Source organism: Polaromonas eurypsychrophila (genome assembly GCF_014641715.1).
GTDB classification, from domain to species: Bacteria; Pseudomonadota; Gammaproteobacteria; order Burkholderiales; family Burkholderiaceae_C; genus Polaromonas; species Polaromonas eurypsychrophila.
In genome coordinates this window covers 57202-114065 of sequence record NZ_BMIG01000011.1, presented here as the reverse complement: position 1 = coordinate 114065, position 56864 = coordinate 57202, and the positions used below count along the sequence as shown (strand labels likewise).

55 protein-coding genes, 1 other RNA gene, 2 pseudogenes and 1 other annotated feature (2 of these 59 only partly in view) are annotated in these 56864 nt (G+C 61.5%); of the genes and pseudogenes, 39 read left to right on the top strand and 19 right to left on the bottom strand.

Going from position 1 to position 56864, the window contains the following annotated elements:
- Positions 1-261 carry the beginning of a transcription termination factor Rho gene (gene rho, locus IEX16_RS14795; protein ID WP_188709245.1) on the bottom strand. 1002 nt of this gene lie to the left of the window's left edge, so 261 of the gene's 1263 nt are visible here — the first part of the coding sequence; it begins with the start codon at positions 259-261; its stop codon lies beyond the left edge, outside the window.
- 242 nt (positions 262-503) lie between these two features.
- Positions 504-836 carry a thioredoxin TrxA gene (gene trxA, locus IEX16_RS14790; protein WP_077594529.1) on the bottom strand — a complete coding sequence of 111 codons (333 nt, stop codon included), beginning with the start codon at positions 834-836 and terminating at the stop codon, positions 504-506.
- 111 nt (positions 837-947) lie between these two features.
- Here trxA and IEX16_RS14785 point away from each other — a divergent pair, with 111 nt between their 5' ends.
- Both IEX16_RS14785 and IEX16_RS14780 read left to right on the top strand, forming a co-directional pair.
- On the top strand, positions 948-3467 hold the full coding sequence (locus tag IEX16_RS14785; protein WP_188709274.1) for a PD-(D/E)XK nuclease family protein: 2520 nt from the start codon (positions 948-950) through the stop codon (positions 3465-3467).
- A 133-nt stretch (positions 3468-3600) separates the two neighbouring features.
- Positions 3601-6843 (top strand): UvrD-helicase domain-containing protein, encoded by a 3243-nt coding sequence (locus tag IEX16_RS14780; protein WP_373288357.1) that lies wholly within the window; start codon positions 3601-3603, stop codon positions 6841-6843.
- Between the two features lie 37 nt (positions 6844-6880).
- Here IEX16_RS14780 and IEX16_RS14775 read toward each other — a convergent pair whose 3' ends face one another.
- The 3 genes from IEX16_RS14775 to IEX16_RS14765 all read right to left on the bottom strand — a co-directional run bounded on the left by IEX16_RS14775 (position 6881) and on the right by IEX16_RS14765 (position 10450).
- Positions 6881-8296, bottom strand: a complete 1416-nt coding sequence (locus IEX16_RS14775) for an MmgE/PrpD family protein (protein ID WP_188709244.1) — start codon at positions 8294-8296, stop codon at positions 6881-6883.
- Positions 8297-8353: 57 nt separating this feature from the next.
- Positions 8354-9337, bottom strand: coding sequence for a Bug family tripartite tricarboxylate transporter substrate binding protein (locus IEX16_RS14770; protein ID WP_188709243.1), 984 nt, complete (start codon positions 9335-9337; stop codon positions 8354-8356).
- Positions 9338-9472: 135 nt separating this feature from the next.
- On the bottom strand, positions 9473-10450 hold the full coding sequence (locus IEX16_RS14765; protein ID WP_188709242.1) for a LysR substrate-binding domain-containing protein: 978 nt from the start codon (positions 10448-10450) through the stop codon (positions 9473-9475).
- 228 nt (positions 10451-10678) lie between these two features.
- Between IEX16_RS14765 and IEX16_RS14760 the strand changes: the two genes are divergently transcribed.
- The 7 genes from IEX16_RS14760 to IEX16_RS14730 all read left to right on the top strand — a co-directional run bounded on the left by IEX16_RS14760 (position 10679) and on the right by IEX16_RS14730 (position 21090).
- Positions 10679-12046, top strand: coding sequence for a TIGR03862 family flavoprotein (locus IEX16_RS14760; protein WP_373288359.1), 1368 nt, complete (start codon positions 10679-10681; stop codon positions 12044-12046).
- A 219-nt stretch (positions 12047-12265) separates the two neighbouring features.
- Complete coding sequence (locus tag IEX16_RS14755) at positions 12266-12736, top strand: response regulator (RefSeq protein ID WP_188709241.1); 471 nt, start codon at positions 12266-12268, stop codon at positions 12734-12736.
- Positions 12726-13892, top strand: coding sequence for a response regulator (locus IEX16_RS14750; RefSeq protein WP_188709240.1), 1167 nt, complete (start codon positions 12726-12728; stop codon positions 13890-13892). The genes IEX16_RS14755 and IEX16_RS14750 overlap by 11 nt, the downstream gene beginning before the upstream one ends.
- Positions 13889-17866 carry a PAS-domain containing protein gene (locus IEX16_RS14745; RefSeq protein WP_188709239.1) on the top strand — a complete coding sequence of 1326 codons (3978 nt, stop codon included), beginning with the start codon at positions 13889-13891 and terminating at the stop codon, positions 17864-17866. Before IEX16_RS14750 ends, IEX16_RS14745 begins: the two co-directional genes overlap by 4 nt.
- A 329-nt stretch (positions 17867-18195) precedes the next feature.
- The gene (locus IEX16_RS14740; protein ID WP_188709238.1) at positions 18196-20346 is read left to right on the top strand and encodes a sensor histidine kinase; all 2151 of its coding nucleotides are present in this window, start codon (positions 18196-18198) and stop codon (positions 20344-20346) included.
- The gene (locus tag IEX16_RS14735) at positions 20336-20812 is read left to right on the top strand and encodes a response regulator (protein WP_188709237.1); all 477 of its coding nucleotides are present in this window, start codon (positions 20336-20338) and stop codon (positions 20810-20812) included. Before IEX16_RS14740 ends, IEX16_RS14735 begins: the two co-directional genes overlap by 11 nt.
- Positions 20809-21090, top strand: a complete 282-nt coding sequence (locus tag IEX16_RS14730) for a hypothetical protein (RefSeq protein ID WP_188709236.1) — start codon at positions 20809-20811, stop codon at positions 21088-21090. Before IEX16_RS14735 ends, IEX16_RS14730 begins: the two co-directional genes overlap by 4 nt.
- 19 nt (positions 21091-21109) lie before the next feature.
- Here IEX16_RS14730 and IEX16_RS14725 read toward each other — a convergent pair whose 3' ends face one another.
- The 4 genes and pseudogenes from IEX16_RS14725 to ffs form a co-directional block, all read right to left on the bottom strand.
- Positions 21110-22261, bottom strand: a complete 1152-nt coding sequence (locus tag IEX16_RS14725; RefSeq protein WP_229676363.1) for a M48 family metallopeptidase — start codon at positions 22259-22261, stop codon at positions 21110-21112.
- A 139-nt stretch (positions 22262-22400) separates the two neighbouring features.
- Positions 22401-23617, bottom strand: a pseudogene (locus IEX16_RS14720) (IS3 family transposase); the annotation flags it as partial.
- Positions 23223-23339: a sequence feature (AL1L pseudoknot), on the bottom strand. It overlaps the preceding pseudogene by 117 nt.
- 29 nt (positions 23618-23646) lie before the next feature.
- Positions 23647-24027 carry a DUF6538 domain-containing protein gene (locus IEX16_RS14715; protein WP_188709234.1) on the bottom strand — a complete coding sequence of 127 codons (381 nt, stop codon included), beginning with the start codon at positions 24025-24027 and terminating at the stop codon, positions 23647-23649.
- A gap of 17 nt (positions 24028-24044) precedes the next feature.
- An RNA gene (ffs, locus tag IEX16_RS14710) (signal recognition particle sRNA small type) lies at positions 24045-24141 on the bottom strand.
- Between the two features lie 100 nt (positions 24142-24241).
- On the opposite strand from ffs, the gene IEX16_RS14705 reads away from it, so the two are divergent.
- The gene (locus tag IEX16_RS14705; RefSeq protein WP_188709233.1) at positions 24242-24577 is read left to right on the top strand and encodes a hypothetical protein; all 336 of its coding nucleotides are present in this window, start codon (positions 24242-24244) and stop codon (positions 24575-24577) included.
- Between the two features lie 47 nt (positions 24578-24624).
- On the opposite strand, the pseudogene IEX16_RS14700 reads toward IEX16_RS14705, so the two are convergent.
- Positions 24625-24750, bottom strand: a pseudogene (locus tag IEX16_RS14700) (IS3 family transposase); the annotation flags it as partial.
- Between the two features lie 7 nt (positions 24751-24757).
- Here IEX16_RS14700 and IEX16_RS14695 point away from each other — a divergent pair.
- From IEX16_RS14695 to IEX16_RS20060, 7 genes are all read left to right on the top strand, one after another.
- Positions 24758-24997 carry a DUF4357 domain-containing protein gene (locus IEX16_RS14695; protein WP_188709232.1) on the top strand — a complete coding sequence of 80 codons (240 nt, stop codon included), beginning with the start codon at positions 24758-24760 and terminating at the stop codon, positions 24995-24997.
- A 230-nt stretch (positions 24998-25227) separates the two neighbouring features.
- Entirely contained in the window at positions 25228-25728 is a 501-nt protein-coding gene (locus IEX16_RS14690; RefSeq protein WP_188709231.1) for a type II toxin-antitoxin system RelE family toxin, read from the top strand.
- 24 nt (positions 25729-25752) lie between these two features.
- On the top strand, positions 25753-26229 hold the full coding sequence (locus IEX16_RS14685) for a helix-turn-helix transcriptional regulator (RefSeq protein WP_188709230.1): 477 nt from the start codon (positions 25753-25755) through the stop codon (positions 26227-26229).
- On the top strand, positions 26219-26758 hold the full coding sequence (locus IEX16_RS14680; protein ID WP_188709229.1) for a hypothetical protein: 540 nt from the start codon (positions 26219-26221) through the stop codon (positions 26756-26758). The genes IEX16_RS14685 and IEX16_RS14680 overlap by 11 nt, the downstream gene beginning before the upstream one ends.
- 1 nt (position 26759) lies before the next feature.
- A complete protein-coding gene (locus IEX16_RS20375) occupies positions 26760-26879 on the top strand; it encodes an ORF6N domain-containing protein (RefSeq protein WP_373288355.1) in 120 nt (39 codons plus the stop codon).
- 68 nt (positions 26880-26947) lie between these two features.
- A complete protein-coding gene (locus IEX16_RS14675; protein ID WP_229676362.1) occupies positions 26948-27346 on the top strand; it encodes a DUF1801 domain-containing protein in 399 nt (132 codons plus the stop codon).
- Between the two features lie 128 nt (positions 27347-27474).
- A complete protein-coding gene (locus IEX16_RS20060) occupies positions 27475-27717 on the top strand; it encodes a winged helix-turn-helix domain-containing protein (protein WP_229676361.1) in 243 nt (80 codons plus the stop codon).
- A 12-nt stretch (positions 27718-27729) separates the two neighbouring features.
- Here the strand turns inward: IEX16_RS20060 and IEX16_RS20055 are convergent, their stop codons facing one another.
- On the bottom strand, positions 27730-28047 hold the full coding sequence (locus IEX16_RS20055; protein WP_229676360.1) for a hypothetical protein: 318 nt from the start codon (positions 28045-28047) through the stop codon (positions 27730-27732).
- 35 nt (positions 28048-28082) lie between these two features.
- On the opposite strand from IEX16_RS20055, the gene IEX16_RS14665 reads away from it, so the two are divergent.
- Positions 28083-28403: a hypothetical protein gene (locus IEX16_RS14665; protein ID WP_229676359.1), complete on the top strand. Its 321-nt coding sequence runs from the start codon at positions 28083-28085 to the stop codon at positions 28401-28403.
- Between the two features lie 137 nt (positions 28404-28540).
- Entirely contained in the window at positions 28541-28975 is a 435-nt protein-coding gene (locus IEX16_RS14660; RefSeq protein WP_188709228.1) for a PPC domain-containing DNA-binding protein, read from the top strand.
- A 131-nt stretch (positions 28976-29106) separates the two neighbouring features.
- Here IEX16_RS14660 and IEX16_RS14655 read toward each other — a convergent pair whose 3' ends face one another.
- Positions 29107-29661 (bottom strand): redoxin domain-containing protein, encoded by a 555-nt coding sequence (locus IEX16_RS14655; protein WP_188709227.1) that lies wholly within the window; start codon positions 29659-29661, stop codon positions 29107-29109.
- A 355-nt stretch (positions 29662-30016) separates the two neighbouring features.
- Between IEX16_RS14655 and IEX16_RS14650 the strand changes: the two genes are divergently transcribed.
- Complete coding sequence (locus IEX16_RS14650) at positions 30017-30571, top strand: hypothetical protein (protein WP_188709226.1); 555 nt, start codon at positions 30017-30019, stop codon at positions 30569-30571.
- A 177-nt stretch (positions 30572-30748) separates the two neighbouring features.
- Positions 30749-31291, top strand: a complete 543-nt coding sequence (locus IEX16_RS14645) for a hypothetical protein (protein ID WP_188709225.1) — start codon at positions 30749-30751, stop codon at positions 31289-31291.
- A 165-nt stretch (positions 31292-31456) separates the two neighbouring features.
- On the opposite strand, the gene IEX16_RS14640 is transcribed toward IEX16_RS14645, so the two are convergent.
- A complete protein-coding gene (locus tag IEX16_RS14640; protein ID WP_188709224.1) occupies positions 31457-32581 on the bottom strand; it encodes a 5-methyltetrahydropteroyltriglutamate--homocysteine S-methyltransferase in 1125 nt (374 codons plus the stop codon).
- A 145-nt stretch (positions 32582-32726) separates the two neighbouring features.
- Between IEX16_RS14640 and IEX16_RS14635 the strand changes: the two genes are divergently transcribed.
- The 12 genes from IEX16_RS14635 (at position 32727) to IEX16_RS14580 (ending at position 44982) form a co-directional block, all read left to right on the top strand.
- Positions 32727-33821 (top strand): aromatic ring-hydroxylating dioxygenase subunit alpha, encoded by a 1095-nt coding sequence (locus IEX16_RS14635; protein ID WP_188709223.1) that lies wholly within the window; start codon positions 32727-32729, stop codon positions 33819-33821.
- 193 nt (positions 33822-34014) lie between these two features.
- Entirely contained in the window at positions 34015-34812 is a 798-nt protein-coding gene (locus IEX16_RS14630) for a GntR family transcriptional regulator (protein ID WP_229676358.1), read from the top strand.
- A 113-nt stretch (positions 34813-34925) separates the two neighbouring features.
- A complete protein-coding gene (locus IEX16_RS14625; RefSeq protein ID WP_188709222.1) occupies positions 34926-35930 on the top strand; it encodes a PDR/VanB family oxidoreductase in 1005 nt (334 codons plus the stop codon).
- 192 nt (positions 35931-36122) lie between these two features.
- A complete protein-coding gene (locus IEX16_RS14620; protein ID WP_188709221.1) occupies positions 36123-37295 on the top strand; it encodes an ABC transporter substrate-binding protein in 1173 nt (390 codons plus the stop codon).
- A gap of 183 nt (positions 37296-37478) precedes the next feature.
- Positions 37479-38354: a branched-chain amino acid ABC transporter permease gene (locus tag IEX16_RS14615; RefSeq protein ID WP_188709220.1), complete on the top strand. Its 876-nt coding sequence runs from the start codon at positions 37479-37481 to the stop codon at positions 38352-38354.
- A complete protein-coding gene (locus IEX16_RS14610) occupies positions 38354-39319 on the top strand; it encodes a branched-chain amino acid ABC transporter permease (RefSeq protein ID WP_188709219.1) in 966 nt (321 codons plus the stop codon). Before IEX16_RS14615 ends, IEX16_RS14610 begins: the two co-directional genes overlap by 1 nt.
- On the top strand, positions 39316-40107 hold the full coding sequence (locus IEX16_RS14605) for an ABC transporter ATP-binding protein (protein ID WP_188709218.1): 792 nt from the start codon (positions 39316-39318) through the stop codon (positions 40105-40107). The genes IEX16_RS14610 and IEX16_RS14605 overlap by 4 nt, the downstream gene beginning before the upstream one ends.
- On the top strand, positions 40104-40808 hold the full coding sequence (locus tag IEX16_RS14600; protein WP_188709217.1) for an ABC transporter ATP-binding protein: 705 nt from the start codon (positions 40104-40106) through the stop codon (positions 40806-40808). Before IEX16_RS14605 ends, IEX16_RS14600 begins: the two co-directional genes overlap by 4 nt.
- Positions 40809-41051: 243 nt before the next feature.
- Positions 41052-41528, top strand: a complete 477-nt coding sequence (locus tag IEX16_RS14595) for a TRAP transporter small permease (protein ID WP_188709216.1) — start codon at positions 41052-41054, stop codon at positions 41526-41528.
- Positions 41525-42844: a TRAP transporter large permease gene (locus IEX16_RS14590; protein WP_188709215.1), complete on the top strand. Its 1320-nt coding sequence runs from the start codon at positions 41525-41527 to the stop codon at positions 42842-42844. Before IEX16_RS14595 ends, IEX16_RS14590 begins: the two co-directional genes overlap by 4 nt.
- Positions 42845-43099: 255 nt before the next feature.
- Complete coding sequence (locus IEX16_RS14585) at positions 43100-44065, top strand: Bug family tripartite tricarboxylate transporter substrate binding protein (RefSeq protein WP_188709214.1); 966 nt, start codon at positions 43100-43102, stop codon at positions 44063-44065.
- A gap of 32 nt (positions 44066-44097) precedes the next feature.
- Positions 44098-44982, top strand: coding sequence for an NAD(P)-dependent oxidoreductase (locus tag IEX16_RS14580; protein ID WP_188709213.1), 885 nt, complete (start codon positions 44098-44100; stop codon positions 44980-44982).
- Between the two features lie 164 nt (positions 44983-45146).
- Here IEX16_RS14580 and IEX16_RS14575 read toward each other — a convergent pair whose 3' ends face one another.
- The 6 genes from IEX16_RS14575 to IEX16_RS14550 form a co-directional block, all read right to left on the bottom strand.
- A complete protein-coding gene (locus IEX16_RS14575; protein WP_229676357.1) occupies positions 45147-46001 on the bottom strand; it encodes an amidohydrolase family protein in 855 nt (284 codons plus the stop codon).
- A gap of 16 nt (positions 46002-46017) precedes the next feature.
- Positions 46018-46857 (bottom strand): shikimate dehydrogenase, encoded by an 840-nt coding sequence (locus tag IEX16_RS14570; RefSeq protein ID WP_188709212.1) that lies wholly within the window; start codon positions 46855-46857, stop codon positions 46018-46020.
- A gap of 14 nt (positions 46858-46871) precedes the next feature.
- The gene (locus IEX16_RS14565; RefSeq protein ID WP_188709211.1) at positions 46872-48020 is read right to left on the bottom strand and encodes an ABC transporter substrate-binding protein; all 1149 of its coding nucleotides are present in this window, start codon (positions 48018-48020) and stop codon (positions 46872-46874) included.
- A gap of 279 nt (positions 48021-48299) precedes the next feature.
- A complete protein-coding gene (locus tag IEX16_RS14560) occupies positions 48300-49292 on the bottom strand; it encodes a Bug family tripartite tricarboxylate transporter substrate binding protein (RefSeq protein ID WP_188709210.1) in 993 nt (330 codons plus the stop codon).
- 108 nt (positions 49293-49400) lie between these two features.
- Positions 49401-50300, bottom strand: coding sequence for a metal-dependent hydrolase (locus IEX16_RS14555; protein WP_188709209.1), 900 nt, complete (start codon positions 50298-50300; stop codon positions 49401-49403).
- 346 nt (positions 50301-50646) lie between these two features.
- Entirely contained in the window at positions 50647-51579 is a 933-nt protein-coding gene (locus tag IEX16_RS14550) for a LysR substrate-binding domain-containing protein (RefSeq protein ID WP_188709208.1), read from the bottom strand.
- Between the two features lie 103 nt (positions 51580-51682).
- On the opposite strand from IEX16_RS14550, the gene IEX16_RS14545 reads away from it, so the two are divergent.
- The 6 genes from IEX16_RS14545 to IEX16_RS14520 all read left to right on the top strand — a co-directional run.
- Positions 51683-52393 (top strand): substrate-binding domain-containing protein, encoded by a 711-nt coding sequence (locus IEX16_RS14545; protein ID WP_373288354.1) that lies wholly within the window; start codon positions 51683-51685, stop codon positions 52391-52393.
- 47 nt (positions 52394-52440) lie between these two features.
- Entirely contained in the window at positions 52441-53475 is a 1035-nt protein-coding gene (locus tag IEX16_RS14540; protein ID WP_188709207.1) for an amidohydrolase family protein, read from the top strand.
- A 2-nt stretch (positions 53476-53477) separates the two neighbouring features.
- The gene (gene ligK / locus IEX16_RS14535; protein ID WP_188709206.1) at positions 53478-54161 is read left to right on the top strand and encodes a 4-carboxy-4-hydroxy-2-oxoadipate aldolase/oxaloacetate decarboxylase; all 684 of its coding nucleotides are present in this window, start codon (positions 53478-53480) and stop codon (positions 54159-54161) included.
- Between the two features lie 105 nt (positions 54162-54266).
- Positions 54267-55076 carry a transporter substrate-binding domain-containing protein gene (locus tag IEX16_RS14530; RefSeq protein WP_188709205.1) on the top strand — a complete coding sequence of 270 codons (810 nt, stop codon included), beginning with the start codon at positions 54267-54269 and terminating at the stop codon, positions 55074-55076.
- A 32-nt stretch (positions 55077-55108) separates the two neighbouring features.
- On the top strand, positions 55109-56098 hold the full coding sequence (locus tag IEX16_RS14525) for a Bug family tripartite tricarboxylate transporter substrate binding protein (protein ID WP_188709204.1): 990 nt from the start codon (positions 55109-55111) through the stop codon (positions 56096-56098).
- A 5-nt stretch (positions 56099-56103) separates the two neighbouring features.
- Positions 56104-56864, top strand: the 5' portion of a protein-coding gene (locus IEX16_RS14520) for an amidohydrolase family protein (RefSeq protein ID WP_188709203.1). It continues 145 nt past the right edge of the window; the window shows 761 of its 906 coding nt (coding positions 1-761); the start codon lies at positions 56104-56106; its stop codon lies beyond the right edge, outside the window.

Here is a 56864-nt window from a genome sequence, read left to right as displayed (position 1 = left end):
GCGAATCTGGCTCGGGCTTATGTAGATGTCATCGGTACTGGCGGTGTAGCTGGAGTCCGGTGCGCGCAGAAAGCCGAAGCCGTCGGGCAGCACTTCCAGCACGCCGTCAGCGACGATGGTTTCACCGGTTTTGGAGCGCTTCTTGATGATGGCGAACATCAGCTCCTGCTTGCGCATGCGGCCGACGTTTTCGATCTCTAGTTCTTCGGCCTGCTTGAGGACTTCAGACACGTGCAGTGCCTTGAGTTCGTTTAAGTGCATGGGAAAACCTTGCGTGAAGTCAACTCCTCGCGGAGTTCATTTTTTAAAACGGGGGAGGTCTGAAAGGAAGCTAGAGGCGCTTCACAAACCGGGAACTCGAACCGACCGGCAGTGGCCAGTCAGCGATCAAAGTCATTATGACAGGAAATTCAGGGGGTTTGTCCGCGCGGCAGGGCGGGGGAGATGCTGCACACGAAGGGCCGACGGCGGAGTCGGACTTCGTGGCGGCAGGTAGGGGCGTGTTATGCCAGTTGCTGGTCGATGAAGGCAGTCAGTTGGGCCTTGCTCATGGCGCCGACCTTGGTGGCGGCGAGCTGGCCGTCCTTGAACAGCATCAAGGTCGGGATGCCGCGAATGCCGAACTTCGCGGGGATGTCGCGGTTCTCATCCACATTCATCTTGGCGATCTGCAGGCGACCGTCGTAACCGGTGGCCACTTCGTCAAGAATTGGGGCAATCATCTTGCAGGGACCGCACCACTCCGCCCAGTAGTCCACCAGCACCGGCTTGGAGGCCTGCAGCACATCGGCTTCGAAGGTGGCATCGGTGGTATGTTTGATCAGTTCGCTGGCCATGGCATGTCCTTTGGGGAGGGTTCAGGAAATTGTGTCAATAGAAGCTAAAGTTGAAGGCATTGTGGCAGAAACCAAGTCCCCCCGTTGCGCACCAAACCTCCTGTTCCGGCTATGGGCGTGATAGGCGAGGGCGTGCCCGCGGCTTACGGCCCCGGCGCTTCCTGCTGGGCGCAGGTCACGGTGCAGTTGTCCGGCCTGCTGCGCGTGCGCGGCGTACATCCCGCGCGCGCGGTGGTGTTGCTGCCCTATGCGCAGCTAATGAACGAGGCCAGGGCCGCTTGGTCAGCGTCAGCGGGCGTAAGCCATTTCCTGCCGCGTTTTGAAACCACCATGAACTGGGCCACCCGCCTGGGCGCCTTGGAACCGGCGCCTGGCGACCTGCGCCAGAACACCGCGCGCGACGTTCTCACGGCAGCCTCGCTGCTGGCGCGCGCCGGGCTGGGCGCGCAGCAGGAGGTGCTGGCCCCTCGGCTGGTCGAGGCGGCATCGTCGCTGGCCCGGCTGGCGGCGGCTGTTGCTCCCGGCCAGCGGCCGGCCTGGGGTGCGCGGCTGGGCGCCTTGCTGGTTGCCGGCCTGGACGCGCCGGTGTTGCAGCTCGAGGCGGCGCTGGGCCAGATTGCACTGGCCTGGGCGGCGACCTCCAGCTATCCGTCGGATGTGTTGTTTTCCCCCCAGGCCACCGAGGCGGTGGACCTGCTGGTGGTGCTGGAGGGTTTCCAGACGGAGCCGGTCACCGGGGCGCTGAAGGTTCACTTCGGTGAGCGGGCGGTCTCGATTTCGCTCGATTTTCCCGCTGAGCCGCATGTGCCTGCACTACATGCGGCGCCCGATTTCGAGGCCGAGGCGCAGCGCGCTGCTGCCTGTGTGTTGGCGCACTTGGCGCAGCGCCGCAGTCCGGTCGCACTGGTGGCGCAGGACCGTGAACTGACGCGTCGGGTGCGCGCCATGCTCGGTGAGGCAGGCATTGCGCTGCGTGACGAAACCGGCTGGAAACTCTCCACCACCCGTGCCGCTGCGACCCTGATGGGCCTGCTGCGCGCCGCGAGCTGGAACACTGGTACCGACGCCGTGCTGGACTGGCTCAAAAATGCACCGGCTTTTGAGGCGACCGAGGTCGCCGCCGCCGAAAAAGAGTTGCGCCGGGGTGGTGTGCGCGAGTGGCGCGCCGTCGGCGCATCCCTGCCTGTCGCCGGCCTGCTGGCGGTCCGGCTGAACCTGCTGCGCGACGGTTTGCAGCGGCCGCGTGCGCTGGCCACCTGGCTGCGCGACTTGCGGGCTGCGCTGCAGGCGGCCGGACAGTGGGATGGCCTGGTGCGCGACGTGGCGGGCCAGGCGGTGCTCGAAGCGCTGCGGCTTGACGAGGGAGCGGAGGCCGAGTTCGCCGACGCGGACGCACGCATTAATCTCGCGGGTTTCACCGTCTGGGTCAATCAGGCGCTGGAGGCGGAAAGTTTCAAGCCCCCGCACCCGGCCCAGGAGCAGGTGGTGATCCTGCCCCTGAGCCAGTTGCTGGGCCGCAACCTGCAGGCGGTGGTGCTGGCCGGTTGTGATGAGCAGCACCTTCCGGTATCGCCGGAGCCGTCGGGCAACTGGACGCCGCCGCAGCGCGAGCTGCTGGGTCTGCCTTCGCGCGAGGCCGATGCCCTGGCGCAACGGGCCGCCTGGCGACACGTGCTGCAGTTTTCGCATCTGGACCTGCTCTGGCGTGAAAGTCACAACGGCGAGCGCCTGATGCCCAGTGGTTTTGTGCAGGAGTTGCAGTTGCAAAACGAGATCGCGATGGCCGCGGACCCACGGGTGTTGCGCCCTTTGCAGTTGCTGCCGACGCCGCATCCGATGCCAAGCGGTGAGGCCCTGCCGGTCAAGCGTCTGTCGGCCAGCGCGTACGAGGACTTGCGGCGCTGCCCCTACCGTTTTTTTGCGCTGCGTCAGCTGCGCCTGCAGGAAGTCGACGAGCTGGACACCGAAATCGGCAAGCGCGACTTCGGCAACTGGCTGCACTCCCTGCTGAAGATCTTTCATGAAACGCTGCAGGCAGCGCCTGCACCCGATCTGCGGGCGCGCGAAATCCTGATCAACCATGCCTCGGATCAGGCAGCGCGTGACATGGGCCTGAGCGAGAGTGAGTTTTTGCCGTTCGCGGCGAGCTGGCCGCGCGTGCGCGAGGGCTACCTGGCCTGGCTGGCGGAACATGAAGCGGCCGGCGCGGTATTCCAGGCTGCCGAGGTTGAACGGCAAACGCCGTTGGGCGAGCTGACCTTGATAGGCACCATAGACCGTATCGACAGGCTTTCGGACGGCAGCGCACTGGTGCTCGACTACAAGACAGAAGCCAGTGGCACCACCCGGGAACGCCTCAAGCAGCCCCAGGAAGACACACAACTGGCGTTCTATGCCGGCCTGGTGGAAGACGACACGCTAGCGGCCGCTTATGTGAACCTGGGCGAGAAGGAAGCCACGCGCACTTACGAACAAGCCGAGATTGTGGCCCTGCGCGATGAGCTGCTCGACAGCATCCTCACCGACATGGCGCGGGTGGCCCGTGGCACGCCGCTGCGGGCGCTGGGTGAGGGCAAGGCCTGCGAGTACTGTTCGGCAAGAGGCTTATGCCGCAAGGATTTTTGGCAATGAACAAAGAACTCACGCTCCCCACTTCGTGTAGCTCTCTGCCCCCCGAGGGGGCCGCTGCGCCTGCGGACTGGCAAAGCCAGATCCGCGGCCCCGACTGGTCTTGGGAGAGCGGCTCTGCTGGATGCTTGGGGCCATGGCGATGACCCCACAAGCCGCGTATGAACACAACGGTCAGCCGGTCTCGGCCGATGCTTTTTATGCGATTGCCTGCGACCCGCGGCGCAGCGTGGCGGTCGAGGCCTGCGCCGGCGCGGGCAAGACCTGGATGCTGGTCTCGCGCATCGTGCGGGCGCTGCTGGACGGCGCGCAGCCGCAGGAGATTCTGGCGATCACCTTCACCAAACGTGCGGCCGGCGAGATGCGCGAGCGCCTGTATGAGTGGCTGGAGCAATTCGCCCAGGCTGACGATGCGACCCTGATGAGGGAACTGGCGATGCGCGGTTTTGCGTATGAAAAAGGACCGCAGCCACCGCCGGACGGGCGTGAGCAGCTATCAAATTTATACCAACGCATTCTGGAGACTGGCCGTGCGGTGCAGATACGCACCTTCCACAGCTGGTTCGCCGCCTTGCTGCGCAGCGCGCCTCTGGCCTTGTTGCAGCAGCAGGGCTTGCCGCTGAACTACGAGTTGCTGGAAGATGACGCGCCAGCCCGAGCCCTGGTCTGGCGGCGTTTTTATGCCGCGCTGGTGGACCAGCCCGAGCTTAGGGCTGACTTCGAGGCCGTGGTGCAAACCTATGGCCGTTTTCAGGCCGACAAGGCTTTGCAGGCAGCACTCGACAAACGCACCGAGTTTGTGCTGGCTGATGCCACCGGTGTGGTCGACAGCTCGGTGCAGCATTTCACCGTGCAGTTCACCGAGTTCGGCGGGCTCGACGATCCGGAGGAGCTGCTGACCAGCAACCGCTTTCACCGCCAGACCCTGCGCGACGCGGCGCTGGCGCTGGCCCGCGCCAGTGCGCCGACGTTTGCGGCCAAGGGTGTGGAGCTGGAGCAGGCGCTGACCGCCGGCGACATGCAAGCTGCGTTTGCAGCGCTATTGACGGAGAAGGGCACAGCGCGCAAGTTCGGCGAAAAAATTGTGGGGATCGAGTTGGTCCGTGTTGCGCAAGAGCTGGTGCTGCGCGTGCTGGCGGCGTGCCAGCAGCACGTTGCCTGGCTTTATCAGCAGCGCATGGCGCGGCTGGCGCGTCTGCTGATCGCGGAGTTCAGCGCGCTCAAGCAGGAGCGCGGCTGGGTCGACATGAACGACATCGAAACGGCGGCGCTGACCTTGCTGGGCGACGAACTGCTGTCGGGCTGGGTGCAGCAGCGGCTGGACGCCCGCATCCGGCACCTGCTGATCGACGAGTTCCAGGACACCAACCCGCTGCAGTGGCAGGCGCTGTGGTCCTGGCTCAGCGCTTACGGCGGAGCGGGCACGGCACCCAGCGTGTTCATCGTCGGCGATCCCAAGCAGAGCATTTACCGCTTCCGGCGCGCCGAGCCGCAGGTGTTCAAGGCGGCACAGCAGTTTGTGCGTCAAGGCCTGGATGGTGAGCTGCTCAGTTGTGACCACACGCGGCGCAATGCGCAGCGCGTGATCAGCACCGTCAACACTGCCATGGGTGCCGCGCGCGACGCCGACGGTTACGACGGTTTTCGCGAACACACCAGCGAATCGCTGGAGGCCGGCGCGGTCGGGCGGCTGCCGGCGATCCCTCGCAGCAAGGAAGACGAAGCCGATTCAGTCGAACTTGGCGGGTGGCGCGACAGCCTGACCACGCCGCGCGAGATTCCCGAGGAAACTCTGCGCACGCTTGAGGCGCGCCAGGCCGCCGCCTGGATATCACAGCAGATCGCTGGCGGTCTTAAGCCGGAAGACGTGATGGTCTTGTCGCGCAAACGCGCCGGCCTGCTGCCCTTGCAGGACGAGCTGCGTGCGCTGCATATCCCGGCGGTGGTCGGCGAGAAGACCGCGCTAATCGATTGCTGCGAGGTGCAGGACATCGTTGCGCTGCTGGACGTGCTGGTCTCTCCGCAGCACGATTTGTCGATGGCGCGCGCGCTGAAGTCGCCGCTGTTCGGCCTGGGCGACGAAACGCTGGTGCAGATCGCGTTACAGCGCGCCGACACGGGCCGGTCCTGGTTCGAGGTGCTACAAAAATCAGAGCAGTTAGTACCCGACACAAAAGGGCTGAGGCCAGTTTTGATGCTCTACAAAGGCTGGCTGGATGCCCTGCCACCGCACGACGCGCTGCAGGCGATCTACCACCACGGCGATGTGCTGGCCAAATTTGCAGCCGCCGCGCCGGATGCGCAGCGCGCCAGTGTGCTGGCCAACTTGCGAGCCTTGCTGGCGGTGGCGCTGCAGCTCGACGGTGGGCGTTACGCCACGCCTTATGCCTTTGTACGCGCGCTCAAGGCCGGCGGCCAATTGGCGCCGGCCACTGTCAGCGACGAGGCGGTGCGCCTGCTGACCATCCACGGTGCCAAGGGCCTGGAGGCCGAAGCCGTGCTGCTGCTGGACACCGACACCCTGGAGCGCAACCCCGACAGCATGGGTGTGCTGGTGGACTGGCCCGGCGAGGATGTGGCGCCGAAAAAATTCGTGTTCCTGGTCAGCGAGACACGTCCGCCGGCCTGCGCGGTGGAGACGCTGGCCGAGGAGCATGCCGCGCGCCGGCGCGAGGAGCTCAACGCGCTGTATGTGGCGCTGACCCGCGCGCGCCACACCCTGGTGCTGTCGTCGATCACGCCGCACCGCGAACCCGCCGACAGCTGGTGGCGTCGGCTGGACCGGCTGCTTAAGGAAATCCCGGTGCCGCCGGCGCAGCTGCTGGAAGGCGCCACCGCGCGCGCGCTAGACTACCTGCTGGAACTGCCTGTTGCCCCCGTCCTGCCTGCGTCAACAGCTATCGAAGTTGTAGCAGATGAGGATGCGGACGTGACCCGTATCGGCCAGGCCATGCACCGGTTGCTCGAGTGGGGGACGCTGGCGCCCACGCAGCTGCGTGCCGTGGTCCGTGAGTTCCGCCTGAGCCCGGCGCAGGGCCAGCTGGCCGCAGACCGTGCGCGCAGCATCCTGGCCGGCGAGGGCGCCTGGGCCTGGGATGAACAAGTGCTTGCCTGGCAGGGCAACGAGGTCGAGCTGTTCCATGGCGGCCAGTTGCTCCGACTGGACCGCCTGGTGCAGCGCAGGGACGCCGGGCATGAGGGGCACTGGTGGGTGCTGGACTACAAGTCGCATGCTGCTCCGCATCAGGTCCCAGACCTACGGGAACAGATGCGGGCCTATGGTGCGGCGGTGCAGGCCCTCTATCCGGATGAGGTTGTTCGTACAGCGTTTCTGACGCCGGACGGCGCTTTGTTCGAGGTGGTGGAGGCGCAGGCGTAAGCATCACGGCGGATGCCTGCGGTCGCCTTCTGGCCGCTCAGGCCGCGACCGAAGCGGCCCGGCTCACCATGGCAGGCAGGGCGGATGCGCTCGCGCGGCACAGATCCTGCACCGATGGCTGATCGGCCATCGCGCGGCACAGCTCGATCAGCCGGGTGCTGCGGTCAGCGCCTAATATCGGAGTCACCTGCGCATCAAATTTCGCGACCAGGCGCTGGTCGGACAGCGGGCGTTCGCGGCTGCCGATGGCATGCTCGACGAAAACTTGCAAGCGCCGCCCGTCCTTGCAGTGCACGGTGATGCCAGCGGCTGCTTCGCGAACGGTGCTGTCCACTGTGGCCGTGACCTTGTTACGCAGCGCGACGATATCGGAGCGCCTGACGATCTCGTCGGAAAACTCGGCTTCGCCTCCGGCGCCCAGCGCCAAGCCCACGGCGCAGCCGTGATAAATGCTGAACTTGCCTTCCAGGCCGTCGGATGGCGCGGATTTTCCGGTCAACTCCAGAACCAGCGGATGCACCCTGAGCTCCACGCGCGCAATGTCGTCTGGCTTCAGTCCCCCTTCAAACAGCTGGACGCAGCCGTCGATGGCGGGGTGGATCACCACACCGCAGGCAAATGGTTTGTAGGTGTTGGCGGAAATTTCGAAATGGGTACCGAGTCCCTCGATCATCTGCTGCCAGTTCGGCGTGGGGGTGAGCACCTGCAGGTAGCCGCGCGGCGCCTCGAGGACTTTGGCCGATGCGGTGTAGCCATGGCGTGCCATGACCGCGGCGTTCAGGCCTGCACGCGCGGCAGCGCCAGGATGAAAGGATTTAGCCATGGTGCCGAACTGTTCGCGCACGCCGATGGGTTGTGAGGCTGCCAGCCCCAGCGCCATCGCACAGCGCTTCGCATCGAGCTTGAGCAGGCGCGCGCACGCGGCGGCGGCGCCCAGTGCGCCGGTGGAGCCGGTGATGTGCCACCCCTGGTCGTAGTGCCCCGGGTATAAGCCGATACCGACGCGACACGCAACGTCGATGCCCAGCACCAGTGCGTCAACCAGTTCCCGTCCGCTGGCATGGGTTTTTTCAGCCAGCGCGAGGGCGGCTGAAGCCACCGGCCCGGCGGGATGGATCAACGTTTTCCAGTGGGTATCGTCGAAATCGAACAGGTGCGACGAAATTCCGTTGAGCAGCGCGGCGCTGCCCATGTCCACGCGTTCGTTGCGCCCCAGCACAGTGGCCTGCGCCGAAGGTTCGAATTCGCGCACGCTGGCCAGCGCCGCATCGACCGCGGCATGTGTGGAGGCACCAATGGCGCAGCCCAGCCAGTTCAGGAAAGTGCGGTGAGCCTCTTGCTCGATCGCATCGCTCCAGCCGCGGGACGGGTGGCTGGCGACAAATGTGGCCAGCAGCTGGGTCACGGCCGGGGGCGAAACGGGCAGCGCGGTGGGATGGGGGACAGGCGTCATGGGTTCGGCACGGCAGGTTGTTCGGGCAATGAAGTGGGCGGGCGTTGCGGTGACGCTTCAATCCATCGTGAGTTTTCTGGTTTTCACCAGCTCGATCCACTGCGCCGAGTCGGTTTTGACGTACTGGCCGAACTGGTCCGGCGTCATGGGCATCAGGTTGATGGCTTCATGCGAAAGCTTCTCGCTGAGATCGGGTGTGGAGAGTTGCCGGTTGATTTCCTCATTGAGGCGCTGGACCACCGCCGAGGGCATGTTGGCCGGCCCGTGCACGCCGTACCACTGGACGCTGTCAAAACCCTTCACGCCCAACTCCGCCAGGCTTGGTACATCTGGCAGCGCCGGGTGCCGCCTGGCGCTGGTGACAGCCAGTGCGCGGATACGCTTGCTGCGGATGTGCGACATGGCGGTGGAAAGGCTGGGCAGGCCGGCCTCTATCTGGCCGCCCAGCAGGTCCGCCATCATCGGGCTGCCGCCACGGTAGGGCACGTGCACCATGAAGGTCCGCGTTGCTTCCTTGAACTGTTCCATCGCAAGGTGTGTCAGGGTGCCCTGTCCGGCAGAGCCGTAGCTGTATCTGGTCGGGTTGGCTTTGAGCAGGGCGATCAGCTCGGCGACGTTGTTGGCACTCACGGCCGGGTTGACGACCAGGACGTTGGGGGTGCCGCCTATCATCGCCACCGGCGTGAAGTCCCTGGCCGCATCGTAGGGCAGCTTGCGGACCGCCGGGTTGGTGCTGTGAGTCGCCGAGTAGCTGAGCATCAGGGTGTGGCCATCGGGATTCGCCCGCGCTGTGGCTTGCGTGGCGATCACGCCGCCGCCGCCGCTGATGTTATCCACCACAAAGGTCTGGCCCAGCGCCTTGCCCAGCCGATCGCCTAGAGTTCGCGCCAGCATGTCGGCGGAGCCTCCCGGAGCGACCGGGACAATGAAGCGGATCGGTTTGGCAGGCCAATCGGCCTGGGCATGGGCCAGTTGCGGCAGGGCGGCGCAGGCCAGCGCGGCGCCCAGGGACTGCAGCCCTTGTCGTCGGTTGTATTTCATGATGTCTCCTCGATGGCTGGATGGCTGGATGGCAGGAAAGCCGGCTGCGAAGCTGGCTTTCCTGGTGCCAGCCCACTATATAAGCGCCAGCGTTCAGGAACCAATGAAGAATAGTGATGCGGCCATCTGGAAAATTCATTGCCCGGTGCGCGTTGCTGCCAGCGGACGGCCGACGGCTGCATCGGGCGCCTGCCATATCCCCGTGCGGATCACGTCCTGCACCACGTTCCTGACCAGCGAACGCACCGCGCTGGCCGCATCGGTCAATGCCATACTGCTGGAAACGCACAGCAGCAAGTCGCGCTGTATCGGCAGCTCCCGGATACGTTGCACACGCAGCTTGCCGTCGGCATGGGCCTGGTGGAACGATCCCCAGGGGAGCAGCGTGGCACCCACGCCTTTGATTGCCGCTTCGGCCAGCCGCGCTGCCGAGCCGAGTTCCGCCAGCGGCGTAATTTCCAGACCTTTTTCAAGCAAGGCCTTGTCCAGCAGGTCGCGCAGGCCATTGCCTCGCTCGGGGAGCAGCAGCGGCATGTCGCGCAGTTCGGCGAGGGCGATTTCGCTTACTTCGTTCACCCCGCCTGATTGCGCACGGCCTTGCGCGCTGCTGATCAGAAATAACTCTTCCGTCGCTAGCCGTTCGACTTTCAGCCCGTGGACGGGTTGTCCTGAGAACTGGATCACCATGTCTACGCTGGCATTGGTCACGGCCCGGTGCAATTGCCGGCTCATGCCCTCCATGATGTGCAGCGCGATGCCGGGATATCGCTTCAGGCAAGCCTCCAGCAGCGGCAGGGACAGCTGCGCCGCAGTGGTGTTGGGCAGCCCGATGGACACCGGCCCGCCCGGACGGCCTTCGCCTTCCCGCACCTGCGCCTTGACATGTTCGACCTGGCGCAGAAGATGCTGGGCCTGCTGGTAGAACAACTGTCCGGCCGCTGTCAGGGTGATGCCGCGCGGGCTGCGCACCAGCAATTGCACGTCCAGTTCGGCTTCCAGGGTGGCGATTTGCTGCGACAGTGCAGACTGGACAACGTGCGCCTGTTCCGCCGCCTTGGAGAAGCTGCCCGAGTCGCTCACCGCAATAAAGTATTTGAGCTGCCGTAGTTCCAAAGTGCATCACCATGTCGAGTCCTGCCGGCCTCACTTTAACCCAGCCGATCTGTGGCGCTCTGCAGTGGCGCCATGTCTTGGACCGACTGGCAGCGCCTAAAATGGGGCACGCATCCACAGCGCTGACCCTGGCCGTCCCCATCGACGCCGCTGGGGACGGCCTTCCGGGCGCTGTGCCCAAATGTCCGCCAGCCTGCGCTCGCAGCAGCTGTTTTTTCTACGAACGGAATCCCCTTGACTTCTCTTGTCCCCCCACCCACCGGTGGACCTAGGCGCATCGCCGTCATCGGCGGCGGTCCGGCCGGTCTGATGGCGGCCGAAGTCCTGGCCAGCGCCAGTGCGGCGCTGGAGGTGCAGCTTTTCGACGCCATGCCCTCGGTCGGACGAAAGTTTTTGCTGGCGGGCAAGGGTGGCTTGAACCTGACGCACTCCGAGGCAGCGGGGGCTTTTCTCAGCCGTTATGGCGAACGCGCCGGGCAGATACAGCCTCTGCTGGCGGCTTTCGGACCGGCAGAGTTGCGCGCCTGGGCGCTGGCACTGGGTGTGGAGACTTTTGTCGGCAGCTCGGGGCGCGTGTTTCCCAAGGACATGAAAGCCGCGCCGCTGCTGCGCGCCTGGCTGCAGCGCCTGCGCGGCGCCGGCGTGAAGTTTTCGATGCGGCACCGCTGGCTGGGTTGGACCGACGATGGCGCGCTGCGATTTTCGACACCCACCGGTGAAACATCCTTCCAGGCCGATGCCGTGGTGCTGGCTTTGGGCGGTGGCAGCTGGGCGCGACTCGGATCGGACGGTGCATGGGTGCCGCTCCTCAGCGAACGCGGTGTGGCCGTCGCACCGCTGCAGCCGTCGAACTGCGGATTCGATGTGGGCCCGGAGCCGCACGCTCTGGCAGCGGCGGCGCAGGGTGAAACCCGCCGCGACTTTTTCAAAGAACTGATCGGTACGGGCCCGTCGCAGCAGCCGGGCTGGACAGAACACTTCAGCAGCCGCTTCGCCGGCCAGCCTTTCAAGTTGGTGGCCATCAGTTTCACTGATTCGCAGGGCCGCAGTTTCAGCCGCAAGGGCGAGTTCGTCGCCACCGCCACTGGCGTCGAAGGCAGTCTGATTTATGCGGCCTCCAGCTTGCTGCGCGATGAAATTTCCGCCCACGGCAGCGCCACCTTCACGCTGGACCTGTTGCCGGACAAGTCGTTTGAACAGGTGTTGGTCGAGGTGCGCCATCCGCGCGGCTCACGATCTCTGTCCAGCCACCTGAAAAGCCGCTTGAGCATTGAAGGCATCAAGGCAGCGATGCTGCACGAGTTGCTCGGCAAGGAAGCCATGAACGAGCCGGTGCAACTGGCGCGCGCCATCAAGGCGCTGCCGATACATCTGGTGGCCGCGCGCCCCATCGACGAAGCCATCAGCAGCGCCGGCGGTGTGCGTTTCGACGCGGTGGATGCGCAGCTCAAGCTCACGGCGCTGGCGGGAGGGCCGGTGTTCTGCGCCGGCGAGATGCTGGATTGGGAAGCGCCAACCGGCGGCTACCTGTTGACCGCCTGTTTTGCAAGCGGGCGCGTGGCAGGGCATGGTGTATTGAGCCATTTTGGCCTCTAGCCCCTGTGCAGCGAGCGTACCCAGCTACATATTTGATAGCTGATTTTTCTCAACCCGGTGACACTGGCTTTACAGGCACACGTGCGGGACCACCGCCGACTCTAAGGGTAAGCCGCCGGTGGTCCCGCGCCATGGCAGGGAAATTGGACTACCATCATTCCTGATTGAGGGATGGGCAGCTTCACGATCGACTGACACTTCATTAGAAAGTAGCCTTGCATGAAAGCCACACCTCTTGCCGACAGCAGATTCGCAGAGGTTTTGCTGGTCGAGGATAACGAAGACGATGTATTTCTGACCCGTGAGGCTTTTGACCTGACCGGCCTGCGCGTGCATCTGCATCATGTGGATAACGGTGTGAATTGCCTGCAATTTCTACGCAGGGAGGGGCCTTATGGCGAGGCGCCAACACCTGATCTGATCTTGCTGGATATACACATGCCGGTAATGGACGGTTACGAAGTGCTGGCTGAGATCGTCAAGGACGACAAGTTGAAGCACCTCCCGGTCGTGGTGCTGACCACTTCCTATGAAGCTGCCGACATCCAGAAAATGTACGCTTTGCGCTGCAACTCCTACATCACCAAATCGGTTGATTTTGATCATTTTGTAAAAGCCATTGGCCAGTTGGCGGGCTATTGGCTGAGTGTCGTGGTGATACCTCAATCCGGGGGTGTCCTTGAATCATGAACCCCAAAAGAACGGCGGCGACACCGAATTGCGGGCCAATGTGTCTTTGATTCTGGTGATCGAAGACGACCCGACGCAGCGGCTTCTCAGCAGTTCCGTGCTGCGCAGTGCCGGCTACGAAGTAGCAGAGGCTGAAGATGGTCTGGCCGGGCTGGAGATGGCGCGCCAAAGCCGGCCAGCGTTGATTGTGTGTGACGTCATGATGCCGGGACTCAATGGTTACGAGCTGGTGGCAGCGCTCAAGCGGGAGGTCGCGCTTTCCACAATACCAGTGATCATGCTGACGGCCATGACAGAGCGTTCGCATGTGCGTACTGGCATGACTGCGGGTGCGGATGACTACCTGTCAAAACCTTTCCGCGCCGCCGAGCTGCGGCGTGCCGTCCAGGCCCTGCTGGCCAAACGTGAGGCGCATCGCGCCCAGTACGGCCGTGACTTCGAGAAAAAAATGAGCACGGCGCTGCAGGCGCAGAAGGACGCCCTGTCCCTGCGTTATGAAATGCGCCTGGTGCAGGAGCTCAATGAGCGCTGGTACGAGCAGGACGGTACCAATCTGGAAGTCCGGTATGACCATGCGACGGTACTGCTGGTCGACCTGTTCAGCGGCATCAATCACCGCTTTCCGCAGGCCCAGCGCTTCAGCGCCACACGGCGGGTTTACCAGGCAGCCAGCGACACGCTGTACCTGTTCGGCGCGAGGCGCCTGGTGCCCTCCGGTAATGATCTTCTGGCGATTTTTCCGGACCAGGGTGACCCGAGTGCAGCAAAAACGGGTCTGCTGGCGGTGCGTGCAGCCCTGGGCCTTCAGAAAATTGTTAAGGCCGCTTTTCAATCCATGGCACCCGCGCCGGTGCTGGGCGATGTGGTGTCCCCGCCGGTGACTATTGCCCTCTACTGTGGCACGGTGACGCTGATTCATATCAAAGACCCTTTGCATGGCGGCGAAGGCTTGACCTTTGCGAGCGGTGAGGCGGTGGATGTCGCCCAGGCGCTGGGTTCGCATGCGCGCTCCAGGGGCTGGCAAATCAGCTGCGCCCAGGAGGTAACCACCGGATTTTCCGACTGGGTGGTGGCCGGGGACACAGCGTTGATCTCGCATGGGGACAGGCTTGATCTTGTGCCTGTCGTCGAAATACATTCGCTTGAGCAGGAATGACACATCCTCCCGCCTCGGGCGATTCTCCAGACCTTGAGGTTGAGAATCGCCGCCTGATGCGCTTGCGGCTGCTCGCCGTGATGGACAGTGGGCCTGAGCCCATCTTTGAATCGCTGGCTCGCGCGGCCAGCACAATCTGCGGCACGCCGATTTCACTGGTCAGTCTGTTGGACGACAAACGCCAGTGGTTCAAAGCCAATGTGGGGCTAAATGGGATTGAGGAAACCCCGCGCGATGTCGCCTTCTGCGCCCACGCTATTGAGGGCGGCGATCTGCTGGAAGTCAGCGATGCCCTGCAGGATGCCCGCTTCAAGACCAATCCGCTGGTCACTGGTGAGCCAGGCATACGCTTTTATGCCGGAGCGCCGATTGTCATGCCGGGCGGAGAGCGCCTCGGAACCCTGTGTGTGATCGACCGCCAGCCGCGACAACTCACTCCTGAGCAGTTGCATGCCCTGAGCGACCTGGCCGATGTGGTGGCGCAGGCTCTCCTGCTGCGGGAGCGCTTCCATTATTTCGCAACGGCTGGTCATGAAGACCGGTTCAAGATCATTGCTGAAACCTCTCCCCTGGGCATCTTTCACGCCGACGCCCAGGGCAACTGCACCTATACCAATCCCCGATGGCGCGAAATCTATGGCATTCCGCTGAATCAGAGCTTCGGTCATGCATGGCGTGAGGTCATTCACCCCGAAGACCGCGATACCCTGTTCAGCGAATTAAAGCGGTCGGCGCAGCGCGGTGGGGCAATGCGTATGGAATATCGCCTGCTGCGGAGTAACGGGGAGGTGACCCATGTCCGCGCGCAGGCCCGTACCGTGACTTGGGGCGATCCGCCGCAGCGCGGATTTGTCGGTGCGGTGGAAGATATTTCCAGCTACAAGGCGGTCGAAGAGGAGTTGCGCGCCAGCAACCGCTTTCTGGATCGGGCCGAACGGATTGCCGGCGTGGGTGGTTGGGAGGCGGATCTGCGTCAACACACCATCAAATGGACAGACCAGTGCAAGCGCATTTACGAGCTCCCTTCCGACTTTGAGCCTGACTTCACTACGCACCTCGCCCATTTTGGGCTTGAGTCACAGGCCATCATTGAACAGACGGCCAAAGATGCGATGCGCAGTGGCCAGCCCTGGGACCTTGAGCTGCCCATGGTCACGGCAAAAGGGCGTGCCGTTTGGACCCGTTCGATCGGCCTTGCCGAATACGAGGGTGGGCAGCCCGTCCGCCTGTTGGGAGCCTTGCAAGACATCACTGCAAAAAAAGCGGTTGAGGAAGAGCTGCGCGACACCAACAGACTGTTGCAGGCGGTACTTGAGAACTTGCCCTGTGGCATGAGCGTGTTCGACGGTGATCTGCACCTGGTTGCGCACAACGCGCAGTTTCGTCGATTGCTGGAGCTGCCCGACAGCCTGTTTGAGCTGCCGGTTGTGACTTATGACAGCATCATCCGCCACAACGTCGCGCGCGGCGAGTATGACGATGGTCCACAGGAGGCGTTGGTGAATCTGATGGTGGAGCGTGCCCGCGCCCCGGCGCATCACCACTTTCAGCGTACCCGGCCCAACGGCATCACCCTGGATATTCGAGGCTCTCCCATGCCGGGAGGCGGCTTTGTGACCACCTACGTGGATGTGAGCGCCGCGAAAGATGCCGAAGAGGCTCTGCGCCTGAGCGAGGAAAGACAGCACCGCGCGTTTGTGGCCTCCGGCATTGTGCTGTGGGACTTTGATATTGAAACCGGCCAGGTCTATCTCTCGGAGAATTGGGCCGATCTGGTCGGCGGCGACCGTGGAACCACCGTGGCAACCCTTGAAGCACTTGTAGACCTGGTTCCACGGGAAGAGCATCGATTCATTCTTGATGCCTTTGTGCCTGTACTCAAGGGTATTCGGGAGAGCTATTCGGTGGAGCACCGGGTCCGCAAAGCTGACGGAACGAACGCATGGGTGCTGAGCGTCGGGCGGGTCACGCGGCGAGATGCCAGCGGCCGGGCGCTGCGTGCCAGCGGTACGAACCAGGATGTCAGCGCACGTAAACACGCGCAGATCGAGCAGCAAAACGCAGCCGCCATCACCAGCGCCACTCTGGACGCCACCGAAGACGGCATTCTCGTAGTCAATGACCAGCGCGAAATCGTGCTGTTCAACCAGCGCTTTCTGGACATGTGGCGTTTCCCAAAAAACGTGGTGGGCGGTGACAACAAGGAATTGACCCGTTTTGCCATCTCGCAGGTCAAGGACCCGCGCGCTTTTCTTGCCAAACTGGATGAGCTGTACAAGGATGCAGTGGCAGAAAGTTTTGATGTGCTGGAATTAAAGGACGGGCGCTTTTTTGAGCGTTATTCCAAGCCTCACACGATGGGTACGCTGGCTTGTGGCCGCGTCTGGAGTTTTCGCGACGTGACAGCCCGCAGGACCGCCGAAGCGGAGCTCAATCAGGCCAAGGACGCGGCCGAAGCTGCCAATCGGGCCAAGAACACATTTCTTACCACGATGAGCCATGAGATTCGCACCCCGCTCAACGGCATTCTGGGTATTACCCAATTGCTGCTCGATGAACCGCTGACAGCGCAGCAGGCTCAATTTGCTCAATTGATCGATAACAGTGCCCAGTCGCTGCTGGTGCTAGTGAACGATTTTCTGGATCTGGCCAAAATTGATGCAGGTAAAACCGATCTTGAGAACGTTCCTTTCAACCTGCATCGGCTTCTGGCCGATGTGAACGACCTGTTTGGCTACCGTGCCAGTGCCAAGAGCCTGGTGTTTCACGATACCGTGGGTTCGGCAGTGCCTGAATGGATATGGGGCGATCCCGCGCGACTGCGGCAAGTCCTGGTCAACCTTTTGGGCAATGCACTGAAATTCACGGATACAGGCGGTATCAGCCTGACCGTCGAGGCGGGCGAGATGAAGGCTGGCCAGACGCAATTGATTTTTTCAGTGGCTGACACCGGCATCGGCATTCCTCCGGAGGTACTGGGCCGGCTGTTCACGAACTTCATGCAAGCAGACACCTCCGCCACGCGTAAATACGGCGGAACCGGCCTGGGCTTGGCAATTGTCAAACGTCTGAGCGAGCTCATGGGCGGACGTATCGATGTGCACAGCGTTTCGGGCAAAGGCTCTACCTTCGTGGTCTTCCTGGACGGCGTCAGAATCGCCGCAGCCCCAACGACAGAAAGGCGGCCTGCGCGCGCTGAACCCGGTCTGATCAGGATGACCGGGCGCATCCTGGTCGTGGAAGACAACCCGACCAATCAGATCGTTGCCGTCGGGCTTCTCAAGAAAATCGGTTACGAACAGGTGACCGTGGTGGGTGACGGGGAAGAGGCCGTCAGACATGCCACGGACGCAGATTTCGCGGCCATCCTCATGGATTGCCAGATGCCGGTGATGGACGGTTACGTGGCAACCCGGGCTTTGCGGGCAGCGGGCTGTCTGACGCCCATCATCGCCATGACAGCCAATGCCAGTCAGGGTGAAGCGCAGCATTGCCTGGATGCAGGCATGAGTGACTATCTGGCCAAGCCGGTTACCCAGGCCAGCCTGCAGGAGGTTCTGGCGCGTTGGGTTACGCACGGCAGCGCAGTGCAGGCGGAGCGCGCATCGGGGGCAGCCATTCAATCCCCTGCAGAGGGCATGCCGGTATTCGACCGCGACTCCATGTTGGCGCGGCTCGGCGGCGATGAGGCGCTCCTTGACGCAGTGGTCCGTTCATTCGTCGACCGTGTGCCCGTTGCCGTCGAAGAGCTGGAGCAAGCCCTGCAAGCGCAGGACGCCGATCTTGTATTTCGCCACCTCCATTCGATGCTTGGATCTTCAGCCGCAGTTGCCGCGGCCGAAGTGCAGAGCGCTTTGCTTGTGATGAACCGCTGTGCCGAACAAGGGGGCCTGGCGGGCGTTCGGCAGAGGCTGCCGGATTTGCAGGACAAGCTGGCGCGTTTCGTCGCTGCCGGAGTTCCGAGTGAACTCTAGGAGTCTGGGCGGCAGAAGGTACGTCGGCTGCAAAGCGGCCGCGCCGGTCCATTTTTCACCGGCTTTTTGCCCCATAGCTACGGCTATGGCACTGCAAACCTGGCAAAAACTGTCCTCGCCGAGGCCACTTTTCGCTTCGACGCCTTCTGCCGCCCAGACTCCTAGACGCAGTCAGGCCGAAAGGACGGACTGCACTTTCTAAGGAGCTGGTCGCCTTCCGTCGGATTGCAACCCAGCCTACTACCTGTAAGAGAATGTATCAAATTCTCTTTCGATCCTGGTTGACGCGACGCTCTTCGAGCGCCAAAAAAATAGACAGGCAAGGTCTTTTGAAGCCAAAACGTATCCTCTCCATACGCGCCAGCCTGGCTTGGCTGGTGATGGCCTGTTTACTGCCGGCCATTGTGATAACAGTCGTGCTTCTCTACTACGACTATCAGCGGGCGCGCGTCGAACTCATACGAGACTCTCTCTCCACCGCACGTGCGCTGATGCATGCGGTTGACCGGGAGTTTGCCAGCGCTGAAATGTCGTTGCGCGCGCTGGCGACCTCCCCGTCGCTGGATAAACAGGATTTTTCTGCTTTCCATGCCCAGGCCAGGGACATGTTGCGCCGCCATTCCCTCAACAACATTGCCCTGATCGATGCCGGCGGGCAGCAGCGCATGAACACGGCCAGAACTTACGGCGAGCCGCTTCCCAAGGCCACCAGCATGGGCCAGTTGGAACGCATCCTGAAATCAGGACAGTCTGACGTTTCGGATCTGTTTATCGGCCCCATTCTCAAGACGCCGCTGATTACCGTGGGCGTCCCGGTGCATAGCGGCAACACAGTCGCCCACTCCCTGGTGGGCGTCATCCTGCCGGCGCATTTGCAGGAAATACTGGTTGATCAAGGTTTTCCACCGGACCGGATTGCAGTCATTGCCGATAGGGCCGGCACCGTCGTGGCGCGCACACACGACATCGGCCGGTTTATCGGCCAAACCGTAACTCCGGTTCTTGCCCAACGCCTGAAAGAAAGTGACGAGGGTTCGTTCGAAACGGTGTCGCTGGAAGGTATTCCGGTCTTGACCGTATTCGTGCGCTCAGCGACTTCCCGCTGGGGCGTTGCCATTGGTGTTCCCGTTGAAACCCTGACAGCAGATTTGCGGCACTCCTTGTGGCTGTTGATTGGCTTTGCCACGCTGCTGATGGCCGGTAGCCTGGGTCTGGCGTGGATCTTGGGGGGGCGAATTGCGCGCGCCATCCGCGCGCTGCGGTCTCCGGCGCTGGCGCTGGGTTACGGCAATGCCGTGGCCGTGCCTGAACTGGCGATCAGCGAAGCCGACGAGGTTGGCAAGGCAATCACCAAAGCATCGACGATGCTGGTCGATACCAATGAGGCCTTGACAGGCAGCGAAGCGCGCATGCGCGGCATTCTGGAGTCGGCGATGGACGCCATCATCACGGTGAATGACAGCCAGATAATTATGTTATTTAATTCGGCCGCCTCCGTCATGTTTGCCTGTCCCGTCGAACAGGCCATCGGCCTGTCGATTACGCGCTTCATTCCGGAGCGTATTCACGCCGGCCACCACGCTTGTGTACAGCAGTACAACGGGCGGGGCAATGCCTCCGGGACTTTTGATGCCGCCGGTATTGCGGTCGGGCTGCGCTACAACGGGGAAGAATTTCCGGTGGAAGTCTCGTATTCCAACGTGGTCGAGTCTGGCGCGCCCCTCCATACGTTGATCATCCGCGACGTGACGGCTCGCGTGCGCGCCTACGCGGCGCTGGAGCGTAGCAACCTTGATTTGCAGCAGTTTGCCTATGTCGCCTCGCACGACCTCAAAACGCCGCTGCGCTCGATCGCCGGATTTATCCAGTTGCTGGAGCGCAACCACGGCGCCAAGCTTGACGAAAAAGGGCTGGCGCTGATCCAGCGCACGGGAAGTGCCGTCAGGCGACTCGAACAACTGACCGAAGACCTGCTGTCTTACGCGCGGATAGATGCGGAGGTCAAACAATTTGTGCCGGTGGACCTGGCCGAAGTGGTACGCGACGTGGTTCACCTGCTCCATGCGCCCATCCAGACGGCCAATGCGGTACTGACCGTCGGTGAGATGCCGGTCGTCCTCGGCGACCGTACACAGCTGGCCCAGTTGCTGATGAACCTTCTGGGCAACAGCCTCAAATATTGCCGCGACCGCGCGCCTGAGGTCGAAATCAGCGCGGTTCTTGAAGAGCGCGAATGGGTGTTTTCTGTCAAGGACAACGGCATCGGTATCGATGCCAAACACCACGAGAAAGTGTTTGAAGTGTTCAAGCGCCTGCACACCCAGAACGATTACCCCGGCACCGGTATCGGTCTGGCCATCTGCCGGCGGGTGGTCGAGGGTCATGGCGGGAAAATATGGGTGACTTCCGAAAGCGGCGTCGGAAGTACTTTCAGCTTTACACTGCCGGTGTTTTCCCCTGAGGCATCCGATGAAGCTTGAACCCCTTGGCAATAGCCGTATTGCAGAAATCCTGCTTGTTGATGACAACGATGATGACGTCTTTCTGACTCGCGAAGCGTTTGATGCGGCCAGTCTGCGCGTGAATCTCCGGCATGTCGACAATGGGGAAAAATGCCTGCAGTATCTTCGCGGGCAAGGAGCCTATGGGGGCGTCTCCAAGCCGGAACTGATCCTGCTCGACCTGCACATGCCGGTGATGGACGGTTATGAGGTTCTGGCCGAAATCGTCAAGGACGACAAGCTGCGTCATCTGCCTGTGGTGGTGCTGTCGACTTCTTATGAAGCGGCCGATATTCATAAAATGTATGGATTGCGCTGCAACTCCTACATAACCAAGCCCGTGGATTTTGAAAATTTCGTCAAGGTCATTGCTGAATTGACTGGCTATTGGCTTACCGTGGTGGTGATACCCGATCCTTTATCCTCGGCAGAGATGGCACCGTGATCGTACGTTTCCACATCGACCCCATGGCGGGGAGGCAGTTCGAATACCGCGTGAGTTACGAAGGCGAAGAACTGTTCGGCGATGCTGGCCTGCACAGCGTGGAGCAATGTATCGTCGCTGCCACCGAAGGCCTGGGCCAGGACGCGGTGGCCGCGGAGGTGACGTACCGGGGCATTGTCAGCGGCACTTACGCGCTGGCGTCGCTGGCGCTGATGTCTGCGCAGATTGCCGACCATGCGCTGCAGACGACGAGTGCGATTGAAGAGGTACTGAGGTAAGACGTTTGCGACCCCGTGCTCACGGTAGCAGCGACGCATTCATGACGTCAATTCCTGAACAGGACACCATCATGTGTTTGGCGCACGATGAATCAGGGATCCCGGCCAGCCCGGACGCTTTGTCCAGATAATTTTTGGCCGCGTCCTTGAAGCCCAAACCTGCGGCGGCTTTCCCGAGATAAAAATAGGCCAGGTCGATGCGGAAGTCGGCATCAAGCGTCTCGCGCGCCAGATCCCGCCAGTTCTTTTCCGAGAACAGTTTGGATAGTTTGCCCTGGACAAAGGTAAAGGCCAATGCGGAGCCCGCGCCCAACTCGCTGCGGCCCTTTGAAAAAGCATCCCAGGACTCTGAGTAAAACGCCAGCGGCTGCCTCCCATCCATAACCGGCCGACGGGTTTTGTCGCCGTTGAGCCAGTCAAAGGGTGGCCTGCCGCCGGAGGATGCGGTGGCGTAGAGAAGCTGCATCGGCGGAGCAAGCCCCTGCAGGAATTCGATACGCCGTTCCGAGGCGGGGTGGGTTCGCCAGAAATCGCTTCCTCCCTTTTTCTTGTTGGCTACCATCATCTTTTGCCAAAGTGACACCGCCGCCTCCGGTTTGTATCCGGCACGCGCTGCCAGCTCAATGCCGATTCGGTCGGCCTCGGTTTCTGCCGTGCGGCTGTTGGGTAAGTTCACAAAGGCGAGTGCCGATACCGTGAACAAGGCCTGATTGCTCTGGAATTGCCTGCTGTTGCTGGACACCGCTGCGGAAACGGCCAACACGGCAATGCTGCTTGCCACCTGCATCGACATTTTTTCGGCGCCATGGTTGGCCAGTGCGTGGCCGATTTCATGGCCCATTACCTGCGCGATCTCGTCGTCGGTCGCGTGCAGGCCTTCGGCCAGTCCGGTGTAGATGGCCATCAGCCCGCCCGGCATGCAGAAAGCGTTGATGGTCTTGATGTCATCAATGACCGTGACTTTCCAGCCCCATTGGGCAGTCTCGGGCCGGTAGAGCACGGCCTGCTCAATCAGGCGATTGGTGATCAGGTCAAGCCGGCGGGTCAGATCCGTGTTGATCAGGACTTTGTCCTTTTTCCGGAAATCGCCAAGCAGGTTGCCGTAATGCAGGCTGCTTTGCTTCATCACCGAGTCTGGCGACACCAGACTCAGTTGCGAACGGCCAGTCATGCTGTTGGTGGCGCATCCCGACAGGGCCGCTGACAGCAGCAGGACGCCCCACATAAAGACCGGTCTCATCACCTCTCCCCCATTTTTTTGAATCGCCCCGGGTTTCGTGGAGGCCCGTTGGGTTAAGTAAGACCGACATGACGGCCTGACTGGCTAATTGTCGATAGTAATTTTCTTCAGCTTCGGCAGGGGGAATGTATCCGATAGGCTCAAGCAGTCGATGGTGGTTAAACCAGGACACCCATTCAAGCGTAGCAAGCTCCAGCGATTCCTTGGTCTTCCAGGGCGCCCTGCGGTGAATTAATTCGGTCTTGTACAGGCCGTTGATGGTTTCAGCCAAAGCGTTGTCATAACTGTCGCCTTTGCTGCCCACAGAGGGCTCAATGCCTGCTTCGGCCAGACGTTCGCTGTAGCGAATGGATACATATTGCGAACCCCTGTCGCTGTGGTGAATCAAGGCATCGCAACGTCCGGGTTGGCGGTCATACAAGGCTTGCTCCAGTGCATCCAGCACGAAGTCTGTTCGCATGGAACTGCTCTGGCGCCAGCCCACAATTCGGCGAGCGTAGACGTCAATCACAAAGGCCACGTATTGCCAGCCCTGCCAGGTCGAGACATACGTGAAGTCCGACACCCATAGCTGATTGGGCCGATCGGCCTTGAACTGCCGGTTGACCCGATCCAATGGGCGGGCAGCGGTCATATCCCCTATGGTCGTGCGCACTACCTTGCCACGGCGCACACCACGCAAGCCCAAGCTTCGCATCAACCGCTCAACAGTGCAGCGCGCTACCGTGATGCGCTCGCGCCTCATCTGTTTCCAGACCTTGTCGGCACCATAGACCCGCATATTGGCCTGCCAGACCCTCTGGATCTCCGGCTTGAGGGTGTCGTCCGTCTTGGCGCGTGCGCAGCGCAAATCCGGGTCACGCCGCTGGGCCGCATGACGGCGATAGTCTGACGGGGCAATCTGCAGAACTTTGCAGATCGGCTCGACCCCGTAGGTGTGGCGATGCTGGTCGATGAAGTTTCTCAGGACTTGAGTCGGCGGTCGAGCTCCGCCGATGCAAAAAAAGCACTCGCCAGCTTAAGAATCTCGTTGGCCCGGCGCAGTTCCTTGACCTCGCGCTCCAGCTCCTTCACACGCTGCGCCTCTGCGGTAGTGACACCGTCGCGCATGCCGGCATCGACCTCTACGCGCTTGACCCATTCATTGAGCGTCTGCGGCACGCAGCCAATCTTGGGTGCGATGGATTCAATGGCCGCCCACAGCGAGGGATACTCGCCTCGGTGCTCCTGCACCATGCGCACTGCGCGTTCCCGAACCTCGGGTGAAAACTTGTTTGACTTCTTCATGGCTCAATCCTCTCAGAGATTTGAGCCCCTCAAAATACGGGGCGATTCAAAAACTGAATTAGCTCAGGGGTCAACTCTTGCGCTGGCTGGGGATTTAACTGCTTGCGCTGGCGGTCGAACTTTGTCAGCCAAGTAGCGTATAGGCCAGCGGCCAGTCTGTTAGCTTGGGCAAGATTTGATGTGCCCAGTGTGTGGCGGCATGCCCATGCCTTGTCAGGATAGAGGTGGGCAAGGTCTTTGGGGACACGGATACGCCATTGATAGACGTTCGTGCCGGAGCGTAGATGTACGCCTTTATCGCGCTTTGCCATAGTAGTGCTTTTGGTGATGGTCAGTTGCTCAAGTGACACACCGAAAACACACACTGGCAGTTCTAAGTCGTTGATTTTACTTAACTTGTTGATTTTCAACGACAAAGATTATGTAAGGTGACGGACCTTGACCCCGGCACTGGCTCGACAGTTAGGGCTGCTTGGTTCCCCATCTGACCCGGTTGGCCGCTTCACCATGCGGGAAGGCCCGTCATGCATATTGTACGAGACCTCTCGATGACCTTGTCAGTAGGCCGGCATCTTCGGCGAATTTACGGCATGAGAATGTTGGCCTCTGAATTTAGGGCTTTCCATGCAACATTCGAACCCGACGCGGCGCCATGGGCTTGGCGCTTACCTTGCCTTTTTTTTTCTCAATCTCGTCCATCGTACTGACGCTGATCCTGCTTGGCGTGATCGAAGTGACGTTAAACGGCATTTACGACGTGATGTAGGCACCAACCTTTCTGAGGTCGCGCGCCAGATATCCAACCCGCTGGCGGCCATCTCGCGCGATATTCACCACAAATCCGTCACGCTTAAACATGAACTGCAGCAGGTAACAAATATGCTCGTCATCCTCAACAACGAGAACGGACGCAGGGATATTTCAATGAATCATTGGAACGTTATAAGCAGCTCACCTTGAATTGGATTTGAATCGCCCCGGGTTTAGTGGAGGCCCGTTGGGTTAAGTCAGGCAGATACCGCGGCCTGACTGGCTAATTGCCGATAGTAGTTTTCTTCAGCTTCGGCAGGGGGAATATATCCAATCGGTTCGAGCAGCCTGTGGTGGTTAAACCAGGACACCCATTCCAGGGTACCCTCCATGCAGCAGCATGTACGGGGCATGTACGACGCGCGGCAAGAGCTGATTGCCAATGGCGTGCTGGTGCCCGAATCTGGAAATGCCGGTAGCCCGTACCGACTTACTCAGGACTACGTATTCAGTTCCCCCAGCACGGCTGCTGCGGTGTTGCTGGGCCGCAGCGCCAACGGTGGCATTGAGTGGAAAGACTCAATCGGCCGCACATTAAAAGAGTTGCAGGCGCTGGAAGCCGGGATGTGACTCCGTTTTACTATCAAAAACGTAGCTGCTTACGCAATGAATACGTGGACTGGAGCCCAGTTTGACAGTGAGAATCCAGATAAAAGAGAACCCCTGTTGAGGCGGGCTGCGCAAGAGATTGATGGGAATTTACTAGTAAAAATACAGTCCCAAGCCAAAATTCTGTGAATCTTGAGGGCTATTCACTATCCCGCACCGCAGTAATTTGTTAAGCTATAACTAAACATTCTGTGTATTTCCTCACCGAGCTGAATCCTGATGACTTTTTACCTGACTCAGATGCGTCTGCTTCTGCGCCAGCGCCTCTTGATGCCAGGCGGTGCAGAGTGTCGTCGCGTTGTGCGACCAAGGATCGCGATTCAGCACTCGTATGGGAGCAGATTCAGGCACTCAAGGGTAACGATCAGGAACCCGCTTTCAAAAGCCTTGCGTACTTTGTCCAGATTGCTCAAAACGGGCCGCCACTCACCCAGCACCTGGATAAAAAGCAGGTTCATGAAGCACACGAGTTTGTCAGCCCTGCCTCGGGGAAAACAGAGAAAGTTTGGCGATACAGGAGAGGTGACATCCGCATCCTGTTTTATTACGGCCACGATGGCATCTTGTTGTTGGCAGACTTGGTGGCCAAAAGATCAGACAAGCTGGAGAAAGCTGTATTGAATCGGGCTGAACAGGCCGTAAATGAGTATTTGAGCGCTGCCAAATCCAATCAGGTTTTGTCAGCCGGGTAAGTGAAAAAACTACTGGAGAAAGCCATGTCTCGCAAAGCGTTGCTGGCAGGATTGATTAAGGAAAACCGCGGGCTTCCCGGGGAACTGGCTAAAGTGTCCGTGGCTGCAGATTTGGCGGTATTGGTTGCTGAGTCGGGCATCACTCGCAGCGATCTGGCCAAAAAGCTGGGCTGGAGCCGTGCGCGTGTTTCGCAGGTGCTGTCCGGCGAGAGCAATCTCACCATTGAGACCATCTACGCAGTTGCAAAAGCGGCAGGCTTTGCTTTTGATGTGGTTTTTAGAAAACCTGCGGCTGTACGGGCACCGCAAATATGGGAGCGCGCCCGGACTGTTCATGTACTGGCTGATTCAGACCTGTATGGGGACATGCCCGTCAGTATTCGGTCGCAACTCAAGGCTGAGAACATTGGAGCGATGGAATTTCGCGTAGCGCAATCGTCGTTGCGCAATATGCCCACACCCAAAAATCATCATCATACGGAGCTTGCAGATGCAGCTTAGTCCACTGCAGTTGCTGGAATACGCGTTTGAAGCTGTCTCGGTAGCACCCGACACGGGGTACGCCAACAAAGACAGAAATCCATCGTTTGTTCTGCCGCCGTCGGTGTTGAATATAGCGGCGGAATCGGGTATCTCCCTCATTGCAGAGAAGCCCGAATATTCGGACTATGGCCTGAAACTGGTTCTCAGCGTGAAACCTAAGGAGCTTGGTGGCGCGCCCTATTCGGCGACAGTGGCTGTACAAGGTGCGGTGCGTATGCATCAAACAGCCGATACCCGGGATATGAGGGATCGGGAACAGCGTGCCTTGGTCAATGGCATTTCTTTGCTGTACGGTTTGGTTCGAGATATGGTTGGCAACATTACAAGCCGGGCCATACACGGGCAACTGCTTTTGCCCACGCTGAATTTTTCTGACTTGGCAAACCGCAAGCCCGACGAATCGATTCCAGGGTCGGTGGCGGCCTTGGAGCCAACAAAGTCCAAGTCGCGGAAAAGCTCTGTGCTTAAGGCCAAAGTAAAGGCTTGAAATGGGCTGGTGCCAGTTCAATCGGACTGGCATCGAGACGAAGCGTTTCAATGAACAAATCAAGCGAAACTCCAAACGCTTTCCTCCTGACTTCATGCTTCTGCTGATCGAGGAGGTTTGAAAGGGCTGCTCGGTGCAGTCGGCGGTGCATGAGGCTTTTACCCTGGGCTGAAACGGAGCAATAACACCATGCGCAAAGCAGCAAGCAGCCCCCAGCCAGGCGCCGGGGGTGATTCCCCCTCGCAACGCATAGACGCCAAGATCAAAAGCCTGGACGACTGGCGCGGCAAGACGCTGGCTCTTGTTCGCGCGCTGATCAAACAGGCGGAGCCGGCGGTGGTTGAAGAGTGGAAGTGGAACATCCCGGTCTGGTCCCAGGGCGGCATCCTCTGCACCGGCGAGACCTACAAGGGCAAGGTGAAGCTGACCTTTGCCAAAGGCGCTGCGCTGGCTGACCCTGCAGGCTTGTTCAATTCCAGCCTGGACGGCAAGGTCAGGCGCGCAATGGATCTGCATGAGGGTGACGACATCGACGAGGCGGCCTTCAAGGCGCTGATACGCGCCGCTGCGGCTTTCAACAAGGCTTAGTGCGGAGGTTTAGACGCTAGCATTTTGATAGCTGCTCACGCACGTGGGATAAGGGCCAGGGCCTTGATTTATCCACGAAATCAATTGCAGATTAAGATAAATCCATTTTGGGTATTAAAATGCCCAAAATGGGTAAATCAGAATTTTCAGACCTCCCACCAGCACCTTCCGGCTTTGCCGCTGCCTTGTTTACCGGCACCCAGCAGCGCGTGCTGGGTTTGTTGTTCGGGCAGCCGGATCGAAGCTTTTATGCGAACGAGATCATTGCGCTGGCTGGGGTTGGGTCGGGTGCTGTGCAACGCGAACTGGCGCGGCTTGCGCAAAGCGGCCTGGTCACGCTACGGCCTGTGGGCAACCAGAAACATTATTAGGCCAACCCTGACTCACCCATCTTTCATGAGTTGTGCGGCATAACGCGCAAGACGGTGGGTTTGGCAGAACCCTTGCGTCTGGCACTTGCGCCACTGGCTGCGTGCATCCATGCGGCATTTGTCTAGGGCTCCATCGCCAAAAAGCAGGACTCTGCCCGCAGCGATATTGATCTGATGCTGGTCAGCGACACCCTGACGTTTGGGGATACTTACCTGGCGCTGGCTGAAGCGGCCAAGCACCTTGGGCGGGAAGTCAATCCAACCATCCTCACCCCGCTGGACTTTGCCAGGCGCCGGCAGGGAGGAGGGCTCATTCGTGGCGCGGGTCATGACGCAACCCAGGGTTTGGCTGATAGGAGGAGAAGATGACATCGCCGTTTGAAAACCTGGCCGGGGCCGGCAAGCCCTTGCGGGCCGAACCGCCCGACGCCAGGGAGTTCGCCGGTTTGCAGCAACTGGGACTGGCGCGACTCAAGGATGCACAAACCGCCAGCCTGGCGCTGGAAAGCCGGTTCGACCTGGCTTGCAACGCTGCGCATGCCCTGTGCTTGGCGGCCCTGCGCTGGCATGGTTACCGCTCTAGCAACCGCTTCATTGTGATTCAGCTGCTTGCCCCACACCCTGGGCTTGGGTCCCGAGGTGTGGCGGGTGCTTTCCAAATGCCACGATGCGCGCAACCTGGGTGAATACGAAGGCATGCTGGAGGTGGACTCCCGCCTCGTCACCGACTTGATAGACGCATGCAAACACGTAGCCGGCAAGCTGGGCGAGCTGCCGCCACCCAAGCAAGCTTGAAGCTACTACGGCCCTTGAAGCTGCCTCGATGCAATCCCTCCCCATCCGCCTGAACCCCGGCGACGACCTGCGCGCTGCCATCGAGGCGTCGATGCGCGGCGCGGATTGCCGTGCGGCGTTTGTGGTCGCTGGCATTGGCAGCCTGTCGAGCGCAGGCCTGCGGTTTGCGGGTGCGCAGCAGCCGCGGCGCTTCACCGGCGACATTGAAATCCTGAGTCTGGCCGGCAGCGTCAATTTTGACGGCGCGCACGGCAGCTCACACCTTCATATGGCGCTGTCCACCGCCAGCGGCGAAGTCTTTGGCGGCCATGTGGCGCCAAGCTGCATCGTGCGGACCACGGCGGAAGTGCTGCTGGCGCTGCTGCCGGAATGGGACTTCTCGCGTGCGCCGGATGTGTTGACGGGGTATCTGGAACTTGAAATCACAAAACGTGACATTAAGCCTGGTGAGGGTCAGCTTTGATGCTATGTAATCAATAGCTGCTTGCCCATGTCTGAAATGGGCTAGAGCGCGATTTTGCATAAAAAAGCCGCTGGCAAACACCGGCGACGTTTTTCATCACCCCATCGTCTGCAGGTCCGCCCGGCGGATGTTCAGAACAGCTTGACCCACCACAGGCGCAGGCGCATGCCCATCTCGGTGGTGTAGCCCGCGCTGGCACTGCGCAGCTGGCCCTGGCCGTCGATCACTACAAAAGAGGGCACAGACTGGAAGCCGAAGGTACGCGTCAACTCGCCGCGCGTATCGATGACGGTCTGCCAGGGCAACTGGCGCTGTTGCTGCACCTGGCTGACTTTTGCGGCGGGGCCCGACTGCATGGCCACCGTCAGGACCGGCCAGTCCTGCGCCAGCCGGGTGACGCTGTTCTCCTCGGCCCGGCAGATCGGGCACCACTCGGCCCAGAAGTGCAGGGCGACCGGCTGGCCGGGGTAGGCCTGCCGCCACTGGGCCAGCGTGGTGCTGCGCGTCGTGCCGTCGGGCTGCAGCACGGTGATGGCCAGGTCGGGCGCCGGCCCGGCCGGCACATGCCGCGTCTGCCAGGCCTGAACCGCGACCACGATGACGACCAGCAGCGCAAGCTGGGTGAGATAACTTTTCCAGTTTTTACGCAGGTGCGCCGCGCAGCGGGGGAGCAGGGTGTTCGGCATGAGCCCTGAGTGTCGTTCGGGCGCTGAGGGTTGGTACAGACTGCGCGCTAAGCCTTGGAAGCGGAAGGTGTAAGGGCGCCGCTGTGGCTGTCGGCAGGTGTTCCGGCAGGACTTTGCTATGTAATTAATAGCTGCTTGCGCATGTCCGACATGGGCTAGAGACCGATTTGGCATGAAAAAGCCGCTGGCAAACACCTGCGGCTTTTGTTGTGCGGAAATAACCTTCAGGGCGATCGGGTGAATCTTCTTAATTAAATAATTTCAATATGCATATTGCATACGACGTTGATTTTGTTATTGAATTTAATATTTAACCATGGCATATTCAGTATGCATATTGAATAATGGAGTATTCATGAGTTCATCCGGAATCAAGTCTCGCCTTGGGCATGCACAGTGGTCGCTGAAGCCGCAAGACCTGGCCATGGCGTTCAAGCTGGTGAGTCTGGCCGGGCAAAAGCTGCCCTACACAGCGCTGGCCCAGGCCATGCACATGTCACAGTTTGAAGCCCACGCCTGCATGGCGCGGCTGGGTGGAGCGCGCTTGTTGGCTGAGGTAAAAGACGTTCCCGCGCTGGTGCTGGCGGCTTTCCGGCCCATGGTGTTGCATGGCGCCCCGTACTTTTTCCCTGCGGTAAGAGGGGAGATCACCATGGGCTTTCCTACTGCTTATGGCGTGAAGCCGCTTAAATCCAAAGTGCTGTTTGCCGATGAGACGCCGCCCGTGTGGCCCCATGCAGACGGTCCGGTGCGCGGCAGTGCGCTGTTGCCGCTTTACCCCAAGTTGCCCTTGGCCGCCGCGCAGGACCTGGCTTTGTACGAGTTGCTGGCCTTGTTTGATGCGCTGCGCATAGGTCAGGCGCGCGAACGCGAAATGGCCCGCAAGCTGCTGGAAGAAAGGTTGAGTTGATGGCAGCATTCACAACCCCAATCTTGCCATTCTGGAGCTGGTGGCACAGGCCCTGGGCCCCCGTATGTGAGCGTGATCTTTGTGGGCGGTTGCGCCACGGGCCTGCTGTTGACGCAAGAGTGGCCCGACCGCATCCGCATCATTGAAGATGTTGACATTGTTGCGCAAGCGTTGACGGTGCATGACTACCACGCGATAGAGAAGCAAGTCCGCGCTCGGGGCTTCAACAACGACATGCGGCCGAATGCACCCATTTGCCGGTGGGTTTATAAAAACGTGACGCTTGACTTGATGCCCACGGTAAAAGACATCCTGGGCTTTGCCAACAGCTGGTATCCGTTGGCCTTGCAGACTGCAGAACGGGTCACATTGCCAGGCGGCATGAGCATTCGCCTCATTCGCGCCCCGGTTTTCATTGGCACCAAGTTAGAGGCGTTTAAAGACCGCGGCAAAGACGCCGATGGCAGGCCGGATTTTCTGGGTAGTCATGATCTGGAAGACATCATCACCGTGGCAGACCGGCGGCCCGAACTGCTGGACGAGTGCCGTGCCGCAGCGCCTGAGCTACGCGCCTACCTGGCGGCAGAATTCACAACGCTGTTTGCCAATCCCGAGTTCGAACAAGCCCTGTCCGGCCATTTGCCGGGCGACGCTTTCAGCCAGCAGCGTGCCAGATCGCTTGCAAATACATTACGTGAACTGTCCACGGTTTCAACATGAGCTCCCCGGATTGCTGACCCAATCGGGGCTGACAAGAGTGGCGAGCTGCTCATGATTTGATAGCTGCTTGCGCCCACCCGCCATGGGCTGGAGTCCGATTGCGCATAAAAAAAGCCGCTGGCAGTCACCAGCGGCTTTTTTGTTCAGGCCGCAGTCTGCAGCCGATCAGGCCGAACCCCAAACCTCCTGCGCCGTCTCGATCACCAGGCGCAGCTTGGTGCGCTGGGCTTCGACGGCGATATCGTTGCCGTGTACGGTGCTGCTGAAGCCGCACTGCGGTGACAGCGCCAGTTGCTCCAGCGGCGCAAACTTGGCGGCCTGTTCGATGCGGCGCTTCAGTTCGTCCTTGTCTTCCAGCGTGCCGAACTTGGTGGTGACCAGGCCCAGCACCACGGTTTTGCCCTTGGGCAGGAAGCGCAGCGGCTTGAAGTCGCCGCTGCGGATGTCGTCGTACTCCATGAAGTAAGCGTCAAGGTTCATTTCCTTGAGCAGCGCTTCGGCGACCGGCTCGTAGTTGCCGCTGGCGGCGTGCGTGCTCTTGAAGTTGCCGCGGCACAAATGCATGGCCAGCGTCATGCCGGCGGGTTTTTGCGCAACCACCAGGTTGATGAACTTGGCGTAGCGGTGCGGCAGCTCGTTGGGGTCGTCACCGCGCTGGCGGGCGGCTTCGCGCATTTTCTCGTCGCAGAGGTAGGCGAGGTTGGTGTCGTCCATCTGCACATAGGTGCAGCCGGCGGCGGCCAGGCTGCGCAGCTCATCGCCGTAGGCATTGGCCACGTCCTGGTAGAACTCGGGCTCAAGTTCGGGGTAATGCTCGCGGCTGATGCCGGCGCGGCCGCCGCGGAAGTGCAGCATGGTCGGCGAGGGGATGGTCACCTTGGGCGTGTTGCCGGCCGAGACCTGGCTTTTCAGGTACTGGAAGTCGGCGAGCTGGATGTCTTTCACGTGGCGCACCTTGTCGACCACTTTCATCACGGGCGGGGCCAGCTCTTGCGTGCCGTCGGGGCGCTCGATGGTGATGGGAATGCCCACCTCGACGCCGCCGATTTGCGCCAGAAAATCGGTGTGGAAGTAGGTGCGGCGGAACTCGCCATCGGTGATGCTTTTCAAGCCCACGTCTTCCTGGAACTTGACGATCTCGGTGATGGCCTGGTCTTCGACCTTGCGCAGTTGCTCGGGCGTGATCTGGCCTTTGGCTTTTTGCTCACGGGCTTCCAACAGGTACTTGGGGCGCAGAAAACTGCCGACGTGGTCGTAGCGGGCGGGCAATTGCGGGGTGGCGGTGCTCATGAAGGTCTCCTGGGGAATTTCTTGAAAGAAACTGCCATGTTAAAGCATGAATTCGAAGATCTTATGAATACAAAAATATGACTAATTTACTAAAAATAGGCGTTTTCGCTTGATTTCAGATGATTAATGTATACAGTGAGTATCCATGAAAGCCGAAAAAGCCCTGTTCCCGCTCAACGCCTGGTATGCCGCTGCCTATGACGTGGAGGTGGTCAAAGCGCTGCTGCCGCGCACCATCTGCAACCAGAAAATCGTGATGTTCCGCAAGACCGACGGCACGGTGGCGGCTCTGGAAGACGCCTGCTGGCACCGGTTGCTGCCGCTGTCCATGGGCCGGCTCGACGGCGACGAGGTGACCTGCGGCTACCACGGTCTGGTCTACAACGCCCAAGGCCGCTGCACCCACATGCCCAGCCAAGAAACACTGAACCCCTCGGCCTGCGTGCGCAGCTTTCCGGTCTTTGAAAAACACCGATTTGTCTGGATCTGGCCCGGTGACCCCGTCCAGGCCGACCCGGCGCTGGTGCCCGACATGCACTGGAATGACGATCCGGCCTGGGCCGGCGACGGCAAACTCATTACCGTGAAATGCGACTACCGCCTGGTGGTCGACAACCTGATGGACCTGACACACGAGGCCTTTGTGCACGGCTCCAGCATCGGCAACCGGGAAGTGGCCGAGGCGCCGTTTGTCGCGACGCACGGCGACCGCACCGCCACCGTCACACGCTGGATGGAAGGCATCGAGGCGCCGCCATTCTGGGCCGGGCAGATCCGCCATGCGCGCGACTACACGGGTCCGGTGGATCGCTGGCAGGTGATTCGTTTCGAGGCGCCGTGCACCGTGACCATCGACGTCGGTGTGGCCGAGGCCGGCAGCGGCGCCATGCCGAAGGACGGCCAGCCGGGCGACCGCAGCAAGGGCGTCAACGGTTTTGTGCTTAACACCATCACGCCCGAGACCAACGGCACCTGCCACTACTTCTGGGCTTTTGCGCGCAACTACTGCCTGGGTGAACAGGCGCTGACGCACAAGCTGCGCGAAGGCGTGGCAACCATTTTCCGCGAGGATGAACATGTGCTGGAGGCGCAGCAGGTCGCTATGGACGAACACCCGGACCACCAGTTCTACAACCTCAACATTGACGCCGGCTCGATGTGGGCGCGCCGGCTGATCGACAAGCTGGTGGCGAAGGAGACCTCACCTGCGCCGGTGATACCGATCCGGCGGGCGGCATGAATTTGTCTGTCATTGCGGACCTGATCCGCAATCCATGCCGCGCAGGCCTGACGGGTCTCGCGGGCCGGGCAGTCTGGATGCCGGATCAGGTCCGGCATGACAAGGCGGGGGGTGAGGCAACGACCAATTCTGTCATTGCGGACCTGATCCGCAATCCATGCCGCGCAGGCTGCTTCTACCCGGACAAGCCCTCATGAATACTATAAAAAAGATAGCTACAAGCACAGATGCGACAGGGGCTGAAGGCCAAAATGGCACTGAAAGTGCGCAGGTGCGGGCGCTGCTGCGTCTGCGTGAACTGATCCTCTCGGGCGAGCTGGCCGGCGGCACGCGTATTGCCGAGCTGGCGATTGTCGAGCGCATCGGCGTCTCGCGCACACCGATACGCGCCGCGCTGATGCGGCTGGAGCAGGAGGGCCTGCTGGAGGCGCTGCCCAACGGTGGTTACGCGGTCAAGGCGTTTTCGGAGCGCGATATTGCCGACGCGATCGAGCTGCGCGGCACGCTCGAAGGCCTGCTGGTGCGGTTGGCAGCAGAGCGCGGCGCACCGGCCGTGGTGCTGGCCGAGGCGCGCGACTGCCTGCGCCAGGTCGATGCGGTGTTGGCCGACCCGGCGCTGACGGACGAGGCTTTTTCGGCCTATGTGGACATCAACGAACGATTTCATGCGCTGCTGTACGAGATGGCTGACAGCCCGGTTACCGTGCGCCAGCTTGAACGGGTGGTGAGCCTGCCGTTTGCATCGGCCTCGGCCTTTGTGGTGGTGCAGTCCAACTCGCCGCAGGCGCGCGACATGCTGGTGGTGGCGCAGGACCAGCATTGGCAGGTGCTGGACGCGATCGAGCGCGGCGAGGGCACACGCGCCGAGGCGCTGATGCGCGAACACTCGCGCCTGGCGCAGCGCAACTTGCGCCACGCTCTGTCTGGCCAGGCTGGCGTACACATGCCGGAGTCGCTCAAGGCCATGAAGCTGATACGCCGCCGCGGCTGAACACATATTGCCGTTCGCCCTGAGCCTGTCGAAGGGGCATTCGGCAAGCTTCGACAGGATCAGCCCGAACGGTGGGGGCATGAACTAACCGTTTTTGAACAACTGATGCCATCATGAAAAGCAATACAACTTTGTACCCCGCCACTGTCGTCGCGCTGCGCGATTTGACGCCCACGGTGCGTGAGTTCGAGATCCAGCCCTCAGCGGGCAGCGCCGCCACCTGGCAGGCTGGCGCGCACCTGCAGATGGAGGTGATGGTCAACGGCCGGGCGCAGATCCGCAGCTACTCCTTGGTGGGTTTGCCTTCTGCCGGTCATGGCCAGCGTTACAGCATCGCCGTCAAACGCATGGACGATGGCCGCGGCGGCTCGCAGGCGATGTGGCGGCTGGCCGTCGGCGACACGCTGGCCGTCAGCCAACCGCAAAACCATTTCCCGCTGGACCTGTCGGCGCAGCACTACCTGCTGGTGGCCGGTGGCATCGGCATCACGCCGCTGGTGATGATGGCGCAGCAGTTGCAGGCCCATGCGCTGAAGACCGGTGCGACCTTGCGCATGCTTTACGGCGTGCGCACGCAGGACGAACTGGCCTTGTTGCCGCTGCTGCGCGAGACGCTGGGCGATGCGCTGCAGACCTTTGTCGGCGAGCGCAACGAAACCATGGACCTGGCCGCCGAAATCGCGGCGCTGCCCGCAGGCGCGCAGCTGTACACCTGCGGGCCGGTGCCCCTGCTCGAAGCCATCAAAAAAACCTGGACAGCCGCCGGACGCGCGCTGGCCGACCTGCGTTTTGAAACCTTTGGCAGCAGCGGCCGCTTTCCTGCGCAGGCCTTTCGCGTGTGTGTGCCGCGGCATCAGATCGACATCATGGTGCCGGCCGACACCACCTTGCTCGACGCGCTGGAGCAAGCCGGCGTAGAAGCGATTGCCGATTGCCGGCGCGGCGAATGCGGCCTGTGCACAATGGATGTGCTGGCGCTGGAGGGTGAGGCCGACCACCGCGATGTCTTTCTGAGCGAGCACGAGAAGCAGGAGAGCCGGCGAATCTGTCCCTGCGTGTCGCGGGTGGTAGGTTCGCTCACGCTGGATTCGGCTTACCGGCCCGAGCCTCAGGGCTAAATTCGGCGGTAAACAGCTGGTTGGCCGATCAGTTATTCCATATTGCTATAACTAGCAGTCTGAAATTGCTATTGCCGCGGGGCGGGTTTGCCGTCACAGTAAGCGCCGCAACAGCGGTAAAACCCAGGCTGTAGACATCAGCAGTTCCTAGCAGTATCCGAATCGATTCGATAATTCTTCAGGAGACATGACATGAAAAAACGAAGCTTCCTTCAGGCCACGGCCCTGGCCACCATGACGCTTGCCAGCGCGCAGGTGTTTGCCCAGGCCAATACCTTCAAGATCGGCCTGATCCTGCCAATGACCGGCCAGCAGGCGTCTACCGGACGCCAGATCGAGGCCGCCGCGCGCCTGTACATGGCGCAAAACGGTGACACCGTGGCCGGCAAAAAAATCGAGCTGATCCTCAAGGACGACACCGGCGTGCCCGATGTGACAAAACGCCTGGCGCAAGAGTTGGTGGTGAGCGACAAGGTCAACGTGCTGGCCGGCTTCGGCATCACGCCTTCAGCCCTGGCCACCGCGCCTATCGCCACGCAGTCCAAGACCCCCCAGGTGGTGATGGCTGCCGCCACGTCCAGCATCACGCAAGCCTCGCCCTACATTGTTCGCACCAGCTTCACCCTGCCGCAGGCTTCTGTGGCGCTGGCCGATTGGGCCCCCAAGAACGGCATCAAGAAAGTGGTCACGCTGGTCAGTGACTACGGCCCCGGCATCGACGCTGAAAAATTCTTCAAGGAACGCCTGACTTTCAACGGCGGGCAGGTCACCGAGTCGCTGCGCGTGCCGCTGCGCAATCCGGACTTTGCGCCTTTCCTGCAGAAGGTCAGAGACCTGAAGCCCGACGCGCTGTTTGTGTTTGTGCCCTCGGGCGCTGGCGCTGCGGTGATGAAGCAGTTTCTCGAGCGCGGCATGGACAAGGCCGGCATCAAGCTGATTGGTACCGGCGACGTGACCGACGACGATCAGCTCAACGACATGGGCGACGGCGCACTGGGCGTGGTCACCTCGCACCATTATTCGGCTCACCACCCGTCGGCCATGAACAAGAAGTTTGTCGAAGCTTTCGGCAAGGCCAACAAGGGCATGCGCCCGAACTTCATGGCCGTCGGTGGTTATGACGGCATGCGCGTCATCTACGAAGCGCTGCGCGCCACCAAAGGCCAGGGCGGCGGCGATGCTTTGCTCGAAGCCATGAAGGGCCAGATTTTCGAGAGCCCGCGCGGCCCGATGTTCATCGACGCGCAAACCCGCGACGTGGTGCACAACATCTATCTGCGCAAGGTGGAACGCAAGGACGGACAGTTGCACAACGTCGAGTTTGACGTGATCAAGGACGTCAAGGACCCGGGCAAAACCAAGTAACACGGATTGTGGTCTGCGCGGCCCGAGTTGCTCCACAGTCGCGTGTGCCCCAGCACGGATGCCGGGTCAGGCCCGGCATGACAGCTTTCTGTCATTGCGGACCTGATCCGCAATCCATGACTCCGTTTCCTGACCGGCTTCATGCCCCTGCTTTTTCCCGCCTTCCGTTTCACCTGAACCCTTATGCTCACCATCCTTTTTGACGGCATCGCCTACGGCATGCTGCTCTTCATTCTGGCCGTGGGGCTGGCCGTGACCATGGGCTTGATGAACTTCATCAACCTGGCGCATGGCGCGTTTGCCATGGTGGGCGGCTACATCACCGTGCTGCTGATGCAGAAGGCGGGCGTCCCCTTTCTGGTATGCCTGCCGCTGGCTTTTCTCGGCTCGGCGCTGCTGGGCGGCATTCTGGAACGCACGCTGTACCGGCCGCTGTACCACAAGCCGCATCTGGACCAGGTGCTGTTTTCCATCGGCCTGACCTTCATGGCCGTGGCCGCGGCGGACTACTTCATCGGCTCGACGCAGCAGATTGTGCAACTGCCGGAATGGCTCAAGGGCCGCACCGAGATCGGTGAAGGTGCCTGGATGCTGGGCATGGGGCACTACCGCCTGTTCATCATTGCGGTCTGCGCCGCGCTGACCGTGGGCCTGCAATACGTGCTGGCCAAAACCCGCTTCGGCAGCCGCCTGCGCGCCTCGGTGGACGACCAGCGTGTGGCGGCTGGCCTGGGCGTCAACGTCAACATTGTTTTCCTGACCACCTTTGCCATGGGCTCCGGCCTGGCCGGCCTGGGCGGCGCGCTGGGCGCCGAGGTGCTGGGGCTGGACCCGACCTTTCCGCTGAAATTCATGATTTACTTTTTGATCGTGGTCGCCGTCGGCGGCACGTCGTCTATCACCGGGCCGCTGCTGGCTGCGCTGCTGCTGGGCATTGCCGACGTGGCCGGCAAGTACTACATCCCCAAACTCGGCGCCTTCATTGTTTACGCGCTGATGATTGCCATCCTGATCTGGCGCCCGCAAGGCCTGTTTGTGCGCCAGGGCGGAAAGTCATGATGAACACCACACGCGACATCCTCAACATCGGCGGCCGCTGGAGGCCATGGGAAGTGGCGATCTGGCTGCTGGCCCTGGCATCACCGCTGCTGCTGTCCAGTCACGCGCTGATCATCAATGAGATTGCCATCGTGGCGCTGTTTGCGGTGTCGCTGGATTTGATCCTCGGCTATACCGGCATCGTCTCGCTCGGGCATGCGGCCTTCTTCGGCATGGGGGCCTATGCGGCAGCCCTGTTTTCCAAACACGTGATGCCCGACCCGCTGGTCGGCCTGGCCTTCGCGATTGCGGTATCGACTTTGCTCGGCGCCGTGTGCAGCCTGACCATCATGCGCGGCAGCGACCTGACCCGGCTGATGGTGACCCTGGGCGTGGGCCTGATCCTGATGGAGCTGGCCAACAAGCTGGACTGGCTGACCGGCGGCGCCGATGGCCTGCAGGGCGTGGTCATGGGCCCGTTGTTGGGGCGGTTTGAGTTTGACCTGTATGGGCGCACCTCGGCCCTGTATTCGCTGGTGGTGCTGCTGGTATTTTTTGTGCTGGCACGCCGCCTCGTAAATTCACCCTTCGGCGGCACACTCAAGGCGATTCGCGATAACCGGCTGCGTGCCATGGCGATCGGCATTCCGGTGACGGCACGGCTGGCGGTGGTGTACACCGTGGCGGCCGGTATCGCCGGCGCCGCTGGCGCACTGCTGGCGCAGACCACCGGCTTCGCCTCGCTGGACGTGTTTGCCTTTGACCGCTCGGCCGACGTGATGCTGATCCTGGTGATTGGCGGCACCGGCTGGCTGTATGGCGGCGTGACGGGCGCGATTGCCTTCAAGCTGATGCAGGACGTGATTTCGAGCATCACTCCGCAGTACTGGACCTTCTGGATCGGCCTGTTCCTGGTGGTGCTGGTGCTGGTGGGCCGTGAGCGGCTGATCCGGCCCTGGACCTGGTTCAGGAAGGCCAGGCAATGAACACTCCCACTCATGGACATGACGCTGAGAGCGTTCTGGTGGCCCGCGGTCTCGTCAAACGTTTCGGCGGTATCACCGCCACCGACAATGTCACGCTGGATCTGAAAAAGGGCGCGCGCCACGCGCTGATCGGCCCCAACGGCGCCGGCAAAACCACGCTGATCAACCTGTTGACGGGCGTGCTGGAGCCCACCGAGGGACGCATCACGCTTGAAGGCCAAGACATCACCGCGCTGGCACCGCATCAGCGCGTCAAGCGCGGCATGGTGCGCACCTTCCAGATCAACCAGCTGTTTGACACCTTGACGCCTCTTGAAACACTGGCGCTGACGGTGTCGCAGCACCGGGGGCTGGGCCGCAAGTGGTGGCAGGCGCTGGGCAGCAGCAAGGCTGTGACCGAGCGCTGCGAACAGTTGCTTGAGCAGTTTCATCTGACCGAGGTCATGAACCAGAAAACCAATGTGCTGGCTTACGGCAAACGCCGCTTGCTCGAGATTGCGATTGCGCTGGCTTGTGAACCACGCGTGTTGCTGCTGGACGAACCGGTCGCCGGCGTGCCCGCCGGCGAACGCGAAGAGTTGCTGCAGACCGTGGCGGCGTTGCCGGCCGACGTGTCGGTGCTGCTGATCGAACACGACATGGACCTGGTGTTCAGCTTCGCCACGCGCATGACGGTGCTGGTCAACGGCGCGGTGCTGACCGAGGGCGATCCGGAACAAATTGCCAATGACCCGCAGGTCAAGGCGGTGTACCTGGGCCATGGCGCTGAAGCCGGGGAGCACGCGTGATGGAACTGCTGAGAATCGAGAATCTTAGCGCCGGATATGGCGAAGCCGTGGTGCTGCAGGGCGTGTCGCTGGCGCTGGACCCCGGCAAAACCATGGCGCTGCTGGGGCGCAACGGCACCGGCAAAACCACGCTGATCAACACCCTGGCCGGCGCCACGCGCCAGCATGGCGGCAGTATCACCCTGGCCGGCAAGGCCCTGCACAAGCTGCCGTCGCATGAACGTGCGGCCGCCGGCATCGGCTGGGTGCCGCAGGAGCGCAACATCTTCAAGTCGCTGACGGTGCATGAAAACCTGACCGCGGTGGCACGCCCCGGCAAGTGGACGTCCGACGGCGTCTACACCATGTTTCCGCGCCTCGCCGAACGCAAAGGCAACCTGGGCACGCAGCTCTCGGGCGGCGAGCAGCAGATGCTGGCTGTGGGCCGGGCGCTGGTACTTAATCCGAAATTGTTGCTGCTCGACGAACCGCTCGAAGGCCTGGCGCCCATCATCGTGGAAGAGCTGCTGCGCGCGATCCGCCGCATCACGCGTGAAGAAGGCCTGTCGGCCATCATCGTCGAGCAGCATCCACAGGCCATCCTGGCGATTTCGGACAGCGCCGTGGTGCTGGACCGCGGCACCGTGGTGCATGCCGGTACGGCGCAGCAACTGCGCGACCAGCCGCACTTACTGGAGCAGCACCTGGGCGTGGCGCGCTGACGCCGCCTCCATGCCGCCGCTGAAGTTCAATGCCAAGGCGCTATTGAGTTGCCAGCTGCTTTGCGCCCATGACATCAAGCACCAAGCGGTGCCAGGCTGGCCGTCGGGGCGCGTGCGATGATTGCCAGGTACAACGATAATCGGCACACGCAGGTCGCTCGCGGTCTGCAGGTTTTTCCCTCATTGCTGCCCTGTTTCGCCGTGAAGGCGAAGAGGGCAGTTTTACGCTTATAGGGTGATGAATTGAAGTTGCTTTCCCTGTTGGCCGGAGCCTGCGCGGTTCTGGCGGGTGTGATCCTGACGGTTATCACGCTGATTACCTGCATCAGCCTGATCGGGCGCAACACCATTGGCACCACGCTGGTTGGCGACTATGAGCTGACCGCTGCCGCTGCCGGCGCTGCGGTAGCGTTGTTTCTGCCGCTGTGCCAGCTCAGGCGTGAAAACATCATCGTGGATTTCTTCACCGCTCGCCTGTCCGCTGCCGCCAACAGCCGGCTGGATCGCCTGGGCAGTGCGCTGCTGGGTGTGGTGCTGCTGGTGCTGGCCTGGCGTACCGTGGTGGGCGGCATCAGCGCCTTCACGTCCAACTCCTCCACCATGATGCTGGGCTTTCCCGAGTGGATCGTCTACGCCTTCATGGTGCCTCCTATGGTGCTGACCGGCCTGATCGCCGTGACCCAAACCTTGCATGGCGATTTTCCGGAGCAGGCCAAATGAGTTCCTTGATGTTGGCAGGCCTTATTTTTGCCTGCATGTTGGGCCTGATGGCGATTCGTGTGCCCATCGCCATTTCCATGTTTGTCGCGGGTGTGTTTGGCTACCTTTACCAGGTCGGACTGGCGCCGTTTCTTAACAACCTCAACGGGCTGGCCTACGCGCGTTTCGCCAGCTACGACCTGTCGGTGATTCCGCTGTTCATCCTGATGGGCAACTTCGCCACCCAGGGCGGCATCTCCAAGGCCTTGTTCCAGTTTGCCAGCGTGGTCATGGCCGGTTTCCGCGGCGGCCTGGCTATGGCAGCGGTGATGGCCAGCGCGGCTTTCGGCGCCATTTGCGGCTCGTCCATCGCCACGGCGGCCACCATCACCTCGGTGGCCCTGCCCGAGATGAAACGCCACGGCTATTCCGGGCGCCTCGCCACCGGCACGCTGGCGGCAGGCGGCACGCTGGGCATACTGATTCCACCGTCGGTCCCACTGGTGATTTACGCCATCCTGACCGAGCAGAACATTGCCAAGTTGTTTGCAGCGGCCACCATCCCCGGCATCATTGCCATGTTCGGGTACATGATTGCCATCGCGGTGTATGTGCGTCTGTTCCCCGGCCATGCGCCCGAGCATGACGAGGACCGCCCGCGCATGACGCTGGCCGGTGTGCTGGCGGTGGCGCCGATTGCGATCATTTTCGCCATCGTGTTTGGCGGCATCTACGGCGGGCTGTTCACGCCCACTGAAGGTGCGGGCGTGGGCGCGGCGGCGACCTTTGTCGCAGCTCTGCTCAGGCGGGAGCTGACGCTGCACAAGATCAAGCTGTGCTTTTATTCCACGGCGGGTGCCAGTGCGATGATCTTCATGATCTTCATCGGCGCGGACATGATGAACACCGCGCTGGCCTTGACCCAGGTGCCAGCCCAGCTGGCCAGCGTGATCCAGGGCTGGGGCGTTGCACCGGTGCTGGTGGTGTCTGGCATTTTGCTGTTCTACGTGGTGCTGGGCGCGGTGATGGACGAGTTGTCCATGATCCTGCTGACCATCCCGATCTTTTTCCCGGTGGTGATGGGCCTGGACTTCGGCATGCCCAAGGAATCCGTAGCCATCTGGTTCGGCATCATGGTGCTGATGACGGTGGGCTTTGGCCTGCTGGCGCCGCCAGTGGGGCTGAACGTCTACGTGGTCAACGGCATGGCCAAGGACGTGCCGATCTCGGAAAGCTACAAGGGCGTGATGCCTTTCCTGGTCAGCGACGTTCTCCGCACTATCTTGTTGCTGATGTTTCCCCCCATATCGCTTTGGCTGGTCAAGTTCGTCGGGTGACGCGCGCAGGCGCTGCTGTTTTTTTTTGACGTGTTATTGAATTGATAGCTGGCTGCGCCCAACTGCCATGGGGCAGGGCTCATTTTTTTCATGGCCTTCCGAAGGAATACTGAAAGCGTGGTTCCTGGCGGGAGGGCCTTTATGCATGGGTCAGCATGCGTTATGCATTTTTGTTCTGGCTGCTAGAGGGCTGCAAGGCTTTCGGCCTGGCGAGGTATCGGTCAGAATTTGACAATCACCATAGGAAACCATTCCATGACATTCCAACGTTTTGCCTGCAGTTTGCTGGCGTCCATGACCTTCGCTTCATTGGCCATGGCACAAACCTTTCCGAGCAAACCCATCAGAATCGTTGTGCCTTTTGGCGCGGGCGGTGTGGCGGACTTGACCGCGCGCAACGTGGCGAGCAAGCTCAGCGAGTCGCTGGGCCAGGCTGTGATCATCGACAACAAGCCGGGCGCCGGCGGTGTGGTGGCGGGTGACGCGGTGGCCAAGGCCGAGCCGGACGGCCACACGCTGTTGCTGATGTCCAATGGCACGGCCGTGAGTGCGGGCCTGTTCAAGTCGCTGCCGTTTGATACCGTGCGCGATTTCGCGCCGGTTTCCACCATGGGTTTCTTTGACATTGCCATCATCACGCCGGCTGATTCAAAGTTCAAGACACTGGGTGAGTTGGTGGCTTTCGCCAAGGCCAACCCTGGCAAGCTCAACCTTGGAACCATCAACATTGGCAGCACACAAAACCTGACGGCCGAGCTGTTCAAGAGCACATCAGGAGCAGACATGCAAATTGTTCCCTTCAACGGTACGCCTGCGGTGATCACCGCCTTGCGCGGCGGGCAGATTGATGCCGCCGTGGAAATTCTGGGGCCGGTGCTGCCACAGATCAATGCCAAGGCGCTGCGTGCCCTGGCTGTTACCGGCGAAAAACGTGCCGCGGTGTTGCCCGCGGTGCCCACCGCGAAAGAAAGCGGCCTGCCGACCTTTGTCGCCTCCAGCTGGAATGCCCTTGCCGCGCCTGGCAAAACCCCGAAAGCCGTGATCGCCCGCCTGAACAAGGCGATAGTGGCTGCAGTCAATTCGCCCGACGTCAAGAAAAAGCTGAAAGAACTCAATGTGGAAGCGCGCTCCAGCTCACCCGAGCAGGCCGCCGAATTGCTGGCCAGCGAAACGAAGCGTTGGGGCGATGTGATCGTCCGCGCAAAAATTCCGACGCAATAAAATCTGCGCTTTGCAGCGCGGAGGTGCACATCGTGAAGTTTCAGCACATCGGCATGGTCGGCTATGGCGAAGTAGGCAGGATTTTTACTGCGGGTCTCAAGCAGCAAGTGAGCGCGGTGAGCGCCTGGGACCTCAAGTTTCCCGCCAATCCTTCCTGCCGTGAACAGGCCGTGCAGGCCGGCCTTACAGCCTGCGACGCCATGGCCGCGCTGTGCGCGCAGGCCGACTTGGTGATTTCAGCCGTCACTGCATCCAACACACTGGCGGTGGCGCAGGCCGCCGCGCCGCATATCCGCCACGGCGCGGTTTTTCTGGACCTCAATTCCGCATCCCCAGGCACCAAGCAGCAGGCCGCGCAACTCATTGAGGCGGCTGGTGCACGCTATGTCGAGGCTGGCGTGATGACCTCGGTGCCGCCTTATGGCATACGTGTGCCCATGCTGCTGGGCGGCACATCGGCAGCTGAGCTGGCGGGGGTGCTTAATGCCTGGGGCATGGATGCCAAGGCGGTCAGCGACCAGCTTGGCGTGGCGAGCGCCATCAAAATGTGCCGCAGCGTGATGATCAAGGGCCTGGAGGCCTTGGTGATCGAGAGTTACAACACGGCGCGGGCCTACGGTGTGGAAGACCATGTGTTGCCTACGCTGGCCGAAACCTTTCCCAGCATCGATTGGGAAAAGCAGGGTGCCTACTTTTTCAGCCGGGTGGTGCAACACGGGCAGCGCCGCGCAGAGGAAATGCGCGAAGCAGCCAACACGGTGCGCGAGGCGGGCTTTGAGCCCTTCATGGCTACTGCGATTGCCGACAAGCAGCAGTGGGTGGCTGACCAGGCTGGGGCCGGCGTGTTTGCCGGCGTAGGTAAAGACGCCCGCTGGCAGGACTACGCCGACAAACTGCTGGCAGGCAAGCCACTATAAAGTTAATAGCGTATTCTCGCCGTCGATTAAGGGCGAAAGGCTAATTCGTTCCAAAGTGCGCGTGAGCAGACTCCCGGGGTGAGCAGATTTTCCCAATGAAATCTCTGCCGTTCGCCCCTTATCCCCGGGTCTGGTGCGCCATCAAAAACGCGGTAGCCAGAGATTCAAGCCGCACCGAAGCCGAACAGCCGCAGGGGCGTGCTCCAAAGTATCTTGTGCCGGTCCTCTGCATCAGGCACCGATTGCACAAGAAGCTGCATCAGCGGGCCATAGTCCAGACGCCGTGAGGCTTTGAGAAATGGCCAGTCTGACGCCCAGACGCAATGCTCTGGTCCGAAGGCCTGTAACAGGGCGCCAGTAAAAGCCGCGGTGTCTGCAAATGGAAAGTCCTGAGCGGAAAATTTGGCAAAGCCCGACAGCTTGACCGTGGCGCGCTGGCTGTTCGCGAGGGCCAGCAGGGCCGCAAAGCCGTCGCCTTTGACACCGCGCGCCAGATCGGGTCGTCCGCAATGGTCGATCAGAATTTTTGCGCCCGCGTCGAGCAGCAAGGGCGAGAGCGAGGAAAGCTGGCTACCTTCCACCTGAATCTGCACAAACATGCCCAGCTCCCCCAGCCTGGCCAGCAAAGGCGCAGCCGTGCGGTAGTGGTCCAGCCCGTGCAGTGAAAAATTGAAGGCGGCGCCCACGATGCCCTGCGCTTTGAGCTCCTGCAGATAAGACCTTGGCGCGTCGTTCGGAACAACGGCAATGCCTTTGAAGCGGCCGTTGCTGCGCGCGATGGCGCTTAGCATGCAGCGGTTGTCCGTGCCATAGCCGGAGTTGGGCCCGACCAGCAGGGCGTGCTTCACGCCGTAAGCATCCAGCACCTGCAAAAAGTAATCGGCCGAACCCGTTTCCTGGCCCGCAGGCCGGTAGGCCACGTCCGTTGCGTAGGCAAAACCCTCGGGGTTCAGCACATGACAGTGGCAGTCGACCTTGGGTGCGCTGTAAATCGACGCATCCACTGTCATGGGTGACATGCCCAGGACGCCACTTTCACAGAGTGGCTTCGATGGAGCGCCGCAGTTCAGGCGTGATCTCGGGCATCACTCCGAACCAGGCGTGGAAGGCTGGACGCGCCTGATTAAGCAGCATGCCCAGGCCGTTGACGGTGGTGTTGCCACGTTGGCGCGCAGCGGCCAGCAGGGGAGTTTCCAGCGGGACGTAAATCACGTCAGAAACCAGCGCATGGCGCGGTAAGGCGTCCAGCGACAGCTCCAGCGGCGGGTTGCCGTGCATGCCCTGGTTGGTGGTGTTGACCAGCAGCGCCACATCGGCGAGCGCCGCATGCCGCTCGCTCCAGGGCATGGCCTTGACGGGGGCGCCAAATTCCGCAGCCAGTGCCTGGGCCTTGGCGTCGGTGCGGTTGAGCAGCCGGATCTCTTTGGCACCACGGTCGGCCAGGCTGAGCACAACTGCCCGCGCCGCGCCGCCTGCGCCCAGCACGGTGACAGGGCCGGCGTCTGCGCGCCAGTCGGGCTGCGCGTCCAACAGGCTCTGGATGTAGCCAAAGCCGTCGTTGTTGAAGCCCTTAAGCGATCCGTCGGGCTGAACCACGATGGTGTTGAGCGCGCCCATGCGTTTGGCGTTGGGGTCCACCTCATGGACCAGCGCCAGGGCGTCCACCTTGTGGGGAATGGTGATGTTGCAACCGCGAAAGCCCAGCGCCGCCAGACCGGGCAGAGCCACGTCCAGCTTGCCGGGCGCCACCGGCAGTTGCACATAGGCGCCAAGCAGACCGTACTTTTCAAGCCAGTGGGTGTGAAGCTTGGGAGAACGCGAATGCGCGACGGGCCAGCCCATGACACCGGCCAGGCCGAAGGGAAGTGAACTCATTTTTGCGGGATTCCTTATTTGCGGCCGACGGGTGGCAGGACGCTGCTGATCACCTGCTTGCCGTTTTCGACTTTGGTCATGTAGCTCTCGCGGTCCAGGTCGCCATTGGCGTCATAGCTCACGTCCAGCAGGATGCCCGGATGGTCCTTGACAGACAATGACACGCCTTTCATGGCTGCGGCGAACGCCTTGGAGTCGAACTTGCCCAGTTTTTCTGTCACCGCCTTGACGATGTACATGCCGCTGTAGCCCTTGAGGCCATTGTGGTCGGACTTGACCTTGTATTCGGCCTGGAAGGCGTCGCCGAATTTTCGAATCAGCGGCTGTGGTGCGTCGGCCGTCAGGCCCACGTGCGCTACCGCACCGTTGGCCGCATCGCCGGCCAGCTCGATCACCTTCTGGCTGGTCAGCACGGTTTCGCCAATCATGGGTTTGTCGTAGCCCTGTTTGCGCAGCTCGCGCAAGGCGCGGGCGGACTCTTCTTCGTTGCTGTAGATGAAGACCGCGTCGCTGCCCGACTGCTTGGTCCGCAGCACAGGCGCGCTGAAGTCAATCTGCCCAGGCTCGGTCGAAATGGCGTTGACGACCTTGACGCCGCGCGCTTCGAGCTCTTTCCTGATTGCGTCCAGCCCGCCCTTGCCGAAGTCGTTGTTGACGTAGATGACGTCCACCGATTTGGCCTTGACCGTGGTCTGGATGTAGCTGGCGATCTTGGGCATGGCCGTTGACTGCGTGAACGAGGTGCGGAAGACGTAGGGGTTGCCTTGCTGGGTGATGGCCGCCGCCTCACCGCCGGTGAAATTGGGAATCTCGGCGCGCCGCGTCTCGGCCATGCTGACCATGATGGAGCCCGAAAACACCGGCCCCATCACCACATAGGCGGACTGGTCTACCGCCTTTTGCGCCAGGGCCTTGGCCACGCCTGGGTTGGACTGCGTGTCCAAGGACAAGTAGCTGATTCTGCGACCCAGAATACCGCCCGCGGCGTTGATTTCCTTGACGGCGAGCTTGACCCCGTTGTCGAAATTACTGCCCGATGTGGCGCCCGTGCCGCTGAGCTCGACGAGGCCAAAAATGGGCACAGTTTGCTGGGCACATGTGACGCTGGCCGCGGCAAGGACCAGCCCGCCCAACAGGGATTTCAAGGTAAAAGGGGCTTGCATGTTGTCTCCGGTTTGAATTAAATGACTTTGCTGTTGCTTCATTGAAATAGAGCGGCAGGCTAGTACGCCTTACCCTTCCCGATTGGATCACCGGCTTCCAGCGCGCGATTTTGCGCACGACGGGACATCAGGCTGCTCATTCTCGCGAAATGCCATCCATACCGTCAACTTCCGACTCAACGCACCGCAGCGCCATGGGCGGGTCTTCCTCATAGCCGACTGGGCAAGCTCCTCGGCAAAGTTCCGTTTCATGGAGGGCCTCGTCTTCTGTTGGCGCTTTCAGTCAGGGGTGATGCTCCCCGCCTTGATCACTCGCGCCCAACGGGGGATCTCCGCCGCGATGAGTTGCGCGAACACCTGCGGCGTAGCCGGCGTCGCCTCGGCGCCTTCGGCGGCGAGGCGCGCGCGGACCTCTTCCGATGCCAAGGCCTTGTTGGCGTTCTGGTTCAGGAGCGACACCACATTGGCCGGGGTACCGACAGGAGCCACCAGGCCGTACCACTGGTCCGCCTCGAAGCCTTTGGTGCCGGGCACGCCGCTCTCGGCCACGGTGGGGACGTCCGGAAGCAGCGCGAGGCGCTTGGGGCTCGACACTGCAAGAGCGCGCAGTTTGCCGGACTTGATGTGGGGAAGCAGCGCCGGAATGCCCGTAAAGAGCACGTGGATCTGGCCGCCCAGCAGGTCAGTCACCGAAGGCGCCGTTCCCCGGTAGGGAATGTGCAGGAAAGAACTGCCGGTCTGCATCTTCAGGTATTCCATGGTGGTGTGCGCGGCGCTGCCGTTGCCACCGGAGCCGTACGAGAGATGGCCGGGCCGCGCCTTCGCCAACGCGATCAGCTCCTTGAGGCTGTGCGCGGGCATCGAAGCGTTCACCACCAGCACGTTTGGAACGCGGGCTACCCACGCCACCGGCGTGAAGCTGCGCTGCGGATCGTATGAAAGCTTCGGGTATAGGGACGGGTTGATCGCTAGCGTACCGATGTGGCCCATCAACAGGGTGTAGCCGTCGGCAACGGACTTCGATGCGCGCTCCGCGCCGAGCGAACCGCCCGCGCCCGGCAGGTTCTCGATCACGACCGGCTGGCCGAGCGCCTTGCCGAGTTCGAGCCCCATCGCGCGGGCGAGCACGTCGGTCGAGCCGCCCGGCGGGAACGGCACAATGATGCGCATCGGCTTGGAGGGAAAAGCCTGGGCGCGGGTCGGCAGGGCCAGCGACAGGGCGCCGCCTGCGCCGGCCAGGATGGCTGCGCGTCGAGTGGAGAGAAATTTCATCATGGGATTACGCATTCAGTTGGGTTTGATCTGTGCTTCGCGGAAGGCCGATGGCCAAGGTGACAAGACGGAGCGGGGTAAGGCTCTTCATGGGCATGTGTAAAATTTTCAAAATGTTGCCTTCTCACCAGGCTTGAGCGGCAGGACGCGGGTGCTGGTGGTGCCCAAGGCCTGAATGAATTCCTCCGGCGTACCTTTGCCCAGAGGATTAGCACCGTAGTGCATGGGTATGGCCGTGCCTGGTTTGAGCCACTCGCGCGTGGCATAGGCTGCATCGACCGGGCCCATGGTGAAGTTGCCGCCTATGGGGATCAGCAGCACATCGGGTTTGTAGTATTCGCCAATGAACTTCATGTCACCGAACAAACCGGTGTCGCCCATGTGGTAAATCTTCAGGCCGTTTTCCAATTCGATGATGAAACCCACCGGCTCGCCGCCCACATGGGTTTCGTCCTGGTTGCTGGCCGGGTTCTTCCAGACATACAGCGACGAATGCTCGGCCCTGACTGCCGTGATGCGTATGCCGGGCACATCGGCAAAGGGTGTCACCGTGCCGCCTTTGTTCAGGCGCGGTGCGAGTTCGGGCGGCAGCACTTTCAGCACGGTCAGGGTCTGGTTCAAATCGCCCGGCGCGTAGACGCGCGCCTTGTGCATCAGTGCCAGTGCAGGCGCATCGGCAATATGATCGAAGTGGCCGTGAGTGACCAAAATCAAGTCCACCTTGCCCAGTTTTTCAAGCTCTTTGTACTCCGGCGGCGTACGCGGATTCGAACGCAACCAGGGGTCGATGACGATGACCTTGCCCGAGGGGGTGGTGAGCCTGAAGGCCGCTTGCCCCAACCACAGTAGTTCGATTTTTCCGGTTTGGGCTCCTGCGGGAATACCCCAGGCCAGCAGCAGGGCGGTAGCCAGCGAGACCAGCCAACGGTGGGGTGTGCTGCGGGTTGCTTGCGCTGGCCTGATGGCCCGGCAGTACCGCAGCAGAAAGATTTGGAAAGGATGGTTCATGCAGGTCTTTTGTTGTGAAAGGACTAGGAGTCTGCGCGGCAGAGGCGTCGAAGTTTTGCAGCCGACGCCCCTTCTGCCGCGCAGACTTTTGACCTTGGCTGTATTGTGGGAAGCTGGCCCCCTCCTGATAAGCGCGGCGGAGCACTATCAGCTATAGCGCTTTGATCTAACCGAGTCTTGGCTATCCAAAATCATGTTCATGCACCACGGGCTGTCAAGCTGCGAAAAAATGCCGCGTGCAGGTGCAGGTGCAGGTGCAGGTGCTGGTGTAGGTGCTGGGATGTATGTGGCCTATTGAGGGCAGCCATGGCGCGGTTTCGGCCATTTGGTGGCTTGTTCGCCGCTTTCAGATGTAAGGCTTGATGGCGTCGAGTACCACCGACTTGACCACTTCGATCGCCATTTTCTGGGTATCCGTACTGGCGCGACGCGATGAGCGCACCAGCATCAGCTCGCTCATGATGCGCGGCGATCGGATGCTGCGCAAGGTGAAGATCGCAGTGTCTTCGACGTTGCTAAGCGTGTAGCTGGGCAGCACGGCGTGGCCCATGCCCTCACGGACCAGGCTCAGGATGGCGTTCAGGCCGTCTACCTCCAGCGTGACTTGCGGCTTGCAGCCAATCGTGATCATTTCGCCTTCAATCAGGATGCGAAAGGCGTTCGGACGGCTGGGCAGAATCAGGGGAAGGGTGGCGACTTCGGCCAGGTTTATCGGCTGCCGCTTGTCCGAGCCCCTCTTTTTGGCGGCACCTGCCTTGACGCTGGCCTTGCGCGAAATCAGCACCAGCTCTTCCGAGTGCAGCGTGGTGGTTTCCAGCTCGGGAGAGCGATCGGAGTTGTAGAGCACCGCCATGTCCAGATTGCCAACACGTAGGCCCTCCAGCATCAGGATGGAAAACCCTTCGGTCAGGGTCAGCTGTGCATGCGGCAGTTGCTGCCGGAAGGCCCGGGACAATGGAACGGTGATGAGTTTGGACAGGCTGGGCGGCAGGCCGATGGAGACCCGGCCGGCCAGGCCGCCGCGCGCCGCGCCCAGCTCCTCGCGCGCCACCTCCACCTGATGCAGGATGCCGCGCCCGTGTTTGAGCAACAGCTTGCCGGCTTCCGTGGGAATGGCGCCACGCCCGGTGCGCGTGAGCAGGTTCTGACGCAACTCGACTTCCAGCAGACGGATCTGGCGGCTGAGGGCCGGCTGGGCGATGTCCAGCGCGATGGAAGCGCGGGTGAAGCTACCCAGTTCGGCCACGCGCACGAAATATTCGAGTTGCTTGAGATCCATGACGTTGTTTTTGAATAACCTTTGGTGAATTATGCCCAAATGGTATACCTGCTAGTCGGGGCAAGGCCTTTTCCTGCGCCGCAGAACCCAACAGAATGGGGCCATGCAAACTGCCGCTTTCGTGCTCAAGGGTATTTCGTCCATGGCCACCCGGCAGGTGCTGGCCGAGCTGGTTTCCGCGTTCGAACGGCAGTCGGGTTGCGCGGTCACGATGGAGGCGGTGGGCGGGGTCGATGCCGCCAAACGTGTGCAGGCCGGTGAAATTTTCGACGTGGTGGTGCTGGCCTCTGACGCCATCGACAAACTCACAACTGTTGGCCATCTTCAGGCGGGCAGCAAAGTCGATCTGGTCCGATCCGGCGTTGCCGTGGCGGTCCGCGCGGGTGAGCCGTTGCCAGACCTCGCCTCTGAAGAGGCGGTGAAACGCGCCGTGCTGGCCGCGCGCAGCATCAGCTACTCGACCGGGCCCAGTGGTGTGGCGCTGGTCAAACTGTTTGAGCGCTGGGGCATTGCTGGTGAGATTGCTGGCCGCGTGGTGCAGGCGCCGCCGGGTGTTCCCGTCGGCACGCTGGTGGCGCGTGGCGAGGTCGAGCTGGGTTTCCAGCAACTGAGCGAGCTGCTGCACGTCGAGGGCATCAGCGTGGTGGGCCCGCTGCCGCCGGCCATCCAGATCACCACCACTTTTTCCGCTGGCGTTCACGTCAGCGTGACAGCCGGTTCAGCACAAGCCGGGCGCGTGCACGCCCTGCTGGACTACATGCGCTCGCCGCAGGCCGCAGAAACGAAACAGCGCCAGGGCATGGACCCGGCCTGAACCAAATAACAACTCAACGCGAACACAACACGAACACAGGAAAACAGATGAGCCTCATCATTGACTGCCACGGCCACTACACCACCGCGCCCAAGGCGCTGGAGGCCTGGCGCAACCAGCAGATCGCCAGCATCAAGGACCCTTCGGTCAAGCCGCGCGTGGCCGACCTGAAGATCAGCGACGACGAGCTGCGCGAGTCCATAGCGACCAACCAGCTGCGCCTGATGAAAGAGCGCGGCAGCGACATCACGCTGTTCTCGCCGCGCGCCAGCTTCATGGCGCACCACATCGGCGACTTTGAGGTGTCCAGCACCTGGGCGGCCATTTGCAATGAGCTCTGCTTTCGTGTCAGCCAGCTGTTTCCCGAGCATTTTATGCCGGTGGCCATGCTGCCGCAGTCACCCGGCGTGGACCCAAAAACCTGCATCCCCGAGCTGGAAAAATGTGTGAAAGAGTATGGCAACGTCGGCATCAACCTCAACCCGGACCCTTCCGGCGGCCACTGGACCAGCCCGCCGCTGACCGACAAGCTCTGGTACCCCATCTACGAAAAGATGGTCGAGTACGACCTGCCGGCGATGATCCATGTGTCCACTTCCTGCAACCCGGCCTTTCACACCACCGGCGCGCATTACCTCAATGCTGACACCACGGCTTTCATGCAGCTGATCCAGGGCGATCTGTTCAAGGACTTCCCGACACTGCGTTTTTTGATTCCGCACGGCGGCGGCGCCGTGCCTTACCACTGGGGACGCTTTCGTGGCCTGGCGCAGGAGATGAAGCGTCCGCTGCTCAAAGACCATCTGCTTAACAACGTCTTCTTTGACACCTGCGTCTACCACCAGCCGGGCATCAACCTGCTCAACACCGTGATCCCGGTCAAAAACGTGTTGTTCGCCTCGGAGATGATTGGTGCGGTACGCGGCATCGATCCGGAGACCGGCAACTATTACGACGACACCAGGCGCTACATCGAAGCCTCCACGATCCTGAGCGCCGACGACAAGCACCAGATCTACGAAGCCAACACGCGCCGCGTGTTCCCGCGCCTCGACGCGCTGCTCAAACAACAGGGGAAATGAACATGTTCGAACTTGGCGTTGTTTATCGCAACATCACACGGGCCGACCGCGCTGCGGCCGACCGCATGGCGAAGTACGGTTCGGCCACGGTGCACGAGGCCATGGGCCGCGTGGGCCTGATGAAAACTTATATGCGCCCGATCTACCCCGGTGCGCAGATTTCGGGCACGGCGGTGACCGTGTTGCTGCAGCCCGGTGACAACTGGATGATGCATGTGGCGGCCGAGCAGATTCAGCCCGGTGACATTGTGGTGGCGGCCTGCACCACCGACAACACCGATGGGTTTTTTGGCGACCTGTTGGCAACAAGCTTTATGGCGCGCGGTGCGCGCGGCCTGATCATCGACGGGGGTTGCCGCGATGTGAAGACGCTGCAGGAAATGGGTTTTCCGGTGTGGAGCCGTGCCATCAGTTCCAAGGGTACGGTGAAGGCCACGCTGGGGTCGGTCAATATCCCCGTGGTTTGCGCCGGCATGGCTGTCCATCCAGGCGACGTGATTGTGGCCGATGACGACGGTGTGGTGGTGGTGCCCGCCGCGCTGGCGGCCGCGACCGCCGACGCCGCCGCTGCACGCGAAGCCAACGAGGGCGAAAAGCGCGCCAAGCTGGCTTCCGACATTCTGGGCCTGGACATGTACAGCATGCGCGGGCCGCTGGAAAAAGCCGGCCTGCGTTACATCGATTGAGTCGACAGTGGTCATTGCGGACTTGATCCGCAATCCATGGTGGCGTGCCAGTACATTGCCATGGATGCCGGATCGTCCGGCATGACAAACCTTTGAAGGATTCCGGTGACACTTCCAAATTTCTCCCGCCGACTCGGCCTTTCTCTGCTTCTGTCGACGGCAGCGCTGCTGGCCGCCTGCGCCGGGCTCACGCCGCCGGCTGATCCTGCGGCACGCCAGGCCTTGGCGCCCACCGGCGTGTTGCGCGTCGGAGTCTACGCCGGAAGCCCCACCTCGCTGGTGCGTGACCCCAAGACCGGCAAAAGTGCCGGTGTGGCGCTGGAACTTGGACAGGCACTGGGCCAGCAGCTTGGCGTGCCGGTGCAAGTGGTCGAGTTCAGCCGTCTCGCGCTGGTGCTGGATGGCATCAAGGCGGGGACGGTGGATTTCACGTTCACGAATGCCACCGAGGTCCGCGCCCGGGACATGGACTTCACGGAGCCACTGATCCGGCTCGAACTCGGCTACCTGGTGCCGCCACCGTCCACTCTGGTCGTCAATGAAATGGACCGCAGTGGCGTGCGTGTCGGTGTGGCCCAGGGCAGTTCGTCCCAAGGCGCGCTGGGGCGCCTGTACAAAAACGCGACCGTGGTGCCGGCCGCTTCGCTGGAGATGGCGCAGCAGATGTTGCGGCAGGGCCAGCTGGATGCTTTTGCCACCAACAAGGGCATCCTGTTCGAGATGTCGGACCAACTGCCCGGTTACCGGGTGCTCGACGGCCGCTGGGGCCTGGAGAGTCTGGCAATTGCGATTCCCAAAGGCCGCGAAGCCGGCATGCCTTATCTTCGCCAGTTTGCGCGTGACGCGCAATCCAGCGGCCGCCTGTCGGCCATCGTGGCTGTGGCCGGATTGCGCGGCTTGGCGCGTGTTGACTGACCTTCCTTCCTTTATTTCAAACGGACGCCATCATGAACACATCGATTCTTCGCACCGGCCTTTCCGGACTCTTCGGGTTGCTGGCCGTCACCGCCGCGGTGTTGCCGTTGCAGGCGGCTGCGCAGGCTTATCCCACCAAACCCGTGAAAATTGTGGTCGGCTACTCGGCTGGCGGCGCGGTGGACATCGTGGCCCGGACCCTGGGCCAAAGCCTGAGCGGCAGCCTGGGCCAGCCCTTCATCATTGAAAACAAACCCGGCGCAGGCACCAACATCGCGGTCAAACAGGTCATCGATGCCCCTGCCGACGGCTACACCCTGATGCTGGCGGCCAATGCCCTGGCCGCCAACATGTCGCTGTACCAGCCGGCGCCGTTTGACGCCGAACGCGAGATGGTCGCGATTTCCCTGGTGGGTCGCGTGCCCGTCGTGATCGCGGCCAACGTCAATGCGCCTTACGCCAACATCGCCAAGTTGATTGAGGCAGCCAAGGCCAAACCGGGCTCGATTGCGTTTGCCAGTCCCGGCAATGGCTCCACACCGCACATGGCGGGCGAGCTGTTCGCGCGTGCGTCCGGCATGGATCTGCAGCACATTCCCTACCGCGGCGGCTCGCAGGCCATCACCGACGTGATTGGTGGCCAGGTGCCGCTGCTGGCCATGAATGCGCTTGAGGTCAGCCCGCATGTCAAAAGCGGCAAGCTCAAGGTGCTGGCCGTGCTGAGTCCGAATCGATCGGCGATCTTCCCTGATGTGCCGACGATTGCCGAATCCGGTTTTCCCGGTTTCGAGGCGTCTGTCTGGTACGCGCTGATGGCGCCAGCCGCCACGCCCAAGCCCATCGTCACCCAGTTGCACGCTGAAGTGCAGAAGGCGCTGAAAACGCCCGAGGTGCAGCAGCGCATGACGGCCGTCGGCGGCGAGGTGTTGCCCGGCAGCATGGCCATGGTCGCAAGCCTGATCAGCAGCGAACGGCAGCGCTACGCAAAACTGGTGCGTGAAGCCAACATCAAACCCGATTGAAAACGATGGAATTCACCAAAACGCCTGGTTGGCTCGACTGGTACACCGGCCCCAGCAAGCCGCAATTCAAATTGCCACCGGGCAGCGTCGATGCGCACTGCCATGTGTTCGGCCCGGGTGCGCAGTTTCCCTATTCACCGGAGCGCAAGTACACGCCGTGTGACGCGTCGAAAGATCAGTTGTTCGCGCTGCGCGACCAACTGGGATTCGACAAAAACGTGATTGTGCAGGCCACCTGCCACGGCAGCGACAACCGCGCGTTGGTGGATGCCCTCAGGCATTCGGACAACAAGGCGCGCGGCGTGGCCACGGTCAAACGCGATGTATCCGACGCCGAGCTCCAGGACATGCATGGCGCCGGCGTGCGCGGCACGCGTTTCAACTTCGTCAAACGCCTGGCCGACTTCACGCCGCCCGAAGTGCTGCTCGAAATTGCCCAGCGCATTGCGCCGCTCGGCTGGCATGTGGTGGTGTACTTCGAGGCGCAGGACCTGCCTGAGCTGTACGACTTTTTCACCGCACTGCCGACCACGGTGGTGGTAGACCACATGGGCAGGCCCGATGTCAACAAGCCGGTGGAGGGCCCTCAATTTGCACTGTTTGTAAAGATGATGCGCGAGCACGAGAACATCTGGAGCAAAGTGAGTTGCCCCGAGCGCTTGAGCGTGTCCGGTCCGCCAGCCCTGAACGGTGAGCAAAACGCCTACCGTGATGTGGTGCCTTTTGCGCGGCACGTGGTGGAAACCTTTCCTGACCGTGTGCTCTG

Coding starts and splice junctions, on each gene's coding strand:
- trxA (WP_077594529.1), bottom strand. CDS start 836: ATGGCCAGCGAACTGATCAAACATACCACCGATGCCACCTTCGAAGCC.
- IEX16_RS14785 (WP_188709274.1), top strand. CDS start 948: ATGGGCGTGATAGGCGAGGGCGTGCCCGCGGCTTACGGCCCCGGCGCT.
- IEX16_RS14780 (WP_373288357.1), top strand. CDS start 3,601: ATGGCGATGACCCCACAAGCCGCGTATGAACACAACGGTCAGCCGGTC.
- IEX16_RS14775 (WP_188709244.1), bottom strand. CDS start 8,296: ATGACGCCTGTCCCCCATCCCACCGCGCTGCCCGTTTCGCCCCCGGCC.
- IEX16_RS14770 (WP_188709243.1), bottom strand. CDS start 9,337: ATGAAATACAACCGACGACAAGGGCTGCAGTCCCTGGGCGCCGCGCTG.
- IEX16_RS14755 (WP_188709241.1), top strand. CDS start 12,266: ATGAAAGCCACACCTCTTGCCGACAGCAGATTCGCAGAGGTTTTGCTG.
- IEX16_RS14745 (WP_188709239.1), top strand. CDS start 13,889: ATGACACATCCTCCCGCCTCGGGCGATTCTCCAGACCTTGAGGTTGAG.
- IEX16_RS14735 (WP_188709237.1), top strand. CDS start 20,336: ATGAAGCTTGAACCCCTTGGCAATAGCCGTATTGCAGAAATCCTGCTT.
- IEX16_RS14725 (WP_229676363.1), bottom strand. CDS start 22,261: ATGACTGGCCGTTCGCAACTGAGTCTGGTGTCGCCAGACTCGGTGATG.
- IEX16_RS14705 (WP_188709233.1), top strand. CDS start 24,242: ATGCAACATTCGAACCCGACGCGGCGCCATGGGCTTGGCGCTTACCTT.
- IEX16_RS14695 (WP_188709232.1), top strand. CDS start 24,758: ATGCAGCAGCATGTACGGGGCATGTACGACGCGCGGCAAGAGCTGATT.
- IEX16_RS14685 (WP_188709230.1), top strand. CDS start 25,753: ATGTCTCGCAAAGCGTTGCTGGCAGGATTGATTAAGGAAAACCGCGGG.
- IEX16_RS14680 (WP_188709229.1), top strand. CDS start 26,219: ATGCAGCTTAGTCCACTGCAGTTGCTGGAATACGCGTTTGAAGCTGTC.
- IEX16_RS20375 (WP_373288355.1), top strand. CDS start 26,760: ATGGGCTGGTGCCAGTTCAATCGGACTGGCATCGAGACGAAGCGTTTC.
- IEX16_RS14675 (WP_229676362.1), top strand. CDS start 26,948: ATGCGCAAAGCAGCAAGCAGCCCCCAGCCAGGCGCCGGGGGTGATTCC.
- IEX16_RS20060 (WP_229676361.1), top strand. CDS start 27,475: ATGGGTAAATCAGAATTTTCAGACCTCCCACCAGCACCTTCCGGCTTT.
- IEX16_RS20055 (WP_229676360.1), bottom strand. CDS start 28,047: ATGACCCGCGCCACGAATGAGCCCTCCTCCCTGCCGGCGCCTGGCAAA.
- IEX16_RS14665 (WP_229676359.1), top strand. CDS start 28,083: ATGACATCGCCGTTTGAAAACCTGGCCGGGGCCGGCAAGCCCTTGCGG.
- IEX16_RS14660 (WP_188709228.1), top strand. CDS start 28,541: ATGCAATCCCTCCCCATCCGCCTGAACCCCGGCGACGACCTGCGCGCT.
- IEX16_RS14655 (WP_188709227.1), bottom strand. CDS start 29,661: ATGCCGAACACCCTGCTCCCCCGCTGCGCGGCGCACCTGCGTAAAAAC.
- IEX16_RS14650 (WP_188709226.1), top strand. CDS start 30,017: ATGAGTTCATCCGGAATCAAGTCTCGCCTTGGGCATGCACAGTGGTCG.
- IEX16_RS14640 (WP_188709224.1), bottom strand. CDS start 32,581: ATGAGCACCGCCACCCCGCAATTGCCCGCCCGCTACGACCACGTCGGC.
- IEX16_RS14635 (WP_188709223.1), top strand. CDS start 32,727: ATGAAAGCCGAAAAAGCCCTGTTCCCGCTCAACGCCTGGTATGCCGCT.
- IEX16_RS14630 (WP_229676358.1), top strand. CDS start 34,015: ATGAATACTATAAAAAAGATAGCTACAAGCACAGATGCGACAGGGGCT.
- IEX16_RS14625 (WP_188709222.1), top strand. CDS start 34,926: ATGAAAAGCAATACAACTTTGTACCCCGCCACTGTCGTCGCGCTGCGC.
- IEX16_RS14620 (WP_188709221.1), top strand. CDS start 36,123: ATGAAAAAACGAAGCTTCCTTCAGGCCACGGCCCTGGCCACCATGACG.
- IEX16_RS14615 (WP_188709220.1), top strand. CDS start 37,479: ATGCTCACCATCCTTTTTGACGGCATCGCCTACGGCATGCTGCTCTTC.
- IEX16_RS14610 (WP_188709219.1), top strand. CDS start 38,354: ATGAACACCACACGCGACATCCTCAACATCGGCGGCCGCTGGAGGCCA.
- IEX16_RS14605 (WP_188709218.1), top strand. CDS start 39,316: ATGAACACTCCCACTCATGGACATGACGCTGAGAGCGTTCTGGTGGCC.
- IEX16_RS14590 (WP_188709215.1), top strand. CDS start 41,525: ATGAGTTCCTTGATGTTGGCAGGCCTTATTTTTGCCTGCATGTTGGGC.
- IEX16_RS14585 (WP_188709214.1), top strand. CDS start 43,100: ATGACATTCCAACGTTTTGCCTGCAGTTTGCTGGCGTCCATGACCTTC.
- IEX16_RS14575 (WP_229676357.1), bottom strand. CDS start 46,001: ATGTCACCCATGACAGTGGATGCGTCGATTTACAGCGCACCCAAGGTC.
- IEX16_RS14570 (WP_188709212.1), bottom strand. CDS start 46,857: ATGAGTTCACTTCCCTTCGGCCTGGCCGGTGTCATGGGCTGGCCCGTC.
- IEX16_RS14565 (WP_188709211.1), bottom strand. CDS start 48,020: ATGCAAGCCCCTTTTACCTTGAAATCCCTGTTGGGCGGGCTGGTCCTT.
- IEX16_RS14560 (WP_188709210.1), bottom strand. CDS start 49,292: ATGAAATTTCTCTCCACTCGACGCGCAGCCATCCTGGCCGGCGCAGGC.
- IEX16_RS14555 (WP_188709209.1), bottom strand. CDS start 50,300: ATGAACCATCCTTTCCAAATCTTTCTGCTGCGGTACTGCCGGGCCATC.
- IEX16_RS14550 (WP_188709208.1), bottom strand. CDS start 51,579: ATGGATCTCAAGCAACTCGAATATTTCGTGCGCGTGGCCGAACTGGGT.
- IEX16_RS14545 (WP_373288354.1), top strand. CDS start 51,683: ATGCAAACTGCCGCTTTCGTGCTCAAGGGTATTTCGTCCATGGCCACC.
- IEX16_RS14540 (WP_188709207.1), top strand. CDS start 52,441: ATGAGCCTCATCATTGACTGCCACGGCCACTACACCACCGCGCCCAAG.
- ligK (WP_188709206.1), top strand. CDS start 53,478: ATGTTCGAACTTGGCGTTGTTTATCGCAACATCACACGGGCCGACCGC.
- IEX16_RS14525 (WP_188709204.1), top strand. CDS start 55,109: ATGAACACATCGATTCTTCGCACCGGCCTTTCCGGACTCTTCGGGTTG.